This is a genomic window from Microbacterium aurantiacum, assembly GCF_021654035.1.
In the GTDB taxonomy this organism is placed as follows: Bacteria; Actinomycetota; Actinomycetes; order Actinomycetales; family Microbacteriaceae; genus Microbacterium; species Microbacterium aurantiacum.
The window spans coordinates 570,580-619,178 of record NZ_JAJPDW010000002.1 but is presented as its reverse complement, the minus strand read 5'-3'; the positions used below and the strand labels follow the sequence as shown (position 1 = coordinate 619,178).

The following is a 48,599-nucleotide window of genomic DNA, read 5'->3' as shown; positions in this document are numbered from 1 at the left end:
GGCGCCCGGCCCCTCTGCCAAGAAGAGGGCCGGGCGCCGGTCGGGTGGTGCGCTCGGGGTCAGGCGCGCTGCAGGCGGTACCGGAGGGCGGCGAGCTCGGCCCATAGGGGCGCGGGGACGCGGCCCTCGAAGGTGCGGTAGAACTCCTCCGTGAGGTCCGCCTCGCGCAGCCACGACTCCGTGTCGATCGCGAAGAGCTCGTCGAGGTCCTCCTGCGGCACGTGGATGCCGTCGAGGTTCAGGTCCTCGGTCCGGGGCAGCCGTCCGATGGGGCTCGGCACGGCATCCACCGTCCCGTCCAGACGACGGACGATCCAGTCGATCACCCGGGCGTTGTCGCCGAAACCGGGCCACAGGAACCGGCCGTCGGCGCCCTTGCGGAACCAGTTGACCTGGAAGATGCGCGGGGCGCGGTCGAAGCGCAGCGCCTGCCCGACCTTGAGCCAGTGCCCGAAGTAGTCGGCCATGTTGTATCCGCAGAACGGCAGCATCGCGAACGGATCCCGGCGGAGCTCCCCGACCGTGCCCTCGGCCGCGGCCGTCCGCTCGGAGGAGATGTTCGACCCGAGGAAGACGCCGTGGGTCCAGTCGGTCGCCTCCAGCACGAGCGGGACGTTCGTCGCACGGCGCCCGCCGAAGAGGATCGCGTCCAGGGGCACACCCTCCGCGGCATCCCAGTCCTCCGCGATCTGCGGGCACTGCGCCGCGGCGACGGTGAAGCGCGAGTTGGGGTGCGCCGCCGGACGACCGGATGCCGGCGTCCAGGGGTTGCCCTCCCAGTCGGTCAGCTCCGCCGGCGGGGTGTCGGTGAGACCCTCCCACCACACGTCGCCGTCGGGACGGAGCGCGACGTTGGTGAAGATCGTGTTGCCCCAGAGGGTCTCCACGGCGGCGACGTTGGTCGACTCGCCGGTCCCGGGGGCCACGCCGAAGAAGCCGGCCTCGGGGTTGATCGCCCACATGCGGCCGTCCTCTCCCGGACGCAGCCACGCGATGTCGTCACCGAGGGTCTCCACGCGCCATCCGGGGATGGTGGGGCGCAGCATCGCGAGGTTGGTCTTGCCGCACGCCGACGGGAATGCGGCGGCCACGTGGTACTTCTTCCCCTTCGGGTCGATCACGCGGATGAGGAGCATGTGCTCGGCGAGCCAGCCCTCGTCGCGCCCGATGACCGAGGCGATGCGCAGCGCGAAGCACTTCTTCGCCAGGATCGCGTTGCCGCCGTAGCCGGAGCCGAACGACCAGACTTCGAGGGTGTCGGGGAAGTGGACGATGTACTTCTCGTCGTTGCAGGGCCACGCGACATCGGCCTGACCGGGCTCGAGGGGCGCACCCACGGAGTGCACGGTCTTCACCCACGGCGCGCCGCCCGCGATCTCACGGAGGACCTCGGTGCCCACGCGGGTCATGATGCCGATGGAGGTGACGGCGTAGGCGCTGTCGGTGATCTGCACGCCGATGTGCGAGAGCGGTCCGCCCACCGCGCCCATCGAGAACGGCACGACGTACATCGTGCGCCCGCGCATGCTGCCCGCGAAGAGCGGGGTGATGGTCGCACGGATGTCGTCGGGGGCCGCCCAGTTGTTCGTGGGACCTGCATCCTCTTCCCGCTCGGAGGCGATGAAGGTGCGCGCCTCCGTCCGGGCGACGTCGCTCGGGTGCGAGCGGGCGAGGTAGGAGCCGGGGCGCCACTCGGGGTTGAGCTTGATGAGCTTGCCCTCGTCGACCATCTCGCGCAGCAGGGCGTCGTTCTCGGCGCGGGATCCGTCGACCCAGTGGATGCGGTCGGGCGTGGTGAGCGCGGCGATCTCGTCCACCCACTCGATGAGGGCGCGCATGCCGGCGCCGTCGATGCGCGGCATCCCGCCGTAGGTCTCGGAGGCGCGGCGCGGAGTGAGAGCGGTGGGGCGGGTGAAGGTGTCGGCGAGAGCCATGGGTGTCGCTCCTGTGCGATCGGTGGTGCCGGATCGGGGTCTCCTTTCACTTTCCGCCCCTGTCACCTCCTTTTCCACCCGCAATCGATGGCAAGAGTTGCATTTCTTTCGCTATTCTCAAACAATGGCCGCCACCGCACTCGAACTGTCCACCCTCGGACACCGCATCCGTCACGAGCGCCTCGCCCACGGCTTCACCCTCGACGACCTCGGCGAGCGTGTGGGAGTCGCCGGCAGCCAGCTGAGCCTCATCGAGAACGGCAAGCGCGAGCCGAAGCTCTCCCTCCTCCAAGCCATCGCCGCCGCAACGGGAGTGGACGTCACCGACCTCCTCTCCCCCGAACCGCCCAACCGGCGCGCGGCGCTGGAGATCGAGCTCGAGCGGGCGCAGTCCGGTGCCGTGTTCCGACGTCTCGGAATCGCGCCGGTGCGCGTCACCAAGAGCATGAGCGACGAGACGATCGAGTCGATCCTGGGTCTTCATCGCGAGCTGCAGCGGCGTGAGCGGGAGACGATCGCCACTCCCGAGGAGGCCCGGCGCGCGAACACCGAGCTGCGCCTGCGGATGCGGGAGAAGGGCAACTACCTCGCCGACATCGAGCGTCTCGCCGAGAAGCAGCTGAAGGCCGCCGGGCACACGACCGGCGCGCTCACGCACCGCACCGTGAGCATCATGGCCGAGCAGCTCGGCTTCGAGCTGCTCTATGTCAACGACCTCCCCCACTCCGCGCGGTCGGTCACCGACCTCGAGAACGGTCGTATCTACCTGCCTCCGGCGTCCATCCCCGGCGGCCACGGCCTCCGCTCCATGGCGCTGCAGGCGATGGCGCACCGCCTCCTCGGGCATCAGCGCCCCGTCGACTACGCCGACTTCCTCCAGCAGCGCCTGGAGATCAACTACTACGCCGCATGCTGCCTCATGCCCGAGACGGCATCCGTCGCCTTCCTCCAGCAGGCGAAGAAGGACCGGAATCTCGCAGTCGAGGACTTCCGCGACGCGTTCGGGGTCACCCACGAAGCCGCCGGGATGCGGATGACGAACCTGCTGACGGCGCACCTCGGCATCCGTCTGCATTTCCTGCGGGTGGACGGATCGGGGGCGATCTCGCGCGTCTACGAGAACGACGACCTGCCCCTGCCGATGGACGTCACCGGCGCGATCGAGGGCCAGGTCGTCTGCCGCCATTTCTCGGCGCGCTCGGCGTTCGAGGAGCAGAACCGCACCACCGAGCACTACCAGTACACCGACACCCCCGCCGGGACCTTCTGGTGCTCGACCCAGACGGGGACGACGACGGACGGGGAGTTCTCGATCACCGTCGGCGTGCCCTTCGACGACGCGCGCTGGTTCCGCGGGCGCGAGACGGCGAGCCGGGCCTCCTCTACCTGCCCGGACGAATCGTGCTGCCGTCGCCCGCCCGCCGAGATCGCCGCCCGCTGGGAGGGCAAGGCCTGGCCGAGCGCGCGCGTGCACATGCAGATGTTCTCGCCGCTCCCCCGCGGGACGTTCCCCGGGGTCGAGGAGGCGGAGGTCTACGCCTTCCTCGACCGGCACGCCAACGGCTGAGCCGCCGACTCACCCGCGTCGACGGACGAAAACGCGGGACGAACCGGCCCCCGGAAGCCCCGGGGAGGCGGGCGAGGCGGCTCGGTCACGCGTTTTCGACGGGAGTGGCGCGCGAGTCGCCCGACGCCCGGGTCAGGCGTACGGGTTGGCGGTGAGGGTGTACTTCGTCTGCAGGTACTCGTGGATGCCCTCGGCGCCGCCCTCGCGGCCGAGACCCGACATCTTCCATCCGCCGAAGGGGGCAGCGGCGTTGGAGACGACCCCGACGTTCAGGCCCATCATGCCGGTCTCGAGCCTGTCGATCATGCGCTGACCGCGCGCGAGCGACTCGGTGAAGACGTAGGAGACGAGCCCGTACTCGGTGTCGTTCGCGATCGCGACCGCTTCGTCCTCGGTGTCGAACGGGACGATCGCGAGCACCGGCCCGAAGATCTCCTCGCGGAGGATGTCGCTTCCCGGCTGGACGTCGGTGACGACGGTCGGCTCGTAAAAGGTGCCGGGGCCGTCCAGGGCGGTCCCGCCGGTGCGGACCTGCGCGCCGCGCGAGACGGCCTCCTTCACCAGCGTGTCGGCCTTGGCGACCGCGCGGTCGTCGATGAGCGGACCGATCACGACACCCTCCTCGGTTCCGCGACCGATCTTCATCCCCTGCACGCGCTCGGTGACGCGACGGGCGAACTCGTCGGCGACCGAGCGGTGGACGATGAAGCGGTTGGCCGCCGTGCACGCCTGGCCGATGTTGCGGAACTTCGCCAGCATCGCGCCGTCGACGGCCTTGTCGAGGTCTGCATCCTCGAAGACCACGAACGGCGCGTTCCCGCCGAGCTCCATCGAAGTGCGGAGGACCCCCTGCGCAGCCTGCTCGAGGAGCTTCTGTCCGACCGCGGTGGACCCGGTGAAGGAGAGCTTCCGCAGGCGCGGGTCGCGGATGATCGGCTCCGACACGGCCCCGGAGGTGGAGGTGGTGAAGACGTTCACGACCCCGTCGGGGACGCCGGCGTCCTGCAGCAGCTTGGCGAAGTACAAAGTGGTGAGAGGGGTGAGCTCGGCGGGCTTGATGACCACCGTGCAGCCCGCGGCGAGCGCGGGGGCGATCTTGCGGGTCGCCATGGCGAGCGGGAAGTTCCACGGGGTGATGAGGAAGCACGGGCCCACCGGATGCTGCGACACGATCATCCGGCCGGTGCCCTCGGGGTTCGCCCCGTAACGCCCCTGCACCCGCGCGGTCTCCTCGCTGAACCAGCGCAGGAACTCCCCGCCGTAGCCGACCTCACCGCGCGCCTCGGCGAGCGGCTTTCCCATCTCGATCGTCATGAGCAGCGCGAAGTCCTCCTTGCGCTCCTGCAGCAGGTCGAATGCGCGGCGCAGGATCTCCGCACGCTCCCGCGCCGGAGTCTTGGACCACGCCGGGAACGCCTCGACGGCGGCATCCATCGCGGCCTTGCCGTCCTCGGGAGACGCATCGGCGATCGTCTTCACCACCCGCCCGGTCGCGGGGTCGAAGACGCGCAGCTGCTTGTCCTCGCTCGCTGCACGCCATTCGCCGCCGATGAACAGGCCGTCGGGGACGTCAGCCAGCAGCGCGGACTCGCGGTTCTCGGTCATCGGGGCTCCTTCGTGCTCAGGGTTCACGTGTCATTCTGGTCGGGACTCGGCGCCGGGACGATGTACACCGTGTACAGAGCTGCCCGGCGACCTCGCCGCGCAGGCGGGTCAGCCGAGGGGCGCGGGCGCAGACTGCGGAAGCAGCGCCGTCTCGAAGAAGCCGGAGAGCTCCTCGGTCGCGGCCAGCGGGAAGACACCGGCGACGTACTGATCCGGGCGGACCACCACCACTACCCCGTCATCGGAGAGACCACGCTCGGCGAAGATGTCGGCATCCGTCCAGGCGCTCGGGCCGGCGGCGTACACCTTCTCCCAGTCCGTCAGGGCGAGCGGCCCGGTGCGCGGGAGGAACAGCTCGGGCACCCGGGTGATGTCGATCTCCTCGAACGGATGCCGGTAGATCGCCTTCACATCGAACACGGCGTCGACGTCGGCGCCGTCGGGAGTGAACCGGGCGATCGTCGAGGCGACCGCGTCCGCCCACGTGTGCAGCGCCGTCGCGTCGCCGGCCGGCGCGAACGCGTACACGCGCCAACGGCCGTCCGCTCTCGCATGGTGGCCGAGGTGGACGACGTTGCCGTCGCACACGCGGACGACCTCGACGCTCTTGAACCGCTTGCCGATGGGGAAGCCGGCGGCGAGCTCCTGGTGGCCCGCATCCGTCACGATCGCCGAGGGGCCGTACTGCGTCATGAAGCCGGAGGGGAACTCCGCGGTGCCGAGGTAGAACGTCGCGAGCTCGGTCGGGTCGGAGATCTCCTCGGGTTTGCGTGCCATGAGCGAGGACCATTCGCGGTCGAAGTCGATCAGCTGCTGCGCGACGGGCTGACGCTCCGCCGAATAGGTCGACAGGAGCGAGGCGGGCGCGAGTCCGGTCAGCACGTGCCCGAGCTTCCAGCCGAGATTGAAGCCGTCCTGCATCGAGACGTTCATGCCCTGCCCCGCCTTGGCGCTGTGGGTGTGGCACGCGTCGCCGGTGAGGAACACCCGCGGCGCCCGGCCGCTCTCGTCGGCGGCGTCGTCGAAGTGATCCGTCACGCGGTGGCCGACTTCGTAGACGCTGCTCCAGGCGACCTGCTTCACGTCGATCGAGTAGGGGTGGAGGATCTCGTTCGCACGGCGGATGATCTCCTCCACCGGCGTCTGCCGCACACGTCGATCGTCGTCGGCGGCGACCTCTCCGAGGTCGATGTACATGCGGCTGAGATACCCGCCCTCGCGCGGGATGTGCAGGATGTTGCCCGCCTCGGAATTGATCGCGCACTTCGTGCGCCAATCGGGGAAGTCGGTGTTGACGAGGACGTCCATGACCCCCCACGCGTGTGCGGCGAACGCGCCCACGTGGGTGCGACCGATCGCCTCGCGCACGCCGCTGCGCGCGCCGTCGCTGCCGACGACGTACTTCGCGCGCACCGTGCGCTCCACGCCGGCGGTGCGGACGCGGACCTCGACCGGGTACTCCCCCTCATCGTCGACGGTGAGGCCGACGAACTCGACGCCGTAGTCGGGGACGATGCGACCGGGACCGTGGGCGGCCGCCTCGGCGAAATAGTCGAGCACCCGGGCCTGGTTCACGATCAGGTGGGGGAACTCGCTGATCTTGAACGCGTAGTCCTCCGTGCGGGCGGTGCGGACGATGTTGCGGGGGTTCTCCGGATCAGGACCCCAGAAGTTCATGTAGGCGATGTTGTAGGCCTCGGCGACGATCCGCTCGGCGAATCCGAACGCCTGGAAGGTCTCGACGCTGCGCGGTTGGATGCCGTCCGCCTGACCGAGGACGAGGCGGCCGTCGCGGCGTTCGATGATGCGGGTGGTCACATCCGGGAACTGCGACATCTGCGCCGCGAGGAGCATGCCGGCAGGCCCCGACCCGACGATGAGCACATCCATCTCGTCCGGCAGCTCGGCCGGACGGTCGACACCGGCACCGGCGGGCTCCTGGACACGCGGATCGGCCGAGACGTACCCGTGGTGATGGAACTGCATCGTGTCCTCCTCGGACGGCGGTGTCGAGGTCTCACGTCTTGCGTGAGCATCCAGCGCGTTCTATATTCGAACGCACCGTTCTACTGATGAACAGATCGTATACGTTCCACCCCACACCGACAATGGGAGAGATCGATGCCGGATGCCGCGACCGCACCGTCGCAGACCCTCAGCCGCGGCATCCGGATCCTGGAGATCCTCGCCGACGCCCGCGAGTCCCTGTCGATCGACGAGGTCGCGCGGCGGCTCGCGGTGCATCGGTCGGTCGCGTACCGCCTGCTGCGCACGCTCGAAGACCACGGGCTCACCGCGCGGGATGCCGCCGGCCGGGTCGTGCTCGGCTCACGGCTCGCCGCCCTCGCCGCCGGCGTCGCGCACGATCTGCAGGCCGAAGCCCTCCCCGAACTCACCGCCGTGGCGAACGAGCTCGGGATGACGTGCTTCCTCTCGGTGCGCGACCACGACGACGCGATCACCCTTGCGAGCGTCGAGCCCCGACATGCGGTGGCCTCCGTCGCGCAGCGCCCCGGCACGCGGCATCCCGTCACGGTCGGCGCGCCGGGGAAGGCGATCCTGTCGCTTCTGCCGGAGGGACGCTGGCCGGCCGGCGCGTCGGACGAGCTGCGCGCGGCGGCAACGTCCGTGGCGACGGACGGGTATGCGACGAGTCACGACGAGGTCATCCCGAGCCTGCACGCGGTCGCCGTCCCGCTCGCCCTGCGCGGGCGCGAGCCGGCGGCGATCGCGGTCGTGTATCTCGCGACCGCGCACGACCCCGCCCGCATCGCCGAACGCCTGAACCGGTCCGCCGCGCTCATCCGAGAGGCGCTCGGCGGCTGAACGCCCCATCGCCCCACGGGGCGCGGAGGCGGCTCCGGGAATCCGGGTCAGACGATGCTGTCGACGAGGCGCACGTTGTACTCCGCGACCCGCTGGGGCACGCCGTCGAAGGCCTCGGCGCGCGCGGCCGAGGCCATGTAGATGCGCTCGCGCTCGAGGAAGGCGTCCTGATCACCCTCGGCGCTGACCGCCCACACGAACTCGTTCGTCTCGGGGATGCCGTAGGCGACGTCGATGCGGAAGCCCGCCTCGGAACGCACGCGGGGCATCCACTCGTTCCACCAGGACAGGAAGGCGTCGTACTCTCCGTCGACGAGGGTGTACCGGCGCAGCTGAACTGTTCTCATCCCTCCAGCTTGGCACTGCGGATGCCTATACTCGTGCTGTCCGGCCGCGACAGCGCCGCCGGTGCTCGGAAAATGGGCACGCAGCCACCATGACGGTGCGCGAGACACATACGGATCCTGTTCCCTCCGTCCCGTCTCGAGGTTCTGTCATGCCCACCGTCTCCGCCCACGTCGCCGCCGCCCTCGCCGACCACATCGACCACGTCTTCGGGGTGATGGGCAACGGCAACGCCTATTTCCTCGACGCCCTCGAGCGCTCCACCGAGGTCGGCTTCACCGCCGTCCGACACGAGGCGGGCGGGGTCGTCGCCGCCGACGCCCACCACCGCGCCGGCGGCGGCCTCGCCGCCGCGACGGCGACGTACGGCGCGGGGTTCACCAACACCCTCACCGCGCTCGCGGAGGCCGTGCAGGCGCACGTGCCCCTCGTGCTCGTGGTCGGCGACGAGCCGACGTCGGGCCGTCGGCCCTGGGGCGTCGACCAGATCGCCCTCGCCTCCGCCGTCGGCGCGCGCACCTACACGGTGGGACGCACGGATGCCGCAGCCACGGCCGTCATCGCGATCGAGCACGCCCTGACCTACCGGGTGCCGACGGTTCTTGCCATCCCCTACGACGTCGCGTCGCTCGAGGCGGGTCCGGTGCCGGACGCCCCCGCCCCGCGGCTTCCCAGCCCCCTGGCTCCCGCCGGGCCTTTCGCCGCCCGGGCGATCCGTGACGCTGCGGCGGCCCTCGCGGCAGCGTCACGCCCGTTGCTGATCGCCGGACGCGGCGCGTGGCTCGCGGACGCGGGCGACGCGCTCGGTGCCGTCGCCGACGCCACGGGCGCCCTCACGGCCTCGACCGCACTCGGCCGCGGCATCTTCCCCCGGCCCGAGTTCGACCTCGGCGTGACGGGCGGATTCGGCGCCGAGGCCGCGATGGACCTCGTCGCCCAGGCCGACGTCGCCGTGGTCTTCGGTGCGTCGCTCAATCCCTTCACGATGCGCTTCGGCGCGCTCTTCGCGCCGGGCACCCACGTCGTGCAGGTCGATCTCGCGGCGACGGCCAGCCACCCGCACGTCGGGGCGTACATCCGCGCGGATGCCGGACTCGTCGCGCGCGCGATCGCCGACGAACTGGCCGCGATGGGTGCCGCGCCGAGCGGATGGCGGGAGAGCGTGGATGCGGCATCCGCCCGGTCCTACGACGCCGGCGACGACGTCGCGCCCGACGGTCGGCTCGACCCGCGGTCGGCGGCGCGCCGGATCGGCGAGCTGCTGCCGGAGGACCGCGTCGTCGTCTCGGACGGCGGCCACTTCATCGGCTGGGCGAACATGTACTGGCCGGTCGCCTCCCCCGACCGCATGGTGATGATCGGCACGGCGTTCCAGTCGATCGGACTCGGCTTCCCGAGCGTCGCGGGCGCGGCACGGGCGCGGCCGGACGCGACGATCGTGCTCACCACCGGCGACGGCGGCGGCCTCATGGCCCTCGCGGACCTCGAATCCGCCGTGCGGGTCGCGGGTGGGCGCGGCCTCGCCGTGGTCTGGAACGATGCCGCGTACGGAGCGGAGGTGAACCTGTACGGACTGAAGGGCCTCGCCGAGGAGCCGATGCTGATCCCCGAGGTCGATTTCGCCGCCGTCGCCCGCGGCTTCGGTGCGGAGGGGGTCGTGGTGCGCACCCTGGCCGACCTCGACCGGCTCGCGGAGTGGGCGCGGATGCCGGCCTACGACCGCCCGTTCCTGCTGCTGGACCTGCGCGTGTCGGGCCGGGTGATCGCGCCCTACCAGCACGAGATCATCCGCGTGAACTCCTGAGCCCCGCACCGATCGGCACGGGGCTCAGGAGCGCGGAGGTCAGACCTTCGCGAACCCGCGGATGGGCGAGACGGACTGCTCGGCCTCGTGGTCTGGTCCGAGGGGGATGCCGGACCGGTCGCGGAGCGACAGCGTTGCCACCAGTCCGATGAGGGTCATCCCGGCGAGGTACCACGTCACGGCCATCGTCGAGCCGGTCGCCTGGACGAGCGCGGTGGCGATGGTCGGAGCGAACGCCCCGCCGAGGATCGCGCCGATCGCGTACGAGATCGACACGCCGGAGAAGCGGATCGACGCCGGGAACAGCTCGGAGTACAGCGCGGCCTGCGGGCCGTAGGTGAGGCCCAGGCCGATGGTGAGGATCGCCAGCCCCGCGAAGAGCAGCCCGATGTCGCCGGTGTTCACCAGCGGGAAGAGCGTGAACACGCCCGCCAGCTGCAGGATCCAGCCGATGATGTACGTCATGCGCCGGCCGATGCGGTCGGAGAGGAATCCGGCGGCCAGGGTCGACAGCAGCCAGGTGACGGCGGAGCCCGCGACCGCCCAGAGCACCGGACCGCGCTCCAGCGCGAGCGGCCCGTCCGGGTTCGTGGCGTAGCCCTGGATGTAGCCGCCGGTGGTCATGTAGCCGACGGCGTTGTTGCCGGCGAAGACGACAGCGGCGATGACCACAAGGAGGAGGTGCTTGCGGAACAGCGTGACGATCGGCATCCGCGCCTTCTCTTTGCGTTCGGCGAGCTCGGCGAACACCGGGCTCTCCTCGACGCGGCGGCGGACGTAGTAGCCGACGAGGATCAGCACGACGCTGAGGAGGAACGGCACACGCCATCCCCACTCCAGGAACGCATCGCCCGGCGCGATCATGGCCATCAGCGCCATGACCCCGGAGGCGAGGAGGAGTCCGAGCGGTACGCCGATCTGCGGGGCCGCACCGAAGGCGCCGCGACGCGGGCGAGGGGCGTGCTCGACCGCCATGAGGACGGCGCCGCCCCACTCGCCACCGGCGGAGATCCCCTGCAGGATGCGCAGAAGCACGAGCAGGATCGGTGCCGTGAGGCCGATCGCCTCGTAGGTCGGCAGCACGCCGATGAGCGCGGTGGCCACACCCATGAGGATGAGGGTCCACATCAGGACGACCTTGCGGCCGTACTTGTCGCCGAAGTGCCCGGCGAGGAAGGCTCCGAGCGGGCGGAAGAGGAAGCTGACGCCGACCGTGGCGAAGGCGACGAGGGCGCTGTTGGCCCCGAGCGGGGCGAAGAAGAGCTGCCCGAAGACCAGCCCGACGGCGGTCGCGTAGATGAAGAAGTCGTACCACTCCACGGTGGTGCCGACGACGGTCGCGAAGATCACGCGACGGCGGTCTCGAGCGGTGGCGATGGTGCCGGTGGGGGTGAACCCTGCCGGTGTGCGTGTGGACATGAAGGACTCCAGTGTCGATCGTCGGCGCGTGATGCTCGTCCGCCGGGGACGTGCATTGCAAGGATGCCAGCGATCATATACGATTTCGAATACGACGCAAGAGCGAGGGAGCTCATGACACTTTCGACGGATGCCGACACCGCGCGCTTCGGGCCCCTCCCGAACCGGCCGGGGAAGATCATCGCCGTTCACCTCAGCTACGCCTCGCGCGCCGACCAGCGCGGACGGCGCCCGGCGACGCCCTCGTACTTCTTCAAGCCGTCGAGCTCGGTCGCGGCGTCCGGCGGCACGATCGAGCGCCCCGCGGGGACGGAGCTGCTCGCGTTCGAGGGCGAGATCGCCCTCGTCCTCGGCTCCCCCGCCCGCCGCGTCACCGTCGCGGACGCATGGGGCCACGTCGCCTGGGTCACGGCGGCCGATGATTTCGGGCTCTACGACCTGCGCGCGAACGACAAGGGGTCCAACGTGCGCTCGAAGGGCGGCGACGGCTTCACCCCGATCGGCCCGGAGCTCATCGACGCCCGCACGGTCGATCCGGGAGCCCTGCGCGTGCGCACGTGGGTCAACGGCACCCTCGCCCAGGACGACACCACGGCGGGCCTCATCTTCCCGCTCCCCCAGCTCGTCGCCGACCTGTCGCAGCACTTCACGCTCGAGCCCGGCGACGTCATCCTCACCGGCACGCCGGCGGGGTCCTCGGTCGTCGTCCCCGGTGACGTGGTGGAGGTCGAGGTCGACGCCCCCGGCACCGGACTGTCCTCCGGCCGCCTCGTCACGACGGTGGCGCAGGGCACGGCATCCTTCGATCCGATGATCGGGTCGCTCCCCTCCGTCGACGACACCCAGCGGGCGGAGGCCTGGGGCTCCGCGGAGGCTGCGGGGCTCTCTTCCGCCGAATCGCCTGTGCTGGACCCGGTTCTCCGCGACAAGCTGCTGCGGGTACCGGTCGCGGGCCTCTCGGCGCAGCTGCGCAAGCGGGGCCTGAACAACGTGACGATCGACGGGGTACAGCCGATGCACCCCGGCACCAAGATCGTCGGCACCGCCAAGACGCTGCGCTTCGTGCCGGGACGCGAAGACCTCTTCCAGAGCCACGGCGGCGGCTACAACGCGCAGAAGCGCGCGTTCGACACCGTCGGGGAGGGCGAGATCATCGTGATCGAGGCGCGCGGCGAGACCGGATCCGGCACGCTCGGCGACGTCCTCGCGCTCCGCGCGCTCACGCGGAAGGCCGCGGGGATCGTCACCGACGGCGGCGTCCGCGACCACGACGCGGTCGCCGAGATCGGCATCCCCGTCTTCTCCGCCGGCGCCCACCCGGCCGTGCTCGGCCGCAAGCACGTGCCGTGGGAGCACGACGTGACGATCGGCTGCGGCGGCACGACCGTCCAGCCCGGCGACATCATCGTCGGCGACGGCGACGGCGTGATCGTCCTGCCGCCGGTCCTCGCCGCAGAGGTCGCCGACGCGGCACTCGCCCAGGAGGACGAGGACGCGTACGTGGCCGAGCAGGTGCGTGCCGGGCATCCGGTCGACGGTCTCTTCCCGATGAACGCCGAATGGAAGGCGAGGTACGACGCATGGCGCCGGACGCGATGAACACGACGGATGCGGCAGGGCTCGCCGCCGGCGGCACCGCGGCGGCCGGCACGCAGAGCAAGTCGCAGCGCGCGTACCACTGGATCAAGGGACGCATCGCGAACCAGGACTTCACCCCCGGTTACCGCCTCGTGCTGGGATCGATCGCGAAGGAGCTCGACATGAGCGTCGTGCCCGTGCGCGAGGCGATCCGCCAGCTGGAGGCGGAAGGGCTGGTGACGTTCGAACGCAACGTCGGCGCGCACGTGTCGATGGTCGACGACTCGCAGTACCGCTTCAGCATGCAGGCGCTGAGCATCCTCGAGGGCGCCGCGACCGCGCTCGCCGCCCGCCGCTTGACCGCCGACGACCTGCGCCGTGCGCGCGATGTCAACGCGCTGATGGTCGAGACCCTCGACCACTTCGACCCGCAGTCGTTCACGGCGCTGAACCAGGAGTTCCACGCGATCCTCTTCGCCCGATGCGCGAACCCGCGCATGCTCGAACTCGTCGAAGCGGAATGGGCGCGTCTCGGACACCTCCGCGACTCGACGTTCAGCTTCGTCCCGGGTCGTGCAGCCCAGTCCGTCCAGGAGCACGCCGAGATCGTCGCCCTCATCGAGCACGGCGCGCCGCTGAGCGAGATCGAGACCGCCGCGCGGCGACACCGTGCGGCGACCCTCGACGCCTACCTGATCCACGAGCACCCCGACGAGACGCTCGGGATGCCCGCCATCCGACCCTCCGTCGTCCGACCCACCCTCCGATCCGAAGGACCGCCATGACAGAGCATCGCCCGCCGGCCGACCTCCCGCCCCGCATCCGGCACTACATCGACGGCGCGTTCGTCGACTCGATCGACGGCGGCACTTTCGACGTGCTCGATCCGGTCACGAACGAGACGTACGTGCAGGCAGCCGCCGGCACCGCGGCCGACATCGATCGCGCCGTCGCGGCGGCGCGGCGGGCGTTCACCGACGGTCCCTGGCCTCGGATGCTCCCCCGCGAGCGCTCGCGGGTGCTCCACCGCATCGCCGACATCGTCGAGTCCCGCGACGCGCGCCTGGCCGAGCTCGAGAGCTTCGACAGCGGTCTGCCGATCACGCAGGCGCTCGGACAGGCCCGGCGCGCGGCCGAGAACTTCCGCTTCTTCGCCGACCTGATCGTCGCCCAGGCCGACGACGCCTACAAGGTGCCGGGGAAGCAGCTCAACTACGTCAATCGCACGCCGATCGGGGTGGCGGGCCTCATCACCCCGTGGAACACCCCCTTCATGCTCGAATCGTGGAAGCTCGGACCGGCCCTCGCGACCGGCAACACGGTCGTCCTCAAGCCCGCCGAGTTCACGCCGCTGTCGGCCTCGCTGTGGGCCGGCATCTTCGAGGAGGCGGGCCTGCCGCAGGGGGTGTTCAACCTCGTCAACGGGCTCGGCGAGCAGGCCGGAGACGCCCTCGTGAAGCACCCCGACGTCCCGCTCATCTCGTTCACCGGCGAGAGCTCGACCGGACAGCTGATCTTCGGCAACGCCGCCCCGCACCTCAAGGGGCTCTCGATGGAGCTCGGCGGGAAGTCGCCGGCGATCGTGTTCGCCGACGCCGACCTGGACACCGCGATCGACGCGACGATCTTCGGCGTCTTCTCGCTCAACGGCGAGCGCTGCACCGCGGGCAGCCGCATCCTCGTGCAGCGGGAGGTCTACGACGCCTTCGTCGACCGCTACGCCGCGCAGGCATCGCGTGTGCGCGTCGGTCTCCCGAGCGATCCGTCGACCGAGGTCGGCGCCCTCGTGCATCCCGAGCACTACGCCAAGGTCATGTCCTACGTCGAGATCGGCAAGACGGAGGGGCGTCTCGTCGCCGGCGGAGGTCGACCCGACGGATTCGAGACCGGCAATTTCGTGCAACCGACGGTCTTCGCCGACGTCGCCCCCGACGCCCGGATCTTCCAGGAGGAGATCTTCGGCCCGGTCGTTGCGATCACGCCCTTCGACACCGACGAAGAGGCCCTCGCGCTCGCGAACGACACCAAATACGGCCTCGCCGCCTATGTCTGGACGAGCGACCTGCGCCGGGCGCACACCTTCGCGCAGTCCGTCGAGGCGGGCATGGTGTGGCTGAACTCCAACAACGTGCGCGACCTCCGCACGCCCTTCGGCGGCGTGAAGGCCTCCGGCCTCGGGCATGAGGGCGGCTACCGCTCGATCGACTTCTACACCAACCAGCAGGCCGTGCACATCACCCTCGGTGCACCGCACAACCCCACCTTCGGCAAGGAAGCCTGACATGACCGACAAGACCCTCACCTCCTCGGGATTCTTCGTCTCCCAGGAGGCGCCCATCCACTCCGACAACCCGATCCCGACCCCCTCCGCGCCCGCGCCCGACATCCTCCGCTGCGCGTACATGGAATTGGTCGTCACCGATCTCGCGGCATCCCGCGTCTTCTACGTCGACGTGCTGGGCCTGTACGTCACGGAGGAGGACGAGAACGAGATCTACCTCCGCTCGACCGAGGAGTTCATCCACCACAACCTCGTTCTCCGTCAGGGGCCGGTCGCCGCCGTCGCGGCGTTCTCGTACCGCGTACGCACGCCCGAGGACCTCGATCGCGCCGTCGCGTTCTACGAGGAGCTCGGATGCCGCGTCGAACGCCGCGGGGAGGGTTTCGTCAAGGGAATCGGCGACGCGGTGCGCGTGACCGACCCGCTCGGATTCCCGTACGAGTTCTTCTTCCAGACCGAGCACGTCGAGCGGCTGTCGTGGCGCTACGACCTGCACACGCCCGGCGAGCTCGTGCGCCTGGACCACTTCAACCAAGTGACCCCCGACGTGCCGCGCGCGGTGAACTTCATGCAGTCGCTCGGGTTCCGGGTGACCGAAGACATCCAGGACGACGAGGGCACCGTCTACGCCGCGTGGATGCGGCGCAAGCCCACCGTGCACGACACCGCGATGACCGGTGGCGACGGCCCGCGCATGCACCACGTCGCGTTCGCCACGCACTCGACGCACAACATCCTCGCGATCTGCGACAAGCTCGGCGCGCTCCGCCGCTCGGACGCGATCGAGCGCGGGCCGGGCCGGCACGGCGTGAGCAACGCGTTCTACCTGTACCTCCGCGACCCCGACGGGCATCGCGTGGAGATCTACACGCAGGACTACTACACCGGCGACCCGGACAACCCCGTCATCACGTGGGACGTGCACGACAACCAGCGTCGTGACTGGTGGGGGAACCCCGTGGTGCCGTCCTGGTACACCGAGGCTTCGCTCGTGCTGGACCTCGACGGCAATCCGCAGCCCGTGGTCGCCCGGACGGACAGCTCGGAGATGGCGGTCACGATCGGCGCCGACGGGTTCTCCTACACCCGTCCGGCCGAGGGCGCGGCATCCATGCCCGAGTACAAGCTCGGAAACCAGCTGTGAGCCTCGCCCCCGAGGTCATCGCGCAGCTCGCGGAGGAGCTCGCCGAGGCCGACCGCACGCGCACGCTCATCCCCCGCATCACCGCGCGGCACCCCGACGCGACCGTCGAGGACTCCTACGCGATCCAGGGGGTGTGGCGCGACCGCATGATCGCCGAGGGGCGCCGACTCGTCGGCCGGAAGATCGGCCTCACCTCGAAGGCGATGCAGCAGGCGACGGGGATCACCGAACCGGACTACGGCGTGATGTTCGACGACACCGTGTACGGCTCGGGCGACGAGATCCCCGTCGAGCGGTTCTCGAACGTCCGCATAGAGGTCGAGCTCGCCTTCGTGCTCGGCCGCCCCCTCGAGGGTCCCGACTGCACGCTCGAGGACGCCCTCGCCGCGATCGAATCGGTCGTGCCCGCCCTCGAGGTCCTCAACTCCCACATCGAGCTCGAGGGACGGACGATCGTCGACACGATCAGCGACAACGCGGCGTACGGCGCCATGGTGCTCGGCCCCCGGCGCGTCGCGCCCGGCGAGGTCGACCTGCCCTGGGTGCCCGGCGTGCTCAGCCGCAACGGCGAGATCGAGGAGACCGGGGTCGCCGCCGGCGTCCTCGGGCACCCGGTGCGGGGCGTGGCGTGGCTGGCGAACAAGTTCCACCAGCACGGCGCGCGCCTCGAGGCGGGAGAGATCGTCCTCGCCGGCTCCTTCACCCGCCCGATGTGGGTGCAGGCGGGCGATAGCGTCGAGTGCGACTTCGGACCCCTGGGAGTGATCGCATGCCGCTTCGTCTGAACCCCACCTTCCGCGACGTGCTGGCCGCCGCGTCCCGCCCGCTGGCGGGGATCTGGGTCTGCTCCGGCTCGCCCCTAGTCGCCGAGATCTGCGCGGGATCGGGCCTGGACTGGACGCTCATCGACATGGAGCACTCCTCGCACAGCCTGGACTCGGTGCTCGCGCAGCTGCAGGCGGTCGCGGCCTACCCGATCACGCCGGTCGTCCGCGTGCCGATCGGCGACGTCGTCGTCATCAAGCAGGTGCTCGACCTCGGGGCGCAGAACATCCTGGTGCCGATGGTCTCGTCCGTGACGGATGCCGAGCGGGCGGTGTCCGCGGTGCGCTACCCCCCGCGCGGCATCCGGGGGGTGGGATCCGCCCTCGCCCGGTCCGCCCGTTGGAACCGCGTGGACGGGTACCTCGACGACGCCGACCGGCACGTGTCGCTCTTCGTGCAGATCGAGACGGCCGACGGCGTGGAGGCTGCCGCCGAGATCGCCGCCGTCGACGGGGTGGACGGGGTGTTCGTCGGACCGTCCGACCTCGCCGCGTCGATGGGGCTGCTCGGTCAGCAGACGCATCCGGAGGTCCGCGCCGCGGTCCTGCGCGCCTTCGACGCGGTGCGGGCGACGGGAAAGCCCGTCGGCGTGAACGCATTCGACCCCGACGTCGCCGACGGATACCTCGCCGCCGGGGCGTCCTTCGTCCTCGTCGGGGCGGACGTCGCCCTCCTCGCGCGCGGCTCCGAGGCCCTCGCCGCCCGCTTCGTCGCCGACGCCTGACACGCCCGCGGGCGCGGACTTGGCATGCTGGTCTGCCGCGCGGATCCCGTCGATCGGGCTCGGCTTCCCGAGCGTCGCGGGCGCCGCACGGGCCCGGCCCGACGCGACGATCGTGCCCACCACCGGTGACGGCGGAGGCTCATGGGACTCGCCGACCTCGTGAACTCCTAGTCGTCTGCGGACGCGGGTTCTTGTGGAGCGACCCGCCACTCGCTGACGAATTCCGCGACGTCCTTCGTGGCGAGATCGCGCCGAACACGCAGGAGCAGGGCATCGGCCTCCTGGGCACCGCCGGCGGTCACCCTCAGCACCTCTCCCCCGGACTCACGGCGGGAGACGACCAGATCGATCGCGGAGGGGCCCGCCTCCACGTCGTTCGTGAGGAGGCTCGCGGCGATGCTCGCGGCGGTGCGGAGCGCCTTGACCAGAGGAGTCCCACGGCGAGGAACGAGGGCGGCATCCAGGTACGTGGACGCCGGTTCGAACGGCGTGTTCCGGTGCTGGCCCATCCTTCCAGTCTGCCCCACACGATCCGCCTCGCCGGGCAGGCGAGAGGGGCGCGGACGTGCCATGCTGGCGGGCATGAAGAGAGATGTCGCGAGCCGGATCGAGCTGGACGTCACCGAACCGGCGGAGCTGGTCTTCTCCACGGCGGTCAGCGGCCACCACACCCCGGTCACCGAGCACGTGTCGTTCACGGTCGACGGCGAGGCCGTCGCGTTCGAGCGGATCCCCGATGCGCACGGCACGCGCCTGTTCACCGTGGCGAGTCCCGCCGGACGCCTGGTCGCCTCGTACGACGCCTCCCTCGACGGACTCGCCTCCTCCGCCGTCGCCACCGCGACGGACCTCATCACCTACCGCCGCCCCAGCCGATACGCCGAATCGGATGCGCTCGGACCGACGGCGTTCGCCGAGTTCGGCGCGATCACGGATCCGGCCGAGCTCCTCGCCGCCGTCTCGTCGTGGGTGGGCACCCGCCTCGCGTACGTCAGCGGTTCGAGCCTCCCCACCGACGGCGCGGTCCGCACCCTTCTCGGCCGCCAGGGCGTGTGCCGCGACTACGCGCACCTGACCGTCGCGCTGCTGCGCGCGCTCAACATCCCCGCGCGCCTCGTCTCGGTCTACGCGCCGGGCCTGCATCCGATGGACTTCCACGCGGTGGCCGAAGCGTGGGTCGAGGGCGGCTGGCACGTCGTGGACGCGACGACCCTCGCGCCGCGCTCGACGCTCGTGCGCATCGCCACCGGACGGGATGCCGCCGACACGGCGTTCCTGACCGTGGTGTCCGGTCGCGTGAACCTCGTCGACATGACGGTCACCGCGGTCGCCGATGTGCTCCCCGACGACGATCTGGACACCCTGACGCAGATCAACTGAGCCCCTCACGTGTGAAGAACCTGTAACAGAGCGTCTCCCGCGTGCGCCGGATCCGCTCGGGGCAGGGAAGATGGAGGGTGGGCTCGGCGCCGACAGCACGGCCCGCCCACCCCGATCTGGAGGCCCCCATGCACCGTCGTCGCTCCCTGTCCGCCGCCCTGGCGGGTGTCGCGCTCACCGCTCTCGCCCTGACCGGCTGCGCCGGCGGAACGGATGCCGGGGCAGGCGGTGACGAGACCCCCGCCGCCGACGAGGGCTACCTCACGCCGGGCAAGCTCACCATCGCCACGGGCGAGATCGCCTACGAGCCCTACGTCGTCGACGACGACCCGGCCTCGGGCGAGGGCTTCGAGGCCGCCATCGCCTACGCGATCGCTGACGAGCTCGGCTTCGCGCCCGAGGACGTCGAGTGGGTGCGGACGAGCTTCGAGGCGGCGATCGCCCCGGGGCCGAAGAACTTCGACTTCAACATCCAGCAGTACACGATCACCGACGAGCGCAAGCAGGCCGTCGACTTCTCCTCCCCCTACTACTCCGCCAGCCAGGCCGTGGTCGGCATCAACGGCGGCGCCGCCGACGGCGTCGACTCGATCGACGGGCTGAAGGACCTGACCCTCGGCGCGATGGCGGGGTCCACGAGCGCCCAGACGATCGAGGACGTCATCCAGCCGAACACCGAGCCCCTGCTCTACGGCTCGAACGAGGACGCCGTGGCCGCGTTCAACGCCGGCCAGTTCGACGCGTTCGTCATCGACCTCCCGACGGCGTACCTCGCCACGGCGCTGTACATCGACGACTCGTTCATCGTGGGCGAACTCCCCGCGGGCGGCGTGGCCGACGAGTGGGGCGTCGTCCTCGGCAAGGACTCGCCGCTCACCGAGCGCGTGTCCGCCGCGATCGACACGCTGCGCGACAACGGCACGCTCGCCGAGATCACCGACGAGTGGCTCGGCGCGGGCCAGGGCGTCACACTGTTGCAGTGACGCACACCCCCAGCGCCCTCGAGCTCGAACGGCGGGCCTTCCGGGCCCGGCAGTCCCAACGGTCGGTCCTGGTGGCGATCGCGTCGTCACTGGCGTTCGCCGCGATCGTCTGGCTGACGGTGGTGAACACGCCCGGATGGGCCGCCGTCCAGCAGTCGTTCTTCAACATCGAGATCGCCCTGGCGTCCCTTCCGCAGGTGTGGGAGGGGTTCCTGCTCAACCTCCAGGTGCTCGGCTGGTCGCTGGTGACGGTGTCGGTCGTCGCGGTCACGATCGCGGTGATCCGGACGCTCCCGGGGCCCGTCTTCCTGCCGTTGCGCGTGCTCGCGGCGGGGTACACGGACATCTTCCGCGGACTGCCGTTCATCATCGTGCTCTACCTCGTGGGGTTCGGCATCCCCACCCTCATGAACGAGCGCCTCAACCTGATCTTCCTCGGCACGCTCGCCGTGACCCTGACCTACTCGGCGTACGTCGCCGAGGTGATCCGCGCGGGCATCGAGGCGGTGCATCCGTCGCAGCGGCTCGCCGCCCGCGCGCTGGGGCTCGGGTACACCCAGACCCTGCGCCGCGTCGTCCTCCCCCAGGCCCTCCGGAAGATCACCCCGCCCCTCATGAACGACTTCGTCGCGATGCAGAAGGACGTCGGGCTCATCTCGATCCTCGGCATCACCGACGCGGTCCTCGCTGCGCGCATCGAGTCGTCGCAGACGTACAACTTCACCCCCTACGTGGTGGCCGGCATCCTGTTCATCCTTCTGGCGATCCCCACGATCCGCCTGACCGACTGGTACGCGTCGAAGCTGCGCGCCCGCGAGCAGAGCGGAGCGATCGTATGAGCGCGGTTCTGCGGGCCACCGGCATCTGGAAGGCCTTCGGCGAGCGCGAGGTGCTGCGTAGCGTCGACGTGGAGCTTGCCGCGCACGAGGTGGTCGCCCTCATCGGCGCGTCCGGCTCGGGGAAGTCGACGCTCCTCCGGTGCCTCAACCTCCTCGAGCCGATCGACGACGGGCAGATCTTCCTCGGCGACGAGGACATCTCCGACCCGCGGGTGAACGCCAACCGCATCCGCGCGCGCCTCGGGGCGGTGTTCCAGAGCTACAACCTGTTCCCGCACCTGTCGGTGCTCGACAACGTCACCCTCGCCACGCGCGTCGTCCACCGCACCGGCAAGCGTCAGGCGGAGGAGCGCGCACTGGCACTGCTGGAGCGCGTCGGTCTCGCCGACAAGGCGCGCGACCATCCCGACCGGCTCTCCGGCGGGCAGCAGCAGCGCGCTGCGATCGTCCGCGCCATCGCGACGGATCCCGAGGTGCTGCTCCTCGACGAGATCACCTCGGCCCTCGACCCGGAGCTGGTGGGCGAAGTGCTGGAGCTCGTCCGCCAGCTCGCCGCCGAGGGCACGACGATCCTCATGGCGACGCACGAGATGGCCTTCGCGCGGGACGTCGCGCACCGCGTGGTGTTCCTCGACGCCGGCACGATCGTCGAGGAGGGGCCGCCCGCGGACGTCTTCCGGGCACCGCGCGAGGCGCGCACGCGCGCGTTCCTCTCCCGCTTCACCGCCTGAGCGCGGCCCGGCGACGCGGACCCGCCGACGGATGCCGGGGCCCGCGCCGCAGGATCGGATCAGGCCGAGGCGGCGGTGACGGCGCGCTCGGCGGCCTCGACGACGTTGGTCATGAGGAGCGCCACGGTCATGGGCCCCACCCCGCCGGGGTTCGGCGAGACGAATCCGGCGACGTCGGCGACATCCGGTGCGACATCGCCGAAGACCTTGGCCTTCCCCGTCTCGGGGTCGTCCTCCCGGGTGACGCCGACGTCGAGGACGGCGGCTCCGGGCTTCACGTCCGCGGCGGTGATGAGGTGCTTCACGCCCGCCGCGGCGACGATGACGTCCGCCTGACGGAGATACTGCCCGGCATCCTTCGTCCCGGTATGGACGAGGGTGACCGTCGCGTTGTACTCGCGGCGCGTGAGGAGGAGGCCGATCGAGCGGCCGATCGTCACCCCGCGGCCGACGACGACGACGTGCGCGCCGTCGAGGTCGTAGCCGTTGCGGACGAGGAGCTCGATGACACCGCGCGGCGTGCACGGCAGGGGCGTCGTGATCGGCGCATTGACGTTCAGCACCAGTCGGCCGAGGTTGGTCGGATGCAGCCCGTCGGCATCCTTCGCCGGGTCGATGCGCTCGAGGATCGCATCGGTGTCGAGGTGCTTCGGCAGCGGCAGCTGCACGATGTACCCGTGGCAGGTCGGGTCGGCGTTCAGCTCGTCGATGACGGCCTCGACCTCGGCCTGGGTGGCGTCGGCGGGCAGCTCGCGCTGGATCGAGTTCATGCCGATCGCCTCGGACTGGCGGTGCTTCATCCCCACGTACAGCTGCGACGCCGGGTCCGCCCCGACGAGCACCGTGGCGATGCCGGGGACCACGCCCTGCGCGCGGAGTGCGGCGACCCGCTCGGTCAGTTCGGCCTTGATGGCCGCGGCCGCGGCCTTCCCGTCCAGGACCGTCGCGGTCACTGCTGCAGGCCCGGGTAGAGCGGGAAGGCCTCGGTGAGCACCGCGACGCGCGCGCGGAGCGCCTCGACGTCCGCGCCCGGGAGGAGGGCCTGGGCGATGATGTCGGCCACCTCGGTGAACTCGGCGTCGCCGAACCCGCGGGTCGCGAGCGCGGGCGTGCCGATGCGCAGGCCCGAGGTCACCATCGGCGGCCGCGGGTCGTTCGGCACCGCGTTGCGGTTCACGGTGATCCGGATGTCGTGCAGGAGGTCTTCGGCCTGCTTGCCGTCGATCGCGGCCTCGCGGAGGTCGACGAGCACGAGGTGCACGTCGGTGCCGCCCGAGCGGACCGAGATCCCGGCGGCGGCGACATCGGGCTGCGTGAGGCGATCGGCGAGGAGCTTCGCGCCGCGGAGGGTGCGCTCCTGACGGTCGCGGAACTCCGGCGTCGCGGCGAGCTTGAACGCCGTGGCCTTCGCCGCGATGACGTGCATGAGCGGTCCGCCCTGCTGGCCGGGGAAGACGGCGGTGTTGAGCTTCTTGGCGAGGTCGGCGTCGTTGGTGAGGATGATGCCCGACCGGGGACCGCCGATGGTCTTGTGCACCGTCGAGGAGACGACGTGCGCGTGCGGCACCGGCGAGGGGTGGACACCGGCGGCGACGAGACCGGCGAAGTGCGCCATGTCGACCCACAGGTACGCACCGACCTCGTCGGCGATCGCGCGGAAGGCGGCGAAGTCGAGCTGACGGGGGTACGCCGACCAACCGGCCACGATGACCTTGGGACGGTGCTCGCGCGCCAGGCGACGGACCTCGTCCATGTCGATCAGCGAGGTCTCGGCATCCACCCCGTACGCGACGATGTCGTAGAGGCGGCCCGAGAAGTTGATCTTCATGCCGTGGGTGAGGTGACCGCCGTGGTCGAGCGACAGCCCGAGCAGCGTGTCGCCCGGGCGTGCGAGAGCGTGCAGCACGGCGGCGTTGGCCGTGGCGCCCGAGTGCGGCTGGACGTTGGCGAACGCGGCGCCGAAGAGCGACTTCGCCCGCTCGATCGCGAGCTCCTCGGCGACGTCGACCTCTTCGCAGCCGCCGTAGTACCGACGACCGGGGTAGCCCTCGGCGTACTTGTTGGTGAGGACGGACCCCTGCGACTGCAGCACCGAGACGGGCACGAAGTTCTCAGAGGCGATCATCTCGAGGAAGCCCTGCTGACGGGCGAGCTCACGGTCGAGGACGGCGGCGATCTCGGGATCGACCTCGGAGAGGGGGGCGGTGAAGGACGGATCGGTCATGGCGAACTCCTGACGACGGTGGGCGTGTGTCGAGGGCCGTCGCGGGGCGACGGCGATCGAGGCCCGGCCCAGGCGTGCGGTCGATGCCGTGTCGGTCGCTCCCCGGTGGGTACCCACCTCAACGCCAGTCGCGACGCCCACGAGCATAACGGATGCCGCGGGCCCCAGGCTCCTCGCTAGGGTTCCTCCATGCACGTCGAGCTGCCCGGGTGCCCGTGAACGTCCTCGTCCGCGACGTGCGCCTGGTCGACCACGACGAGGTCGTCGACGACGCGTGGGTCCGCTTCGCCGACGGACGCGTCACCGCGACGGGCCGCGGGACCCCCCGTGATCCCGGTCCGGGGGTGCGCGTCGTCGACGGCGACGGCGGTGTCCTCACTCCGGGGTTCATCGACATCCACGGCCACGGCGGCGGAGGTGCCGCCTACGACGACGGGCATGCCGCCGCGGCGCGCGCCCGTGCGTTCCATCGCGGGCACGGGACGACGCGCGCCGTCCTCTCCCTCGTCACCGCGCCGCTCCCGCGCCTGGTCGAACGCGTGGCGACGGTGGCCGACCTCGCCGCGAGCGACGAGACCATCCTCGGAAGCCACCTCGAGGGCCCGTTCCTCGACCCCGGTCACCACGGCGCGCACGACCCCGCCCTCCTCCGCCTCCCCAGCCGGGCGGACATCGACAGGCTCCTCGTCGCCGGCAGGGGCACCATCCGCCAAGTGACCCTGGCCCCCGAACTCCCCGGAGCGGAGGCCGCCCTCGCACAGTTCCGCGCCGCGGGCGTCGTCGTCGCCGTGGGGCACACCGACGCGGACGCGATCACCGCCGCGCGCGCGTTCGACGCCGGCGCACGGATCCTCACCCACGCCTTCAACGCGATGTGCGGCATCCATCACCGCCATCCGGGTCCGGTCGTCGCCGCACTCCGGGACGACCGCGTCGTGCTCGAGGTCATCGCCGACGGAGTGCACGTGCATCCCGACGTCGTCGCCCTCCTCGTGACCGCCGCGCCCGGACGCATCGCACTCGTCACGGACGCCACCGCCGCCGCCGGGACGGGCGACGGCCCCTCCGCCCTCGGCTCGCTCGCGATCGAGGTGCGCGAGGGCGTCGCGCGTGTGCGGGGCACCGACACGATCGCGGGATCGACGCTGACGCAGGATGCCGCCCTCCGGCGGGCGGTCGCGGCCGGAGTCCCCCTGCCCGCCGTCGTCACGGCGCTCACCTCCACACCGGCGCGCGCGATCGGACGCCCGGATCTCGGGCACCTCGACGCGGGATCGCCCGCCGACGCGGTCCTCCTCGACTCCGACCTGCGCGTGCGGAGGGTGTGGATCGCGGGCGTCGAGGAGCGACCGGACGACTCCGGGATCGGCGACGGCACCGCGCCGTAGACTGGTGGGCATGTCGGATGCCGCTCGCCCCTCGGTCCCCGCGCAGCCGGAACCCGCTCCCGCGGCCGCCTCGCCCGCGGCCCCCGCGACGGCGCGACCCGTGCAGCCGCAGCCGCCCGCGGCCCCGGAGCTCCCGGCCGGTACGCGCGCACCCCTGTCGGCGGTGGATCTCCTCGCCTTCGTGTGCGAGCTGTTCGCGTTCGTCACCCTCGCCATCTGGGGTTTCGCGATGTGGCCGCTGCCGTGGAACATCGTCGTCGGGATCGGCGCACCCGTCGCCGCGATCCTCGTCTGGGCGCTCTTCGTCTCGCCGCGCGCGGTCATCCCTGTGCACCCGTTCGTCCGCGGCTTCGTCGAGCTCCTCGTGTACGCCTCGGCCACCGTGGCGTGGTGGGGCATGGGCCAGCCCTGGGTGGGTGTGATCTTCGCCGTGATCGCGGTCACCGTGGGCGTGATCTCCGGACGCCGCCGCCTGGCATGAGCACCCCCGACGCCCGGGCCCCCCGACCCGCGGATGTCGTCGCCCTCCTGCAGAGCGCGCTCGGCGAGCGCGTCGACACCGACCCCGCCGTCCTCCGCTCCGTACGTGCGGACAAATCCGGGCACGCCGCCGCGGGCACACCGCTCGCGGTCGTCCACGCCGAGAGTGTCGCCGACGTCCAGGAGACCCTGCGCATCGCCTCCGCCACCGGCACGCCCGTCGTCACGCGCGGGGCCGGGACGGGCCTCGCGGGTGGAGCGAACTCGGGTGCCGGCGAGATCGCCCTCTCGGTGCGCCGCATGGACCGCATCCTGGGCATCCGTCCCGACGACCTCGTCGCGGTGGTCGAGCCGGGCATCATCAACGCCGACCTGAACGCCGCGCTCCTCCCCCACGGGCTCTGGTGGGCGCCGGATCCGGCGAGTCGGGCGATCTCGACCGTCGGCGGCAACATCGCCACCGGCGCCGGCGGCCTCCTCTGCGCGAAGTACGGCGTCGTGCGCGACGCGGTCCTCGGCGTCGACGTCGTCCTCGCCGACGGCCGCCTCCTCCACCTCGGCCGCGGCACCGTCAAGGGGGTCACGGGCCTCGATCTCACCGCGCTGATGATCGGCTCGGAGGGGACGCTGGGCGTCATCGTGGGGGCGACGCTGAAGCTGCGCCGCGTCGTTCCCGGCGAGACGCGGACCCTCGCGGCGACCTTCACGCGGGTCGGAGACGCCGCGCGCGCCTCCGCCGCGGTCACCGCCGCCGGTCTCCAGCCCGCCGTCATGGAGCTGATGGATGCCGCCGCCCTCGCCGCGGTGCACGATCTCCTCGCCCTCCCCGCACCGACACAAGGCGGCGCGCAGCTCACGGTGCAGACCGACGGGCCGGCGGCGGATGAGGAGGCGCGGGCCATCGCGGAGGTGCTGCGCACGCGCGGCGGAACCGTCGTCGTCGCCGTGGACGCCGCGGAGGGCGAACGCCTCCTCGCGATCCGCCGGTCGCTGCACCCGGCGATGGAGCGCCTCGGCACGACCCTGATCGAAGACGTCTGCGTGCCGCGGAGCGCCCTGCCGGCGATGTTCGACGAGATCGCGCGGATCGAGCGCGAACGGGACCTGCGGATCCCCACGGTCGCCCACGCGGGCGACGGCAACCTGCATCCCAACTTCGTCTTCGACGTCGCGCCCGGGCCGGACGGGGTCGTGGAGGTGCCGGCCGCCATCTGGGAGGCGGCGGACGAGCTGTTCCGGGCGGCGTTGCGGCTCGGGGGCACCCTCACGGGCGAGCACGGCGTCGGTGTGCTCAAGCGCCGGTGGCTGGCCGACGAGCTCGGCGAGGACCAGTGGCGCCTGCAGCGGGAGATCACCGCGGTCTTCGATCCCGCCGGCATCCTCAATCCGGGGAAGGTCTTCGCCCCTGCAGCACCGTGATCTCGCCGTAACCTGCCGTCCCTTACCATGGAACGACACTGCGCGCAGAACCGGGGGGTGAATGACGTGACAGATCTCACGACCAGGACCGAGGCGGACGACTCCGTCGACCGCGTCGCATCGGACCAGACCGAGCCGATCGACGACCGTCCGTCGACCCCGCCCGCGGACGGCTCCGGCGGCGACGCCGATGCGCCGGTCTACGCGTGGGCCCCCGCCGAACCCGCGCCCCGCAAGCGTCGTACGGGCCTGTGGATCGGGGTCGGTGCCGCCGTAGCTGCGGTCGGTCTCGTCGTCTCCTCGATCTTCCTCGTCGCCCCCGGCGCCGCCGTCGGCGGCGTGGGCGTGGGACTGCACACCCCGGGTGCGGCCGTCGACGCCGTCAACCAGCGCCTCGCCGAGACCACCGTCGTCCTCACCGGAGCGGGCGGAGACGTCGAGGTCACCGGAGCCGATCTCGGGGCATCCGTCGACGCCGCGGCGCTCGTCGACGCCGCGTACTCCGCCTCCCCCGCCTGGAACCCGACCGCCTGGTTCCCGGCATCCGTCGACGCTCCCGTCGAGATCGACCCGATCGCGGCGACCGCGGCCCTTCGCGAGGCCGTCCCCGAGCTGTACACCGATCCGGTCGAGGCGACCCTCGCCTTCGACGCCGGATCGACCTCCTACGTCACCACCCCCTCCGCGGAAGGCGCCGGCATCGACGTCGAGACGGTCCGCGTCGCCCTGCAGGACGCTTTCGCGGCCGGTGAGACCAGCGTCGATGTCGAGGCCGTCACGGCCCCCGTGGACGCGATCACCACCACCGCGGCGGCCGACGAGGTCGCCGCGCGCCTGAACGGCATCCTCGACACCGCCGGCTTCTACGTCGGCGAAGAGCGCGTCGTCCCCGTCGACCGCGCCGTCGCCGCCTCGTGGCTCACCGTCACCCCCGACGACAGCGGATCGTTCGCGATCTCCGCCGACGCGGCGGCGATCGAGGGCATGATCGGCGGCCTCCCGGAAGCCGTCAACCGCGCCGCCGTCGACGCCCGCATCATCACCAACTCGCGCGGTGACGTCCTGCGCGAAGAGATCGCCGGCGTCACCGGACGCGAGCTCGGCGACACCACCGGGATCGCCGAGGACTACGCGGCGCAGCTCGCCGCGGGCGAGGGCGCCTTCGCCCTGCCGGTCACCGAGACGGAGTTCGCGACGACGGCGATCGCCCGCACCATCGAGGTCAACCTCAGCTCGCAGATGACCTACATGTTCGAGAACGGCGAGGTCGTCCGATCGTTCCCGATCTCGTCGGGTCTGCCGGGAACCCCCACCCCCACCGGTCGCTTCGAGGTCTTCGCGCACGTGTCCATGCAGGACATGGGCTGCTTCGAGGGCGCCGAGTACTGCACCGAGAACGTGCCGTGGGTCGTGTACTTCTCCCCCGACATCGCCTTCCACGGCGCGTACTGGCACAACAACTTCGGCCAGCAGATGAGCCACGGCTGCGTCAACCTGCCGGTCGCGACCGCCAAGTATCTCTTCGACTGGACCCCCACCGGCACCGAGGTCTGGGTGCACTATTGACCCCTAGAGTGGCGGGGTGCCCCGATTCGACCTGCCGCTCGACGAGCTCCAGTCCTACCGCCCCGACATCCCCGAGCCGTCGGATTTCGACGCGTTCTGGACGGACACGCTGACCGCCGCACGCAGCCATGACGCGCCCGGGACGATCACACCCCACGTGACGCCGCTGACGCAGCTCGAGGTCTTCGACGTCTCCTTCCCCGGATTCGCCGGCGACCCCGTCCGCGCGTGGCTGACCGTTCCGGCGGGTGCCGAGGAACCATTGCCGGCTGTCGTGGAGTTCAACGGCTACGGCGGAGGACGCGGGCTTCCCGTCGAGCGCCTCGCCTGGGCGGCATCCGGGTACGCCCACCTGTTCATGGACACCCGCGGTCAGGGAAGCGGCTGGGGCACCGGGGGCGACACCCCCGACCCGCACGGCACCGGCCCCTCCGGATCCGGCTTCATGACCCGCGGGATCGATGACCCCGCCGACTACTACTACCGCCGCGTCTTCACGGACGGCGTCCGGGCCGTCGACGCCGCCCGCGCACTCCCGCAGATCGATGCAACGCGCGTCGCCGTGACGGGAGGAAGCCAGGGCGGCGGCATCGCCTTGGCGGTCGCGGGCCTGAGCTCGGACCTTCGCGCCTGCATGCCGGATGTGCCGTTCCTGTGTCACTTCTCGCGCGCGGTGGGGCTCACCGATCACGACCCGTACCAGGAGATCGTCCGCTATCTCGCCGTGCATCGCGGCGCGGAGGAGCGCGTCTTCCGCACCCTGTCCTACTTCGACGGCGCGGCGTTCGCCGCCCGGGCCACGGCGCCGGCGCTGTTCTCCGCGGCGCTGATGGACCTCACCTGTCCCCCCTCGACGGTGTTCGCCGCGTACAACCGGTACGGGGCATCCGACAAGGAGATCCGCGTGTACCCCTTCAACGACCACGAGGGCGGTCAGAGCCGTCAGTGGTGGGAGCAGGCGGAATTCCTCGCGGCGAGGATCTGACCGGCGCCGATCGATCGACCAAGACGCGAAACGGTCGCCCACGAGATGCGGGCGACCGTTTCCACGTCCTGTGGACGCGATGCTCAGGCGAGCGCGTCGATGATGCCGTTGAACGTGTGCGACGGACGCATCACGATGTCCACGCGCGCGGTGTCGGGACGGTAGTAGCCGCCGATGTCGGCCGGCTGCCCCTGGACGGCGGCCAGCTCGGCGACGATCGTCTCCTCGTTCGCGGCCAGCTTCTCGGCGACGGGCGCGAAGATCGCGGCGAGGTCGGCATCCGCCGTCTGCCGCGCCAGCTCCTGAGCCCAGTAGAGCGTCAGATAGAAGTGGCTGCCGCGGTTGTCGATCGACCCGAGCTTGCGGCCCGGCGACTTGTCGTTCTCGAGGAACGTCCCCGTCGCCGCATCCAGCGTGTCGGCGAGCACCTGGGCGCGCGCGTTGCCGGTCGTCGTGGCGAGGTGCTCGAGCGACGCGGCCAGGGCGAAGAACTCCCCCAGCGAATCCCAGCGGAGGTAGTTCTCCTCCACGAGCTGCTGCACGTGCTTGGGCGCGGATCCGCCGGCACCGGTCTCGAACAGGCCGCCGCCCGCGAGCAGCGGGACGATCGAGAGCATCTTGGCGCTCGTCCCCACTTCGAGGATCGGGAACAGGTCGGTGAGGTAGTCGCGGAGCACGTTCCCGGTGACGGAGATGGTGTCCTCGCCGCGGCGCATGCGCTCCAGGGTGTACTTCGTCGCCTCGTCCGGGGGCAGGATCACGATCTCCACGCCGGCGGTGTCCAGCAGCGCGAGGCCCTGGTGGACCTTGGCGATGAGCTGGGCGTCGTGCGCGCGGTTGACGTCGAGCCAGAAGACCGCGGGCACCCCGGTCGCGCGGGCGCGCGTGACGGCGAGCTTCACCCAGTCCATGACGGGGATGTGCTTGGTCTGCGTGGCGCGCCAGATGTCTCCGGCGCCGACGACGTGCTCGAGGAGGACGGTGCCCTCCGAGTCGAGCACCTGGACGGTTCCGGGTGCGGCGATCTCGAAGGTCTTGTCGTGGCTGCCGTACTCCTCGGCCTTTTGCGCCATGAGGCCCACGTTGGGGACGGTGCCGATCGTGGCGGGGTCCAGCGGACCGTGCGCGATGACGTCCTCGATGACGGCCTGGTAGACGCCGGCGTAGGAGGAGTCGGGGATGACGGCGATGGTGTCGTCCTCGCCGCCGTCGGCACCCCAGAGCTTGCCACCGTTGCGGACGAGCGCGGGCATCGAGGCGTCGACGATCACGTCGCTCGGGACGTGGAGGTTGGTGATGCCCTTGTCGGAGTTCACGTACGACAGGCGCGGACCCTCGGCCATGGCGGCCTCGATCGCTGCGACGATCTCGTCGCCGCCCTCGACGGTCGCGAGACCCGACAGGATGCCGCCCAGACCGTTGTTGGGCGTGAGGCCGGCCTCGGCGATGCGGTCGCCGAACCGGTCGAAGACGTCGGCGAAGTACGCCTTGACGACGTGCCCGAAGATGATCGGGTCGCTGACCTTCATCATCGTGGCCTTGAGGTGCACCGAGTACAGGACGTCGTCGGCGGATGCCGCGGCGAGCGTCTCGGCGAGGAAGGCGTCCAGCGCCGCCGCCGACAGGAACGTCGCGTCGATGATCTCGCGCGGCAGGACCTTCAGGCCCTCCTTGAGCACGGTCTCGGTGCCGTCCTCGGCGATGTGGCGGATGGTCAGGACGTCGTCGTGCGCGGCGACCCAGGACTTCTCGTTGCTCTTGAAGTCGTCGTGGCCCATCGTCGCGACGCGGGTCTTGGATCCCTCGGCGAACGGCTTGTTGCGGTGCGGGTGCTTCTTGGCGTAGTTCTTCACCGCGAGCGGGGCCCGCCGGTCGCTGTTGCCCTCACGGAGCACCGGGTTCACGGCGGAGCCCTTGATGCGGTCGTAGCGGGCGCGGATGTCCTTGTCCTCGACGCTCTGCGGGTCGTCCGGGTAGTCGGGGATGTCGTATCCGAGCGCCTGGAGCTCCGCGATGGCGGCCTTCAGCTGCGGGATGGACGCCGAGATGTTCGGCAGCTTGATGATGTTCGCCTCGGGCAGGGTGGCGAGACCGCCAAGCTCGGCGAGGGCGTCGCCGACCTGCTGCTCCGGGGTGAGCTTCTGGGGGAACGCGGCGAGGATGCGGCCGCCGAGCGAGATGTCGCGGATCTCCACGTCGACGCCCGCCTGACCGGTCACGGCCTGGATGATGGGGAGGAACGATGCCGTCGCCAGCGCCGGCGCCTCGTCGGTGTACGTGTAGATGATGGTCGAGTCAGTCACCTGTGTCGTCCTTCTTTCAGTCCCGGCCACCTTATCGCACCGACCTCAAAGTATCTCGACGTCGAGATATCTTCGGTGTCACCGGCTCGCCCGTGTGACGCTCTGTCCACACCCGCGCGTGACCCCGACGGGCATTGCCGTTAGCCTGGGGCCATGGGTGAACTGCGACTTGAGGAACTGTCCGCTTCGACGATCGTCGCCGTCAACAACATGTCCCTCAAGCCCGGGCAGGAGGAGTTCCTCTCCCCCGTCAGCTACGGCATCGCCGCCACCGTGGTGAACCCTCAGACCTCGTGGCAGCGCGTCGTCCTCGACGGCGACGACGTCGTCGGCTTCATCAGCGGCAACTTCGACCCCGACTTCCCCCAGGAGCACTTCCGCTCGGTCCTGTGGCGCATCAACGTCGACGCCGATGACCAGGGGCGCGGCGTGGGCCGCTTCGCCGTCGAGGGTCTGCTCGGCGAGGCCCGCGAGCGCGGCATGTCGCACGTGAACGTCATCTACGAAGCCGGTGAGGGTGGGCCCCAGGCGTTCTTCCACCGTGTCGGCTTCGAGCCGGTGGGCGAGACGGAGTACGGCGAGGTCATCGCCGAGACCCGTCTCTGACCTCCGCGCAGACCGGCGGCGGGGCCTCGGATACCCCTCCCCCATCGGGGCCTCGCCGTCTTCGTCCCCCCACTCCCCACAGAAGCCGCCGTCATCAGACGGCGGCTTCTGTCACGCTCGCTCCCGATGCCCCGAGCAGGATCGCGGAGATGCGCACGATCGCGGACGGGGTGCCCACGGGGCATCCGTCATCGTGCACATCTCCGCGATCGTGCGCACGGGATGCGCGCGCAGAGTCAGACGAGCGACTCCCGCCACGCCGCATGGAGCTGGGCGAACTTGCCCGATCCCTCGATGAGCGCGCGGGGCTCGTCGTCCTCGATGATGCGCCCGTGCTCCATCACGAGCACCCGGTCGGCGATCGCGACGGTGGACAGCCGGTGCGCGATGATGATCGCCGTGCGGTCGGCGAGCAGCGTCTGCAGGGCCTGCTGGATCTGCCGCTCGGAGGGGATGTCGAGCGACGCCGTCGCCTCGTCGAGGATCAACACCGCGGGGTCGGCGAGGAACGCGCGCGCGAATGAGATCAGCTGCCGCTGACCGGCCGACACGCGACCGCCGCGCTTGTTCACGTCGGTGGCGTACCCGTCGGGGAGCGCCTCGATGAACGCGTGCGCGCCGACGGCGCGGGCGGCATCCTTGATCTCCTCGAGGGTCGCGTCGGGCTTGCCGAGCGCGATGTTGTCGGCGACCGTGCCGCTGAAGAGGTACGCCTCCTGCGTGACCATGACGATCGCCCGGCGGAGGTCCTTCGGATGCAGTCGGCGAAGGTCGACGCCGTCGAGGGTGACCGCGCCCACGCTCGGGTCGTAGAAGCGGGAGACGAGCTTGGCCAGCGTCGATTTGCCCGCCCCGGTCGTCCCGACCAGGGCGATGGTCTGCCCCGCGGGGATGTCGAGCGAGAAGTGCGGCAGGATCGTCGGCCCGTCGGCGTACCCGAAGGTGACGTCACGGAACTCCACGTGCCCGCGCGCGGCCCACAGGTCGACCGGCTCGTCCGGGTCGGGAACGGTCGGTTCCTCGTCGAGGACGCCGGAGACCTTCTCGAGCGCCGCCGTGGCCGACTGGTACGAGTTCAGGAAGAACGCGACCTCCTGCAGCGGTGAGAAGAAGTTCCGGACGTACAGGACGGCCGCCGTGAGGACGCCGACCGCGATCGCGCCGTCGGCGACACGGATGCCGCCCCACAGCACGATGAGGGCGAGCGAGACGGTGGCGATCGCCATGAGTCCCGGTTCGAAGGTTCCGAACAGGCGGATCGAGCGCATGTTCACGTCGCGGTAGTGCTCGGCGAGACCGCCGAACTCCTCGTCGTTGCGGGGCTCCTTGCGGAACGCCTTGACGGCGCGGATGCCGGTCATCGACTCGACGAACTTGACGATCACCGACGCGCTCACCACCCGCGACTCGCGGTACACCCGCTGCGAGCGCAGGTAGAACCAGCGCATCAACAGGAACAGCGGGATGCCCATGACGGCGAGGATCACGCCCGACTGCCAGTCGAGCAGCAGGAGGGCGACGAGGGTGAACAGGCCGAACATCACTCCGGAGACGAGTTCGTTGAGGCCCCCGTCGAGGAGCTCGCGGATGGTGTCGAGGTCGCTGGTCTGCCGCGAGATGATCCGGCCCGACGTGTACGACTCGTGGAACTCCAGACTGAGCCGTTGAGTGTGCAGGAAGATGCGCTTGCGGAGGTCCAGCATGATCGCCTGCGTGAGGCGGGCCGCGACGACGACGTACCACCCGATGAGGGCGGCGCCGCTGACAGCGGTGAGGAGGTAGAGCCCGACGACGCCGATCGTCGGCATCCAGTCCATCTCGTCGAGGACCGCCGGGAGAGCGCTGTCGATGCCGAACGCGATGAGGGCGGGGCCGATCACCCGGAGGGCCGTGGAGACGACGAGCACGATGCCGGCGAGGATCAGCTGGCCCCGCACGGGCGAGATGAGCGAGCCGAGGAGCCGCAGCGAGCGCCGCCGGATCGCCCGGCTCTCCTCGCGGGTGTAGTCCGAGCGGTCCTCGCCGCTCGTGCCGGAGACGGTGGTGGGGGTCACGGGTTCGCCTCCTCGAGGCTGGAGATGACGTGCCGGTAGTGCTCGCTCTCGCGGAGGAGCTCCGAGTGGGCGCCGACGGCGGTGACGCGACCGGCTTCGAGCAGCGCCACCCGGTCGGCGAGGGTCACCGTCGACGGGCGGTGGGCGACCACGAGTGCTGTAGTGGAGTGGAGGACCTCGCGGAGCGCGTCCTCGACCAGCTTCTCGGTGTCGACGTCGAGCGCGGACAGCGGGTCGTCGAGGACCAGGACGGCGGGGCGCGCCGCGACCGCACGCGCGAGCGCGAGGCGCTGACGCTGCCCTCCGGAGAGGGAGAGTCCCTCCTCACCGATGACGGTGTCGACGCCGTCGGGGAGGTCGTCGACGAAGTGCGCCTGCGCGACGGCGAGCGCCTCCCGCATGATCGCCTCCCCCTCGGGCGAGGCCGGATCGAGGTCCTCACGGCCGAGGAGGACGTTCTCGCGCACGGTCTGCGAGAACAGCGTCGCGTCCTCGAACGCCATCCCGATGTGGGTGCGGAGTTCGCGCAGCGACAGGTCGCGGATGTCGACGCCGTCGAGCGTCACGCGCCCACCGGTGACGTCGTAGAGGCGGGTGGGCAGCGTCGTCAGCGTCGTCTTCCCCGACCCGGTGAGGCCGACGAGAGCCATCGTCTCCCCCGGCCGTAGCTGCAGGTCGATGCCGTCGAGGAGGTCGCGCTCGTGCGGCGCGGCATCCTGATACCGGAAGTGGACGCCCTCGAACGCGAGCTCTCCGCGCGGGGCGGCGAGGGTCGCCGGCGCGGCGGGGTCGGTGATGGTGTTCTCCTCGTCGAAGACCTCGAAGATGCGGTCGGTGGCCGTGCGCGCATCGAGGGTGAAGGAGAAGAGGAACCCGATCGACTCCATCGGCCAGCGGAGGACCACGGCCATGGCGAAGAACGCCACGAGCTCGGCCGTCTCCAGCTGACCGAGCTGGACGAGGAAGATGCCGAGTCCGAGGCACAGGGCGAAGGCGATGTCGGGAAGGAGCACCAGCCAGAACCAGATCCACCCGACGGCCCGGGCCTTGTCGAGCTCGGTCTCGCGGAGGGTCTCGGCCTGGCGAGCGAACTTGCGGAGGGCGTGCGTGCCGCGCCCGAACGCCTTCAGGACACGGATGCCGTGGACGCTCTCCTCGACGCTCGTGGCGAGGTCGCCGGCCTGGTCCTGGCTCTGCCGCGCGAGGGTGCCGTAGGTCTTCTCGAAGCGGTAGCCGGCGTACCACAGCGGTGCCGAGACGAGGAGGAAGAGCGTGCCGAGCGCCCAGTGCCAGCGGAAGAGCAGGGCGGTGCCGACGAGAATCGTCAGAGTGTTCACGACCAGGAGCACGACACCGAACGCCATCCAGCGCCGCAGCATGCTGATGTCCTGCATCATGCGGCTGAGGAGCTGGCCGGACTGCCAGCGGTCGTGGAACGAGACGGGGAGGCGCTGGAGGCGGGCGTAGAAGCTCGTGCGCAGCCCGTACTCGACCTTCGTCGACGGGCCGAGGACGAACCATCGGCGCAGCCACACCATGAGCGCCTCGGTCAGGCCGAGACCGAGGATCGCCGCGGCGCCCCACGCGATCAGGGCTATGTCGCCGGAGGCGAGCGGACCCGCGACCACCTGCTCGAGGACGAGCGGGATCGCCAGGGCCAGCAGGCTCGCGACCAACGCGCTGGCGGCGCCGAGGGCGAGGCGCGGCAGCACCGGTCGTGCAAAGGGGAGGAGGCGCGCGAGCGCGCGCGGAGTGGAGACGGTCGGCCGTTTCGGGCTGGCGGTAGCGGTCATGATCCTTGTGGGGAGGTGGAGCGGGCCCGGATCGGGCGAGGTGGGCGCGGGCGAGCGCGGGAGCGGAGTCCCCCAGAGGAGAACGCCGAAGTGAGCGGGTTATGCCCGCGGGCGGGAGAGCCGGGGGGGCCTAGCGGCCGGAGCCCGGTCCGTACGCGGGGGCACCCGCGGGGAGGAGGACGGCGGTCTTCGCGACGTCGGCGGCCTGGATCATGGCGTCCTCCTCAGGTGAACGGGCAGAGCCCGAGCGCGCCCGGAGCGGACGCGACAGCCTTCTACCGTACGCCCGCGGCGACAGTCTGCGCAAGCGCTTTCTCACGCGCGAGGAGGCTCTGCTTCACCGCGACGCCCCATGCGAAGCCGCCGAGGGACCCGTCGGCGCGGAGCACCCGGTGGCACGGCACGAAGAGCGCCGGGGCGTTCCGCGCGCAGATGGAGGCCGCCGCCCGCACCGCCCGCGGGGCGCCGAGGGCCGCCGCGAGTCCGGTGTAGGTCAGAGGAGCGCCGGGATCGATGCGGCGGAGGGCGTCCCACCCGGACCGCTGGAGCGGCGTCCCCCACGCGCGGACGGCCACCCCGTCGATCGCGCGGAGGTCGCCGGCGTAGTAGTCGGCGACGGCGGTCGCGGCATCCGTCACACCGTCGTGGATCGCGACCGGACGGTGAGCCGGCGACAGGCGCGCGACGAGGGCCTCGCGGTCGTCGGTCCACCCGGAGGCGAGGACGGCCCCGTCGACGGCGTCCGCGAGGAGGGCGAACGGGCCGTCGGCGGTGTCGACGACCTGGAACAGGGCGGAGGTCATGCGGGTGCTCCTTGGGGGACGGGATCGGCGGTCGCGACGCGGGCGGGTGCGGCGGCGGGTGCGGCGGCGCCGGCGGGCGGGACGGGGACGGGCGCGCGCCAGGAGCGCGTCACGGGCGCGGCGTACCAGAAGTGGGCCATCGCGTAGCTGCGCCAGGGGGCGGTGCGCCCGGCCCACGCGGTGAACCCCGCCGGATCGGAGGGGAGCCCGAGGTGCCCGGCGCCGGTGCGGGCGGCGACGTCGCCGGGCAGCAGCACGTCGGGGTCACCGAGGACCCGCATACGGACGTAGTCCGCGGTCCATGGACCGACGCCGCGGAGGGCGAGGAGCCGCGCGCGCTGCTCGACAGGGTCGTCGCCGGGACCGAGCGCGAGGGTGCCGTCGGCGAGCGCCGCGGCGGTGTCGATGATCGCCCGGATGCGGGCACCGGGGCCGCGCAGGACCTCGGCGCCGCGATCGGCGATCACCGCCGGGTCGGGGAAGAGGATCGACGCCTCCTCCCCCGTCTCGATCCGATCGCCGAGCGCCGCCGCGAGCCGCCCCTGGAGGGTGCGGGCGGAGGCGACGCTGATCTGCTGGCCGATCATCGCCCGGAGGAGCATCTCGGGAGCGTCGATCGCGCCGGGGACGCGGACGCCGGGGATCTCGGCCACCGCGGGTGCGAGCTCCGGATGGCGCGCAAGAGCCTCGTCGACGGCGAGCGGATCGGCGTCCAGGTCGAACAGCCGCCGCACCCGCGCCAGGAGCGGCGCGAGGTCGGCGAGCACCGCGGGTCGCGCCCGAAGGCGGAGTCGGCCGTCGGCGGTCTCGTGCACCTGGAACCAGGCTGGCCCGCCCGCGAGTCGCACCGTGCGCGAGAAGCTCGTCGTATCGCCGTGCTCGACCCCCGGGACGGCGTGCGCACGCATCCACCCGAAGAGCCCGGCGGTGTCGACGGGGTCGCGCCGCGGCAGCGTCAGATCGATCGTGCCCGCGACCGGCGCCTCGGTCGCCGCACGCGGACGCCGCGCGCGCAGCTCGGTGGGCGGCATCCCGAACACCTCGCCGATGGTCTCGGTGAACTGCCGGATGCTGGAGAACCCGGCCGAGAAGGCCACCTCCGCGGCCGAGAGCTCCGTGCCGACGAGGAGCGTGCGTGCGGTGTGCGCCCGCTGCGCGCGGGCCAGGGCGAGGGGACCGGCGCCGAGCTCGCTCGTGAGGAGTCGGGTCAGATGCCGCGGCGAGTACCCGAGGCGCCGCGCGAGACCCGGGACGCCCTCACGGTCGACGACCCCGTCGGCGATCAGTCGCATGGCGCGGGCCGCGGCATCCGACCGGAGATCCCACGCGGGAGACCCGGGAGCCGCCTCGGGCAGGCAGCGCTTACAGGCGCGGTACCCGGCCTCGTGCGCGGCGGCCGACGTCGGATAGAACGTCACGTTGTCGGCGCGGGGCGTGCGGGCGGGGCAGCTCGGCCGACAGTAGATGCCGGTCGTGCGCACCGCGGTGACGAACTGCCCGTCGAAGCGGCGGTCGCGCGCGTGGATCGCGCGGTACCGCTCGTCGAAGGTCATTCCGGGGTGCACTCCCCCAGCCTGACACGCCCCGCCGACACCGGCTGGCGGAAATCGGACACGACGGTGACCGCCGCCTCGGGGGTCAGTGGAAGAAGTGGCGCTCCCCGGTGAAGAACATCGTCACGCCGGCCTGGCGAGCCGCCTCGATGACCTCGGCGTCGCGCACCGATCCGCCGGGCTGCACGATCGCCGACACCCCGGCATCCAGCAGCACCTGCGGTCCGTCGGCGAACGGGAAGAAGGCATCGGATGCCGCGACCGCGCCCCGCACACGATCACCGGCGCGCTCGACGGCGAGGCGGCACGAGTCCACCCGGTTCACCTGGCCCATGCCGATGCCCACGGTGGCGGAGTGCTTCGCCAGGACGATCGCGTTGGACTTCACCGCGCGGCAGGCCTTCCAGGCGAAGATGAGGTTCGTCATCTCCTCGGCGTCGGGGCGCTCGCCGGAGACCAGCTCCCAGTTCTCCGCGACCGACTCGATGTCGTCGGGGAAACGGTCGGCGTCCTGCAGCAGGAGGCCGCCCGAGACGAGCCGGACGTCCATGCGCTCCTGCTGCCAGTCCGCCGGCAGCTGCAGGACGCGCAGGTTCTGCTTGAGGCGGAAGACCTCCAGGGCCTCCGGCTCGAAGTCGGGTGCGACGATGACCTCGGTGAAGATGTCGCGGAGGTTCTCGGCCATCTTCAGCGTCACGGTGCGGTTGGCCGCGATCACCCCGCCGAAGGCCGAGACCGGGTCGCACTCGTGCGCGCGCAGATGCGCGGAGGCGATCGGGTCGAGAGCGTTCGGCGCGGTCACGGCGATGCCGCACGGGTTCGCGTGCTTGATGATCGCCACGGCCGGCTTGACCATGTCGAACGCCGCGCGGAGGGCGGCGTCGGCGTCGACGTAGTTGTTGTACGACATCGCCTTGCCCTGGAGCTGCGTCGCCTGCGCAATGCCGTGCCCGCCGACGCGGGTGTAGATCGCGGCGCGCTGGTGCGAGTTCTCGCCGTAGCGCAGGGTCTCCAGCCGCTCGGCGGTGATCGTCAGGTGGTTCGGCAGGCCTTCGCCGGCGAGCGTCTCCTCCGCGAACCAGGTCGCCACGGCGCGGTCGTACTCGCTCGTGTGGGCGAAGGCGCGCGCGGCGAGGTCGCGACGCTGATCGAGGTTCGTACCGCCCGCGCGGACGGCGTCGATGATCGCGGGGTAGCTCTCGGGCGAGACGGCGATCGCGACGTTGGCGTAGTTCTTCGCCGACGCACGCACCATCGCGGGGCCCCCGATGTCGATCTGCTCGACGACCGCGTCGCCCTCGGCGCCCGAGCGCACCGTCTCGACGAACGGGTAGAGGTTCACCACGACGAGTTCGAAGGGCTGGATGCCGAGCTCGCCGAGCTGTGCGCGATGGTTGTCCAGACGGAGATCGGCGAGGAGGCCCGCGTGGACGCCGGGGTGCAGGGTCTTCACGCGGCCGTCGAGCGACTCGGGGAAGCCCGTGACGGCCGAGACGTCGGTGACGTCGTGCCCGGCATCCCGGATCGTCGCCGCCGTCGAGCCGGTCGAGACGATCTCGACGCCGGCTTCGGCGAGGGCCGCGGCGAGCACGAGCAGATCGGTCTTGTCACTCACCGACAGCAGCGCGCGACGGATGGGGACCACGTCGCGGGGGGTGTAGAGGGCGGGGTCGTGCGTGGGGCCTGCCATGGCGGTCTCCTCGGAGGATCGGACGGGAGGTCAGGATGCCGACGCCCGGCCGGCGGCGGCGAGGTCGAGGTCGCCCGTCGCGACGCGGCGGACCACGTCGATCAGAAGGCGGCGTTCGACGGGCTTGATGCGGTCGTGGAGGGCGTGCTCGTCGTCACCCGGGAGTACCGGGACGCGCTCCTGCGCGAGGATCGGCCCGGAGTCGACACCGGCGTCGACGAGGATGACGCTCGCGCCGGTCTGATCGACGCCCGCGGCCAGGGCGTCGCGCACGCCGTGGGCGCCGGGGAACTCCGGCAGATAGGCCGGGTGGGTGTTGATGATCCGCGGACTCCACGCGGCGACGAGGTCAGCGGGGAGGAGCCGCATCAGCCCGCTGAGCACGACGAGATCCGGCTGCCAGACCGCGAGCTGCGCGCCGAGCTCGGCGCCCCACGCCTCGCGGGAGTCGAACTGCTCGAACGGGACGAGGAAGGTCGGGATGCCGAAGTACTCGGCGTGCCCGAAGCCGTCGGCCTCGCGGTCGGCGCCGACGACGATCACGCGCGCGGGGAAATCCGGTTCGGCCGCCGCTTCCAGCAGAGCCCGCAGATTCGACCCGGCGCCCGAGATGAGGACGGCGACGGTGAGCACCGGGCAAGTCTAGCGGGGAGGGTCCTCGCCGCCGGATCCGCGGAGATCGGAGAGATCCTCCGTGACGTCGTCCGCGGGATCGGGCGCGGGGTCGGCGAACACCACGGAGGCGGGCGCACGGTCGAACGCGCCGCGATCCTCGTCACGGTACGCCTCGTCCGTCTCGTCGCCGTCGAGCCCGCGCGGGGAGAGCAGGAGGATCGCCGCGCCGACGACCACTTCGAGTCCGAGGACGAGGGCGAGGGGTCCCGGTTCCGGTCCCACCCGCTCGAAACGGCCCGGGCCGATGCCGCCGGAGGTGACGACGGCGAGGAGAGCGCCGATGCCGGCGGCGAGGAGACCGAGCACCCCGGCGACGATCGCGCGGGTGGCGACGGGGGCGTCCTCCACCGCGCCGTCGCGCAGACGGCGGCGCACGATGAGCCCCGCGAGGGCGCCGACCCCCACGGGGAGGAGACCGAGGAGGAGCAGCCACGGCGACGTGCCCGAGGGGAGCAGCCCGAGGATCGGGATGCCCGGCACGATTCCGGCATCCGTTCCGCCCGGTGCGATCGCCGTCCCCTCCCCCAGCGTGAAGCCCGGGCCCGCGGCGAAGGCGACCCCCCAGCCCCAGAGCGTGGGGAGGTAGAGGAAGGACCCGAGGGCGAGCACCAGCGATCCGACCAGATCGACGCCGGCGGCCTGGGTGAGCGAGATGACCTCCCCCATCCCGGCGATGACGGCGGCGACGACCACGAGACCGCCGAGCCCGACGACACCGGCCGCGATGACGGCGAGACCGGCGGCGGTCGCGCGCACCGCCTCTTCCGCGCGAGCACGCTCGAGGCGGTCGCGGACGACGGCGACGGGACCGGCATCCGCGTCGTCCCACTGCGCCACGATCGCCGCGACGACGGCGGGAACGGCGAAGACGAGCGCGGGCAGGACGATCGCGAGCGCGGGGTCGGCCACCGCGACGTCGGTGCGGGCGCTCAGGGCCACGAGGGTCGCGATGGCGGCGAACACGACGCTGCCGGCGCTCGCACCGACCAGCCCCGAGCCGGCGTCGGCGGCCCGGCGCCCGGATCGTGCCGCGAATACCGCGGTGAACCCCGCGAAGGCGAGCGGGGCGAGCGAGAGCGGGAAGGATGCCGCGGCGGGGTCGACGCCGATCGCCGCGACGTACTCCGGCGGCAGGGTGATCGCCAGCGGAACGAGGTGCCCCAGCTGCCACACCGTCCCCGCGGCGGGCCACAGCGTCCCGAGGTCGGGAAGGCCGTCGAAGCCGAACACCCACAGAAGGGTCAACGGGGCGAGGGATGCGGCAAGGCCCACGACGGCGGCGATGACGGCGTCGAAGGCGGCGAGGAGGACGATGGTGAGGCGATACATGCCCGATCGACCCTACCCACGGGCGTGCCGCTCACGGTGCGGCGCGCCACGCTCCGGATGCCGGGAGGTCGCCGTCGAAGAGCTGGGTGATCGTCGCGGTGGAGAAGCCGCGGTCGCGGAGGCCGGAGACGATGGCGGGCGTCGCCGACACGGACCGCTCCTGGGTGTCGTGCAGGAGGATGATCCCGCCGACCGTCGCCCCCTCCACCGACCGCGCGATGATCTCGGACTCCGCCGGCCCCGCCCAGTCGCGCGTGTCGACGGTCCAGATCATCGCCGGCTCCCCCGCGGCCGCGAGCACCTCCGCGGTGAACTCGCCGTAGGGCGGACGGAAGGTCGCCACCGGCTGACCCGAGAGCGAGCGGAGGAGCGTCGTCGTCCGCCCCAGCTGGTCGCGGACCTGTTCCGCCGTGAGCGAGGGCAGCGACGGGTGGTTCCAGGTGTGGTTGCCGATCTCGTGGCCCTCGACGGCGGCGCGGCGCACCGTGTCCGGGGCACCCGCCGCGTACTGACCGAGGACGTAGAGCGTCGCGCTCGCGCGGAGCTCGGCGAGCTCGTCGAGCAGTCGCGGCGTATGCACGGTCGGCCCGTCGTCGTAGGTGAGGGCGACGCACGGGACGAGGGCGCAGTCGAGGCGGTCGAACCCGGCGGGAACCGCGGGAGGGCCGGAGTACGGCTGACCGACCGCGGCGAGCACGGCGGACCCGAGCGGGGTCACGAGCGCGGCGGCGCGGTCGGCGGGAACGGCGACGGTGAGCGGCTCGGAGGTCTCCGCCGCGCCGAGCGAGGCGAGTTCGGGAGCGCGGAAGCCCGCGGGGATCGTGAACGCGAGCCCGCCGTCCGGCCCCGGAACGGTCGTCGCGAGGGCCGTGCGCAGCACCTCTCGCTGCTCATCGCCCTCGAACGTCGCCGCCGCGAGGCTCAGGGCCCCGGCATCGCGCCGCAGCGCGTCGACGATGTCGGCACCGAGCGCATCGAGCGCGTCGTCCTGCCAGAGTCCGGACGCGGGCGACACCTCCCCCGTCACGGTGTCGACGTAGAGGATTTCGATGCGGTCGGCGGCGACCGCATCCGCGGTACCCGAGACGACCCGCATCCGCTGCGCGAAGATCGACCCCGCGGCCACGACGACGTCGCAGACGACGGCCGTCCCCGATCCGCCGTCCGGGCCGAACGCGGGGTCGGCGAGGATCTCGGCTGCCGTGCGCGTGGTGGATCCGGCGACGCACGTGCGGTCTTCCAGCCCGGCCCCTTCGGGGTGCGCGGCGGGCCGGTAGGCGACTCCGGCCGTCGCGCTCTGCGCGGCCACCGCGTCGCGGACGATCGCCTCGACGGCATCGTTGAAGCGGTCGACGACGGCGCCCCGGCCGGGGAGCTGGGACCAGCGCGCCTGGATGCCGACGGCGTCGTTGCGGATGCGCTGGGCCGTGAGGGATGCCGCCACCGCGGTCGTGTCGACGTCCACGACGTCGGGCTCGGCGACGACCCGGACCGTCGCCGCGCTCCAGTCCGGGGGCGTCCATCGGGGGTCGCCGACCGGGGCGCACCCCGCGAGGAGAAGCGCCGCGACCGTGAGGGCGAGCACTCCGCGTCCGGCGGGGCGCGTCACGGGCGCACCCCGTCGAGGAGCTGGGCGAGTGCCGCGCGGTAGCGCGCAGGATCGACATCGTCGCGGATGCGGGTCTCGACCACGACGCTTCCGCGCGCCTCGGCGGACTCCGCGACGGCCGCTACGGTGACGGACGGGTCGACGTCGACGTGGACCGCGAAGGTCCCCGAGGCGAGGGTTTCGCGTCGCTCCGCGCCCGGTGCCGCCCCGATCTCGTCGGCGATGCCGGGCACCGCGGCGGCGAGCGCCTCCTCCGCCGGGACGGATGCCGTGCGCACACGCGCCTCGAGGGCGGCGTCGGGCGTGCGGACGAGGATCTCCTCCTCGCTCTCGCGCACGACGATCCAGCCGGCCGGAACGATGACCGCGGCCCCGGCGTCCGCGCCCGCGCCCAGCGGCTCGGCGGCGACCCCGTCCGCGGTGGAGCTGGCGAGGTTGGCCACGGAGGGCGGCACGGCGATGAGCGCCCCCACGGCAACGACCGCGGCCACCAGCAGGGCACCGACGATCGCCGCACCCATCGCCCACCCGGGCGACGGACGGAGGGGCCTCTCCGGGCCGGTGGCGGCGGGCGCGGCATCCGTCGTCGCTGCCTTCGCGCCTCCGCCCATGGGGGGAAGTGTAGGGGGTGACGCGGACGCCCGGACCGATCCCGGGCGGACCGTGATCAGTCCGTGAAGGGTTCCAGGAGGAAGATCGGGATGCGGCGCTCGGTGCGCTCCTGGTAGGCGTCGTAGTCCGGCCACACGGCGGTCGCGCACTGCCACCACTCGTCGCGCTCGGCACCGTCGAGCTCACGGGCGAGGTAGTCGCGTTTGTCGGCCCCGTCCTGCAGCTCGACGTGCGGGTTCTTCACGACGTTGTGGTACCACGCGGGGTGTTCGGGTGCGCCGCCCTTGGAGGCGACGACGAGGTAGCGCCCCTCGTGCTCGACACGCATGAGCGCGGTCTTGCGGAGCCCGCCGGATTTCGCCCCGACCGTCGTCAGGACGATGATGGGGACGCCCCGCAGGAGGTTGTCCTCGGTGCCGCCGGAGGCCTCATAGCGCTCGGCCTGTGTGCGGGCCCATTCGGACGTGGACGGCTTGTATTCTCCGGTCAGCGGCATGGTCCCCACGTTACCCGCGCGGATGCCGCGGCGGATCGGCGAACGCCCCGCCGGCCGGAGCCGAACGGGGCGTTCGCGCGGTGTCCGCGGGGTACGCGGATCAGAGGGATTCGATGATCTCCCGCATGAGCGACGCGGTCTCGGACGGGGTCTTCCCGACCTTGACACCGGCGGCCTCGAGGGCCTCCTTCTTCGCCTGGGCGGTGCCCGCCGAGCCCGACACGATGGCGCCGGCGTGGCCCATGGTCTTGCCCTCGGGGGCGGTGAAGCCCGCGACGTAGCCGACGACCGGCTTGGTGACGTTGGCCTTGATGAACTCGGCCGCGCGCTCCTCGGCGTCGCCGCCGATCTCGCCGATCATGACGATGGCCTTGGTCTCGGGGTCGGCCTCGAACGCCGCGAGCGCGTCGATGTGCGTGGTGCCGATGATCGGGTCGCCGCCGATGCCGATCGCGGTGGAGAACCCGAGATCGCGCAGCTCGAACATCATCTGGTAGGTCAGCGTGCCGGACTTCGACACCAGGCCGATCGGGCCCTTGCCGGTGATGTTGGCGGGGGTGATGCCCACGAGCGCCTCGCCGGGCGTGATGATGCCCGGGCAGTTGGGCCCGATGATGCGGGTCTTCTCGCCCTTGCTCTTCGTGTACGCCCAGGCCTCAGCAGTGTCGCCGACAGGCACGCCCTCGGTGATGACCACGAGGAGCGGGATCTCGGCGTCGATGGCCTCGATCATCGCGTCTTTCGTGAAGGCCGGGGGCACGAACGCGATCGAGACGTCGGCTCCGGTCTTCTCCATCGCCTCGGCGACGGAGGCGAAGACGGGGAGCTCGACGGTGTTCCCGGCGGCGTCGACGTGCGAGACGGTGGTGCCGGCCTTGCGGGCGTTGACACCGCCGACGACGTTCGTGCCGGCCTTGAGCATCAGCGCGGTGTGCTTGGTGCCTTCACCGCCGGTGATGCCCTGAACGATGACCTTGGAGTCCTTGGTGAGGTAGATCGACATGTTCTGGTCCTTTTCGTGGTGACGCTCAGGCGGCGGCCAGCTCGGCGGCCTTGTCGGCGCCCTCGTCCATACCGGCGGCGAGGGTGACCAGGGGGTGGTTGGCGCCGGCGAGGATCTCGCGGCCCTCCTCGACCTGGTTGCCGTCGAGGCGGACGACGATCGGCTTGGTGGCGGTGTCGCCGAGGATCTCGAGGGCCTTCACGATGCCTTCGGCGACCGCGACGCAGGAGGTGATGCCGCCGAAGACGTTGACGAAGACGCTCTTGACCTGCGGGTCGCCGAGGATGACGTCCAGGCCCGCGGCCATGACCGTCGCCGAGGCGCCGCCGCCGATGTCGAGGAAGTTCGCCGGCTTGACGCCGTTGTGGTTCTCGCCGGCGTAGGCGACGACGTCGAGCGTGGACATGACCAGGCCCGCGCCGTTGCCGATGATGCCGACCTCGCCGTCAAGCTTGACGTAGTTGAGACCGGAGGCCTTCGCCTTCGCCTCGAGCGGGTCGGCGGCATCCTTGTCTTCGAGCTCTTCGTGCTCGGGGTGACGGACCTCCGAGGCGTTCTCGTCGAGGGTGACCTTGCCGTCGAGGGCGACGATGTTGCCGTCGCCGTCGAGGATGAGCGGGTTCACCTCGACGAGGGTCGCGCCCTCGCCGGTGTAGACCTCGTAGAGCTTGACGAAGACGTCGGCGACCTTCGGAGCCAGCTCGTCGCTGAACCGCGCGGCGCGGGCGATCTCGAGGGCCTTGGCCTGGTCGATGCCGGTGAGCGGGTCGACCTCGACACGCGCGAGCGCCTCGGGCTTCTCGACCGCGAGCTGCTCGATCTCCATGCCGCCCTCGACGCTCGCGAGCGCGAGGTAGGAGCGGTTGGCGCGGTCGAGCAGTACGGAGAAGTAGTACTCCTCCTCGATGCGTGCGCCCGCGGCGACCATCACGCGCTTGACGATGTGGCCCTTGATGTCGAGGCCGAGGATCGCCTTCGCGGCCTCGTAGGCCTCGTCGGGGGTCTTGGCGACCTTGACGCCGCCGGCCTTGCCACGACCGCCGGTCTTGACCTGGGCCTTGACGACGACGACGCCACCGAGCTTCTCGGCGGCCGCTTTCACCTCCTCGGGGGTGTCCGCGACGATGCCGGCAAGAACCGGCACCCCGTACTTCTCGAAGAGGTCTCGTGCCTGGTACTCGTACAGATCCACAGTGCAGTCCTTCGGTGGGGCGAATGTGGGTGGGTGACGCCGAAAGAATCTCGATGTCGAGAGATCGACAGGTCTCCCAGCCTACTACCGCGCGCAGACGGGTCCGTCCCGCCGGGATCGGGCGGACGGCGGCCCCGGCGCTATGCTCACTGCATGATCGAGATGCCACCGGCGGGTGGCGCGAGTCACGATGTCGTGGCTGCCGCGCTGGACCTCTTCGCACGCCAGGGCTTCGACCAGACCTCCGTGGAGCAGATCGCCCAGGCCGCCGGTGTCTCGCGATCGACCTTCTTCCGCCAGTTCGGCGGGAAGGACGACGTGGTCTTCGCCGACCACGAACTCCTGCTCGCGCAGGTGCGCGATTTCCTCGCCGGACCGCACGACGATCCGTGGGACGCGGTGTGCGAGGCCTCGCTCCTGGTCTACTCCCACTTCGCCGCCGACCCCGAGCTCGCGCGTCGGCGGTACACCGTCGTGCGCGGGGTGCCGGCGCTCCGCGATCGCGAGATCGTGACGGTCTTCCGCTACGAGCGCCTGTTCGACGAGTACCTGCGCGCGGCGATCCCCGGGCTCGACCCGCTGGATGCCGTCGGCTTCTCCGCCGTCGTCACCGCCGTGCACAACCACGTGCTGCGGCAGCTGCTGCGCGGATCCAAGCGTGTGCCGGCATCCGTCCTCCGCGGTGCCCTCGACGACGCCCGCCGCCGGTTCGGCGTGCACCCGGACGCCGAGGCCGCCCCCGACGACCTGGTCGTCGCCGCGTTCCCCCGCACGATGCCGCGCGCCGAGATCGCGCGCCGCCTCGCCGCCCGCCTCGACGGCTGACTCCCTTCC

At 71.4% G+C, this 48,599-nt stretch carries 41 protein-coding genes and 1 riboswitch; of the genes, 20 read left to right on the top strand and 21 right to left on the bottom strand.

Going from position 1 to position 48,599, the window contains the following annotated elements; all coding sequences use genetic code 11:
- Positions 1–59: 59 nt before the first annotated feature.
- Positions 60–1,934, bottom strand: coding sequence for a phosphoenolpyruvate carboxykinase (GTP) (locus tag LTL01_RS08350; RefSeq protein ID WP_236968177.1), 1,875 nt, complete (start codon positions 1,932–1,934; stop codon positions 60–62).
- Between the two features lie 124 nt (positions 1,935–2,058).
- On the opposite strand from LTL01_RS08350, the gene LTL01_RS08345 reads away from it, so the two are divergent.
- Positions 2,059–3,501 (top strand): XRE family transcriptional regulator, encoded by a 1,443-nt coding sequence (locus LTL01_RS08345; protein ID WP_236968176.1) that lies wholly within the window; start codon positions 2,059–2,061, stop codon positions 3,499–3,501.
- A 132-nt stretch (positions 3,502–3,633) separates the two neighbouring features.
- Here LTL01_RS08345 and LTL01_RS08340 read toward each other — a convergent pair whose 3' ends face one another.
- Together LTL01_RS08340 and LTL01_RS08335 are read right to left on the bottom strand one after the other, a co-directional pair.
- Positions 3,634–5,106, bottom strand: a complete 1,473-nt coding sequence (locus LTL01_RS08340) for an NAD-dependent succinate-semialdehyde dehydrogenase (protein ID WP_236968175.1) — start codon at positions 5,104–5,106, stop codon at positions 3,634–3,636.
- Between the two features lie 108 nt (positions 5,107–5,214).
- The gene (locus LTL01_RS08335; protein WP_236968174.1) at positions 5,215–7,092 is read right to left on the bottom strand and encodes an FAD-dependent monooxygenase; all 1,878 of its coding nucleotides are present in this window, start codon (positions 7,090–7,092) and stop codon (positions 5,215–5,217) included.
- 135 nt (positions 7,093–7,227) lie between these two features.
- On the opposite strand from LTL01_RS08335, the gene LTL01_RS08330 reads away from it, so the two are divergent.
- A complete protein-coding gene (locus tag LTL01_RS08330; RefSeq protein ID WP_236968173.1) occupies positions 7,228–7,932 on the top strand; it encodes an IclR family transcriptional regulator in 705 nt (234 codons plus the stop codon).
- A 47-nt stretch (positions 7,933–7,979) separates the two neighbouring features.
- Here the strand turns inward: LTL01_RS08330 and LTL01_RS08325 are convergent, their stop codons facing one another.
- Positions 7,980–8,279: a hypothetical protein gene (locus LTL01_RS08325; RefSeq protein WP_236968172.1), complete on the bottom strand. Its 300-nt coding sequence runs from the start codon at positions 8,277–8,279 to the stop codon at positions 7,980–7,982.
- A gap of 149 nt (positions 8,280–8,428) precedes the next feature.
- On the opposite strand from LTL01_RS08325, the gene LTL01_RS08320 reads away from it, so the two are divergent.
- Entirely contained in the window at positions 8,429–10,081 is a 1,653-nt protein-coding gene (locus LTL01_RS08320; RefSeq protein WP_236968171.1) for a thiamine pyrophosphate-binding protein, read from the top strand.
- A 39-nt stretch (positions 10,082–10,120) separates the two neighbouring features.
- Here the strand turns inward: LTL01_RS08320 and LTL01_RS08315 are convergent, their stop codons facing one another.
- Entirely contained in the window at positions 10,121–11,500 is a 1,380-nt protein-coding gene (locus LTL01_RS08315) for an MFS transporter (protein WP_236968170.1), read from the bottom strand.
- Between the two features lie 114 nt (positions 11,501–11,614).
- Here LTL01_RS08315 and LTL01_RS08310 point away from each other — a divergent pair, with 114 nt between their 5' ends.
- The 6 genes from LTL01_RS08310 to LTL01_RS08285 are packed head-to-tail and all read left to right on the top strand — an operon-like array spanning position 11,615 to position 18,052.
- Positions 11,615–13,099, top strand: a complete 1,485-nt coding sequence (locus LTL01_RS08310) for a fumarylacetoacetate hydrolase family protein (RefSeq protein ID WP_236968169.1) — start codon at positions 11,615–11,617, stop codon at positions 13,097–13,099.
- Positions 13,096–13,863: a GntR family transcriptional regulator gene (locus LTL01_RS08305; protein WP_236968203.1), complete on the top strand. Its 768-nt coding sequence runs from the start codon at positions 13,096–13,098 to the stop codon at positions 13,861–13,863. The genes LTL01_RS08310 and LTL01_RS08305 overlap by 4 nt, the downstream gene beginning before the upstream one ends.
- Entirely contained in the window at positions 13,860–15,359 is a 1,500-nt protein-coding gene (hpaE, locus tag LTL01_RS08300; RefSeq protein ID WP_236968168.1) for a 5-carboxymethyl-2-hydroxymuconate semialdehyde dehydrogenase, read from the top strand. The genes LTL01_RS08305 and hpaE overlap by 4 nt, the downstream gene beginning before the upstream one ends.
- A 1-nt stretch (position 15,360) precedes the next feature.
- Entirely contained in the window at positions 15,361–16,503 is a 1,143-nt protein-coding gene (gene hpaD / locus LTL01_RS08295) for a 3,4-dihydroxyphenylacetate 2,3-dioxygenase (RefSeq protein ID WP_236968167.1), read from the top strand.
- A complete protein-coding gene (locus tag LTL01_RS08290; RefSeq protein ID WP_053549000.1) occupies positions 16,500–17,288 on the top strand; it encodes a 2-keto-4-pentenoate hydratase in 789 nt (262 codons plus the stop codon). The genes hpaD and LTL01_RS08290 overlap by 4 nt, the downstream gene beginning before the upstream one ends.
- Positions 17,273–18,052: an aldolase/citrate lyase family protein gene (locus tag LTL01_RS08285; protein ID WP_236968166.1), complete on the top strand. Its 780-nt coding sequence runs from the start codon at positions 17,273–17,275 to the stop codon at positions 18,050–18,052. Before LTL01_RS08290 ends, LTL01_RS08285 begins: the two co-directional genes overlap by 16 nt.
- 167 nt (positions 18,053–18,219) lie before the next feature.
- On the opposite strand, the gene LTL01_RS08280 is transcribed toward LTL01_RS08285, so the two are convergent.
- A complete protein-coding gene (locus tag LTL01_RS08280; RefSeq protein WP_236968165.1) occupies positions 18,220–18,561 on the bottom strand; it encodes a hypothetical protein in 342 nt (113 codons plus the stop codon).
- A gap of 73 nt (positions 18,562–18,634) precedes the next feature.
- Here LTL01_RS08280 and LTL01_RS08275 point away from each other — a divergent pair, with 73 nt between their 5' ends.
- From LTL01_RS08275 to LTL01_RS08260, 4 genes are all read left to right on the top strand, one after another.
- Positions 18,635–19,432, top strand: coding sequence for a transglutaminase-like domain-containing protein (locus LTL01_RS08275; protein ID WP_053548585.1), 798 nt, complete (start codon positions 18,635–18,637; stop codon positions 19,430–19,432).
- Positions 19,433–19,560: 128 nt separating this feature from the next.
- Positions 19,561–20,415 (top strand): ABC transporter substrate-binding protein, encoded by an 855-nt coding sequence (locus LTL01_RS08270; protein WP_236968164.1) that lies wholly within the window; start codon positions 19,561–19,563, stop codon positions 20,413–20,415.
- A complete protein-coding gene (locus tag LTL01_RS08265) occupies positions 20,412–21,254 on the top strand; it encodes an amino acid ABC transporter permease (RefSeq protein WP_236968163.1) in 843 nt (280 codons plus the stop codon). Before LTL01_RS08270 ends, LTL01_RS08265 begins: the two co-directional genes overlap by 4 nt.
- On the top strand, positions 21,251–21,985 hold the full coding sequence (locus LTL01_RS08260) for an amino acid ABC transporter ATP-binding protein (protein ID WP_236968162.1): 735 nt from the start codon (positions 21,251–21,253) through the stop codon (positions 21,983–21,985). Before LTL01_RS08265 ends, LTL01_RS08260 begins: the two co-directional genes overlap by 4 nt.
- Positions 21,986–22,044: 59 nt before the next feature.
- On the opposite strand, the gene LTL01_RS08255 is transcribed toward LTL01_RS08260, so the two are convergent.
- Both LTL01_RS08255 and glyA read right to left on the bottom strand, forming a co-directional pair.
- Positions 22,045–22,938, bottom strand: coding sequence for a bifunctional methylenetetrahydrofolate dehydrogenase/methenyltetrahydrofolate cyclohydrolase (locus LTL01_RS08255; RefSeq protein WP_236968161.1), 894 nt, complete (start codon positions 22,936–22,938; stop codon positions 22,045–22,047).
- Entirely contained in the window at positions 22,935–24,209 is a 1,275-nt protein-coding gene (gene glyA, locus LTL01_RS08250) for a serine hydroxymethyltransferase (RefSeq protein WP_236968160.1), read from the bottom strand. The genes LTL01_RS08255 and glyA overlap by 4 nt, the downstream gene beginning before the upstream one ends.
- 59 nt (positions 24,210–24,268) lie before the next feature.
- A riboswitch (ZMP/ZTP riboswitch) is annotated at positions 24,269–24,351 on the bottom strand.
- 73 nt (positions 24,352–24,424) lie between these two features.
- Between glyA and LTL01_RS08245 the strand changes: the two genes are divergently transcribed.
- From LTL01_RS08245 to LTL01_RS08225, 5 genes are all read left to right on the top strand, one after another.
- Positions 24,425–25,597, top strand: coding sequence for an N-acetylglucosamine-6-phosphate deacetylase (locus LTL01_RS08245; RefSeq protein ID WP_372461318.1), 1,173 nt, complete (start codon positions 24,425–24,427; stop codon positions 25,595–25,597).
- A gap of 10 nt (positions 25,598–25,607) precedes the next feature.
- Complete coding sequence (locus LTL01_RS08240) at positions 25,608–26,078, top strand: YrdB family protein (protein WP_082334755.1); 471 nt, start codon at positions 25,608–25,610, stop codon at positions 26,076–26,078.
- The gene (locus LTL01_RS08235) at positions 26,075–27,496 is read left to right on the top strand and encodes an FAD-binding oxidoreductase (protein WP_236968158.1); all 1,422 of its coding nucleotides are present in this window, start codon (positions 26,075–26,077) and stop codon (positions 27,494–27,496) included. Before LTL01_RS08240 ends, LTL01_RS08235 begins: the two co-directional genes overlap by 4 nt.
- Before the next feature lie 66 nt (positions 27,497–27,562).
- Positions 27,563–29,062 (top strand): L,D-transpeptidase family protein, encoded by a 1,500-nt coding sequence (locus LTL01_RS14855; RefSeq protein ID WP_236968157.1) that lies wholly within the window; start codon positions 27,563–27,565, stop codon positions 29,060–29,062.
- Positions 29,063–29,078: 16 nt separating this feature from the next.
- Complete coding sequence (locus LTL01_RS08225; RefSeq protein ID WP_236968156.1) at positions 29,079–30,047, top strand: acetylxylan esterase; 969 nt, start codon at positions 29,079–29,081, stop codon at positions 30,045–30,047.
- An 83-nt stretch (positions 30,048–30,130) separates the two neighbouring features.
- Here LTL01_RS08225 and LTL01_RS08220 read toward each other — a convergent pair whose 3' ends face one another.
- A complete protein-coding gene (locus tag LTL01_RS08220) occupies positions 30,131–32,350 on the bottom strand; it encodes an NADP-dependent isocitrate dehydrogenase (RefSeq protein WP_236968155.1) in 2,220 nt (739 codons plus the stop codon).
- Positions 32,351–32,503: 153 nt separating this feature from the next.
- Between LTL01_RS08220 and LTL01_RS08215 the strand changes: the two genes are divergently transcribed.
- Positions 32,504–32,956: a GNAT family N-acetyltransferase gene (locus LTL01_RS08215; protein WP_053548477.1), complete on the top strand. Its 453-nt coding sequence runs from the start codon at positions 32,504–32,506 to the stop codon at positions 32,954–32,956.
- A gap of 236 nt (positions 32,957–33,192) precedes the next feature.
- On the opposite strand, the gene LTL01_RS08210 is transcribed toward LTL01_RS08215, so the two are convergent.
- The 12 genes from LTL01_RS08210 to sucC form a co-directional block, all read right to left on the bottom strand.
- Complete coding sequence (locus LTL01_RS08210; protein ID WP_236968154.1) at positions 33,193–35,010, bottom strand: ABC transporter ATP-binding protein; 1,818 nt, start codon at positions 35,008–35,010, stop codon at positions 33,193–33,195.
- Positions 35,007–36,803, bottom strand: a complete 1,797-nt coding sequence (locus tag LTL01_RS08205; RefSeq protein ID WP_236968153.1) for an ABC transporter ATP-binding protein — start codon at positions 36,801–36,803, stop codon at positions 35,007–35,009. Before LTL01_RS08205 ends, LTL01_RS08210 begins: the two co-directional genes overlap by 4 nt.
- A gap of 275 nt (positions 36,804–37,078) precedes the next feature.
- The gene (locus LTL01_RS08200) at positions 37,079–37,606 is read right to left on the bottom strand and encodes a methylated-DNA--[protein]-cysteine S-methyltransferase (RefSeq protein WP_053548480.1); all 528 of its coding nucleotides are present in this window, start codon (positions 37,604–37,606) and stop codon (positions 37,079–37,081) included.
- A complete protein-coding gene (locus LTL01_RS08195; protein ID WP_236968202.1) occupies positions 37,603–39,159 on the bottom strand; it encodes a DNA-3-methyladenine glycosylase 2 family protein in 1,557 nt (518 codons plus the stop codon). The genes LTL01_RS08200 and LTL01_RS08195 overlap by 4 nt, the downstream gene beginning before the upstream one ends.
- An 85-nt stretch (positions 39,160–39,244) precedes the next feature.
- Positions 39,245–40,849 carry a bifunctional phosphoribosylaminoimidazolecarboxamide formyltransferase/IMP cyclohydrolase gene (gene purH, locus LTL01_RS08190; RefSeq protein WP_053548482.1) on the bottom strand — a complete coding sequence of 535 codons (1,605 nt, stop codon included), beginning with the start codon at positions 40,847–40,849 and terminating at the stop codon, positions 39,245–39,247.
- A 30-nt stretch (positions 40,850–40,879) separates the two neighbouring features.
- Positions 40,880–41,482, bottom strand: coding sequence for a phosphoribosylglycinamide formyltransferase (gene purN, locus LTL01_RS08185; protein WP_236968152.1), 603 nt, complete (start codon positions 41,480–41,482; stop codon positions 40,880–40,882).
- Between the two features lie 9 nt (positions 41,483–41,491).
- Positions 41,492–42,853: a cell division protein PerM gene (locus LTL01_RS08180; protein WP_236968151.1), complete on the bottom strand. Its 1,362-nt coding sequence runs from the start codon at positions 42,851–42,853 to the stop codon at positions 41,492–41,494.
- Between the two features lie 31 nt (positions 42,854–42,884).
- Positions 42,885–44,462 (bottom strand): polysaccharide deacetylase family protein, encoded by a 1,578-nt coding sequence (locus tag LTL01_RS08175; RefSeq protein ID WP_236968150.1) that lies wholly within the window; start codon positions 44,460–44,462, stop codon positions 42,885–42,887.
- Complete coding sequence (locus tag LTL01_RS08170) at positions 44,459–45,073, bottom strand: hypothetical protein (protein ID WP_236968149.1); 615 nt, start codon at positions 45,071–45,073, stop codon at positions 44,459–44,461. The genes LTL01_RS08175 and LTL01_RS08170 overlap by 4 nt, the downstream gene beginning before the upstream one ends.
- Before the next feature lie 56 nt (positions 45,074–45,129).
- Positions 45,130–45,570 carry a nitroreductase family deazaflavin-dependent oxidoreductase gene (locus LTL01_RS08165; protein ID WP_236968148.1) on the bottom strand — a complete coding sequence of 147 codons (441 nt, stop codon included), beginning with the start codon at positions 45,568–45,570 and terminating at the stop codon, positions 45,130–45,132.
- Between the two features lie 100 nt (positions 45,571–45,670).
- Positions 45,671–46,573 carry a succinate--CoA ligase subunit alpha gene (gene sucD, locus LTL01_RS08160; protein WP_236968147.1) on the bottom strand — a complete coding sequence of 301 codons (903 nt, stop codon included), beginning with the start codon at positions 46,571–46,573 and terminating at the stop codon, positions 45,671–45,673.
- 25 nt (positions 46,574–46,598) lie between these two features.
- Complete coding sequence (gene sucC / locus LTL01_RS08155; protein WP_053548488.1) at positions 46,599–47,765, bottom strand: ADP-forming succinate--CoA ligase subunit beta; 1,167 nt, start codon at positions 47,763–47,765, stop codon at positions 46,599–46,601.
- Between the two features lie 153 nt (positions 47,766–47,918).
- Between sucC and LTL01_RS08150 the strand changes: the two genes are divergently transcribed.
- The gene (locus tag LTL01_RS08150; protein WP_053548489.1) at positions 47,919–48,590 is read left to right on the top strand and encodes a TetR family transcriptional regulator; all 672 of its coding nucleotides are present in this window, start codon (positions 47,919–47,921) and stop codon (positions 48,588–48,590) included.
- Positions 48,591–48,599: the final 9 nt, after the last annotated feature.

Excerpts from the sequence above, each read along its gene's own strand:
- LTL01_RS08285 (WP_236968166.1), top strand. The coding sequence starts at position 17,273 with ATGCCGCTTCGTCTGAACCCCACCTTCCGCGACGTGCTGGCCGCCGCG.
- LTL01_RS08340 (WP_236968175.1), bottom strand. The coding sequence starts at position 5,106 with ATGACCGAGAACCGCGAGTCCGCGCTGCTGGCTGACGTCCCCGACGGC.
- LTL01_RS08315 (WP_236968170.1), bottom strand. The coding sequence starts at position 11,500 with ATGTCCACACGCACACCGGCAGGGTTCACCCCCACCGGCACCATCGCC.
- LTL01_RS08235 (WP_236968158.1), top strand. The coding sequence starts at position 26,075 with ATGAGCACCCCCGACGCCCGGGCCCCCCGACCCGCGGATGTCGTCGCC.
- LTL01_RS08325 (WP_236968172.1), bottom strand. The coding sequence starts at position 8,279 with ATGAGAACAGTTCAGCTGCGCCGGTACACCCTCGTCGACGGAGAGTAC.
- LTL01_RS08240 (WP_082334755.1), top strand. The coding sequence starts at position 25,608 with ATGTCGGATGCCGCTCGCCCCTCGGTCCCCGCGCAGCCGGAACCCGCT.
- LTL01_RS08200 (WP_053548480.1), bottom strand. The coding sequence starts at position 37,606 with ATGACCTCCGCCCTGTTCCAGGTCGTCGACACCGCCGACGGCCCGTTC.
- LTL01_RS08270 (WP_236968164.1), top strand. The coding sequence starts at position 19,561 with ATGCACCGTCGTCGCTCCCTGTCCGCCGCCCTGGCGGGTGTCGCGCTC.
- purH (WP_053548482.1), bottom strand. The coding sequence starts at position 40,849 with ATGGCAGGCCCCACGCACGACCCCGCCCTCTACACCCCCCGCGACGTG.
- LTL01_RS08330 (WP_236968173.1), top strand. The coding sequence starts at position 7,228 with ATGCCGGATGCCGCGACCGCACCGTCGCAGACCCTCAGCCGCGGCATC.
- LTL01_RS08195 (WP_236968202.1), bottom strand. The coding sequence starts at position 39,159 with ATGACCTTCGACGAGCGGTACCGCGCGATCCACGCGCGCGACCGCCGC.
- LTL01_RS08165 (WP_236968148.1), bottom strand. The coding sequence starts at position 45,570 with ATGCCGCTGACCGGAGAATACAAGCCGTCCACGTCCGAATGGGCCCGC.
- LTL01_RS08320 (WP_236968171.1), top strand. The coding sequence starts at position 8,429 with ATGCCCACCGTCTCCGCCCACGTCGCCGCCGCCCTCGCCGACCACATC.
- LTL01_RS08180 (WP_236968151.1), bottom strand. The coding sequence starts at position 42,853 with ATGTATCGCCTCACCATCGTCCTCCTCGCCGCCTTCGACGCCGTCATC.
- LTL01_RS08150 (WP_053548489.1), top strand. The coding sequence starts at position 47,919 with ATGATCGAGATGCCACCGGCGGGTGGCGCGAGTCACGATGTCGTGGCT.
- LTL01_RS08260 (WP_236968162.1), top strand. The coding sequence starts at position 21,251 with ATGAGCGCGGTTCTGCGGGCCACCGGCATCTGGAAGGCCTTCGGCGAG.
- LTL01_RS08345 (WP_236968176.1), top strand. The coding sequence starts at position 2,059 with ATGGCCGCCACCGCACTCGAACTGTCCACCCTCGGACACCGCATCCGT.
- hpaD (WP_236968167.1), top strand. The coding sequence starts at position 15,361 with ATGACCGACAAGACCCTCACCTCCTCGGGATTCTTCGTCTCCCAGGAG.
- LTL01_RS08310 (WP_236968169.1), top strand. The coding sequence starts at position 11,615 with ATGACACTTTCGACGGATGCCGACACCGCGCGCTTCGGGCCCCTCCCG.
- LTL01_RS08215 (WP_053548477.1), top strand. The coding sequence starts at position 32,504 with ATGGGTGAACTGCGACTTGAGGAACTGTCCGCTTCGACGATCGTCGCC.
- LTL01_RS08305 (WP_236968203.1), top strand. The coding sequence starts at position 13,096 with ATGAACACGACGGATGCGGCAGGGCTCGCCGCCGGCGGCACCGCGGCG.
- hpaE (WP_236968168.1), top strand. The coding sequence starts at position 13,860 with ATGACAGAGCATCGCCCGCCGGCCGACCTCCCGCCCCGCATCCGGCAC.
- sucD (WP_236968147.1), bottom strand. The coding sequence starts at position 46,573 with ATGTCGATCTACCTCACCAAGGACTCCAAGGTCATCGTTCAGGGCATC.
- LTL01_RS08335 (WP_236968174.1), bottom strand. The coding sequence starts at position 7,092 with ATGCAGTTCCATCACCACGGGTACGTCTCGGCCGATCCGCGTGTCCAG.
- glyA (WP_236968160.1), bottom strand. The coding sequence starts at position 24,209 with ATGACCGATCCGTCCTTCACCGCCCCCCTCTCCGAGGTCGATCCCGAG.
- LTL01_RS08350 (WP_236968177.1), bottom strand. The coding sequence starts at position 1,934 with ATGGCTCTCGCCGACACCTTCACCCGCCCCACCGCTCTCACTCCGCGC.
- LTL01_RS08205 (WP_236968153.1), bottom strand. The coding sequence starts at position 36,803 with ATGACCGCTACCGCCAGCCCGAAACGGCCGACCGTCTCCACTCCGCGC.
- LTL01_RS08275 (WP_053548585.1), top strand. The coding sequence starts at position 18,635 with ATGAAGAGAGATGTCGCGAGCCGGATCGAGCTGGACGTCACCGAACCG.
- LTL01_RS08280 (WP_236968165.1), bottom strand. The coding sequence starts at position 18,561 with ATGGGCCAGCACCGGAACACGCCGTTCGAACCGGCGTCCACGTACCTG.
- LTL01_RS08170 (WP_236968149.1), bottom strand. The coding sequence starts at position 45,073 with ATGGGCGGAGGCGCGAAGGCAGCGACGACGGATGCCGCGCCCGCCGCC.